Raw genomic sequence first — 49,891 nt, 5'->3', positions numbered from 1 at the left:
GTTGGGGTTTTGTTTTTGGGCGCAGAAAATACGTTTCTTATCTCCAAACAATTTTGCACAGTTATTTTCGGGACGGACCTCTAGAATAGCTCCACGCCTTTTCAGAGCCAGAACCTTGTATGTCAGATACGGTTGACGCCCCCGGGTTGTCGGAGTTGCCGCTGGATGACCTGGTGGCCTGCCACGAATGTGACTTGCTGATGCGCAAGCCAGAGCTGGCCCACGGAGAAAAAGCCCAGTGTCCCCGCTGTGGTTATGAGCTATACGCACACCGCCATAATGTCGTAGACCGCAGCCTGGCATTGGTTATTGCCGCGCTACTGCTCTACGTCCCCGCGAACTTTTTACCCATCATGCAGCTCAATCTACTCGGTCAATCCTCGGAGGACACCGTGTGGAGCGGCGTCGTCGGTTTGTTCAATACCGATATGCAAGGCGTGGCGGTGGTGGTGTTTCTCTGCAGCATGGGTATTCCGCTGCTCAAGCTGATCTGCCAGTTGTTCGTGCTCCTGAGCATTCGCCTGGACATAGGTCGCAGTTACGGGCTGTTGCTGTACCGCATTTATCACCACTTGCGGGACTGGGGCATGCTCGAGGTCTACCTGATGGGCGTATTGGTCGCCATCGTCAAGCTCGCGGACCTGGCTGCCATGACGGTCGGCCTGGGGCTGGTATGTTTTGTCAGCTTGTTATTGGTTCAGGTATGGCTGGAGGTGGTCATGTCGCCCCATCAGATATGGGATGCCTTGGCGGGGGAGGATACGCATGCGGGCGATTGATGCGGGCATTCTGGTCTGTAACGAATGCCATGAGCTGAACAGGCAGGAACCCGATACCGATGAGCAGACCTGCACTCGCTGCGGGGCCTTGGTGCATGCTCGTCGCCCCAACAGCATCATGCGTACCTGGGCACTGCTGATTACCGCGGCAATCCTGTACATCCCGGCCAATGTGCTGCCGATCATGACGGTCACGTCGCTCGGCCAGGGTGATCCCAGCACCATCATGTCGGGGGTGATCGTACTGGTGCAGCACGGCATGATCCCGATTGCGGCGGTGGTGTTCATCGCCAGTATTCTGGTGCCCACCTTCAAGCTGGTGGGTATTGCCCTGTTGCTGTTTTCGGTCCAGCGCCACCAGCCATTATCGGCGCGGCAGCGCATTTGGATGTACCGCTTTATCGAGTTCATCGGCCGCTGGTCGATGCTGGATATCTTTGTGATCGCCATCCTGGTGGCGGTGGTGAATTTCGGTCGGCTTGCCAGCATCGAGGCCAATCTCGGCGCGGTGGCTTTTGCCAGCGTGGTGATCTTGACGATGCTCGCCGCAGTAACTTTTGATCCCCGACTGATCTGGGATAACACGGAGTCGGACGACGACAATGAGTGATTTGCCTAAAGCTAAAACCCGTCCGGCTTCGAACTGGTCGGCCATCTGGGTCCTGCCCCTGATCGCATTGCTGATCGGCGGATGGTTGGGCTGGCGTGCCTATAACCAGACGGGTATCGAGATCCAGGTGCGCTTTGAAAGTGGCGAGGGCATCCAGGCCAACAAGACCGAAGTGGTCTACAAAGGGATGTCGGTGGGCAAGGTCAAGGCCCTGGCCCTGGACGACGAAGGCAATACCAAAGGGGTGATTGCCACCGTCGAGATGAACAAGGACGTCCAGCAATACCTGAAAAGCAGCACCCGCTTCTGGCTGGTCAAGCCGAGCGTGACCCTGGCCGGGATCACTGGCCTGGAAACCCTGGTTTCAGGTAACTACATCGCCATCAGCCCGGGCGAGGGCGAGACTGCGCGCAAGTTCAAGGCGCTGGCCGAAGAGCCGCCGCTATCGGATGCCAAGCCGGGCCTGCACTTGACCATCAAGGCGGACCGCCTGGGCTCGCTGAACCGCGGCAGCCCGGTGTTCTACAAGCAGATCCAGGTGGGCCAGGTGAAAAGCTACCTGCTCTCCGAAGACCAGAACACAGTCGAGATCAAAGTCTTTATCGAGCCGACCTACGCCAACCTGGTGCGTAAACATACGCGTTTCTGGAACGCCAGCGGCATCAGCATCGACGCCAACCTCTCCGGTGTGAAAGTGCGTAGCGAATCCCTGGCCAGCATCGTCGCCGGCGGTATCGCCTTCGCCACCCCGGAGAATCGCCGGGACAGCCCGCCCACCGACCCGACCCTGCCGTTCCGTCTCTATGAAGACTTCGACGCGGCGCAGGCGGGCATCCGGGTCAAGGTCAAGCTGAGTGATTTCGAAGGGCTCCAGGCAGGCCGGACACCAGTCATGTACAAGGGAATTCAGGTCGGTAACCTGAAGGCCCTCAAGGTCGACCCGGATCTCTCCAGCGCCACGGCGGAACTGACCCTGGACCCATTGGCCGAGGATTACCTGGTGCAAGGCACCCAGTTCTGGGTGGTCAAGCCTTCGATTTCCCTGGCGGGCATCACCGGCCTGGAAGCGCTGGTGAAGGGCAACTACATCGCGGTGCGCCCCGGTGACAAGGGCGGCGCTCCGCAACGCGAGTTCGAGGCGCGGCCCAAGGCGCCGCCGCTGGACCTGCGTGCTCCAGGCCTGCACCTGGTGCTGTTCACCGAAAACCTCGGTTCGCTTGAGGTGGGCAGCCCGATTCTGTACAAGCAGGTCAAAGTCGGCTCGGTGCAGAGCTACCAGTTCTCGCGGACCCGCAAGCAGTTGGTCATCGGCGTGCACATCGAGAAGGAATACGAAGGGCTGGTGAATGGTTCGACGCGGTTCTGGAACGCCAGCGGCGTCACCTTGACCGGTGGCCTGACCGGCGGCATCCAGGTCAAGAGCGAGTCGTTGCAAAGCCTGATGGCCGGCGGTATCGCCTTCGATACGCCAGAGCCCAACGTGCCGCTGAAAAAGCGCATCCCGCGCTTCCGCCTGTATGCCGACAAGGAGCAGGCGACGCAGAAGGGCACCCTGATCAGCATCAAGGTCGATCGCGCCGATGGCCTGCGTTCGGGCACGCCTATCCGCTTCAAGGGGCTGGATGTCGGCAAGGTCGAAGACGTCGACCTGAGCAGCGACCTGCAGTCAGTGCTGCTCAAGGCCCGGATCACCGAAGTGCCGGAGCGTATCGTGCGGGTCGGCAGTCAGTTCTGGGTGGTCAAGCCGGAGCTTGGGTTGATCAAGACCGCCAACCTGGAAACCTTGGTGACCGGGCAGTACATCGAGGTGCAGCCGGCGGCGAAGAACCTCGGTGCGCAAACCAGCTTTGTCGCCTTGCCCCAGCCGCCGGAAGCCGCGGTCGCCGAGGCCGGCCTGAGCCTGGTGCTGAGCGCGGAGCGTCGTGGCTCGCTGAAGGTCGGCGTGCCGGTGACCTACCGTGAAGTGACGGTGGGCAAGGTGACGGGTTACGAACTGGGCCAGACTGCCGACCGGGTCCTGATCCATATCCTGATCGAGCCGAAGTACGCGCCGCTGGTGCGTGGCGGCACGCGCTTCTGGAACAGCAGCGGGTTCGGTATCGACATCGGTCTGTTCAAGGGCGCGACGGTCCGCACCGAGTCGCTGGAGACCCTGATCCAGGGCGGTATCGCCTTTGCCACGCCGGATGGCGAGCGCATGGGCAACCCGGCGCGGCCGGAGCAGACCTTCCCGTTGTTCGACAAGTTCGAGGACGAGTGGCTGACCTGGGCGCCGAAAATCCCTTTGGCTAAGTAACCCTTGTAGGAGCGAGGCTTGCCCGCGATAGCGATCTGACAGATGCATCGCTATCGCAGGCAAGTCGGATCGCCGCCTGCTCGCTCCTACAGAAACAAAAAGGCCGTGATCGAAAGATCACGGCCTTTTTGGTTTTACGGCTTCGGGCGAATTACACCTCGTCCAGTTCCGCTTCGGCTTCCGGCTCGACGTTCAGGGTGGCCTTGACCTGATCGTGACGGCGGATGTATTTCCAGTCCGCCTCGTCGATGTAGATACCGTTCGGGCCGCTGCCGCCTTCCAGGTCGATGGCGACCTGGGCCGACACCTGCGGCTTCACACTGGCCAGGATCGGCACGAAGCCCAGTTGCAGGCTGGTTTCCAGCAGCGCTGCCTGGTTCTTCTCGTCGATGTCCGCGGCCTCGTCGAGGTAGTACGGCAGGCGTATGCGCCCGGCTTGCTCGCGATCCATCAAGTGCAGCAACAGGTACATGTTGGTCAGCGCCTTGATGGTCATGGTGGTGCCGTTGGACGCCGCGCCATCGATATCGGTATGGATCACCGGCTGGCCATTGACCTTGGTGATCTCGAACGCCAGCTCGAACAGATCCTTCAGGCCCAACTGGTTATGGTTGGCCGCTACCAGGCGGGCCAGGTATTCCTTGGCCTCTTCGTTCTTGTTGTCCTGCTCGGCGCTCTGGCTCAGGTCGAACACCGACAGGGTCTCGCCTTCTTCGTACTGACCGGCGCTGTGGATGATCTGGTCGATGTGCTTGAGGGCTTCCTTGTTCGGCGCGAGGACGATACGGAAGCTCTGCAGGTTGGACACCTGGCGTTTGTTGATCTCGCGGTTGAACAGCGCCAACTGGTGCTCGAGGCTGTCGTAGTCGCTGCGAATGTTGCGCAGGGTCCGGGCGATGTCGGTGACGGCCGCGCGACGCGCCTTGCCCAGGGTCAGGGCCTCGTCGGTGCGGTGCGCATAGGCGTTGATCAGCAGTTGCAGGCGACGCTCCATGTCGTCTTCGCTGTCGAACTTGGCCACGCCCTTGAGACGTACCTGGGCGTACAGCGCCTCGATCTGGCCATCGACCCGCTGCAGGCCCTGCCAACTGTCCTGATAGTCATTGAGCAGGGGCAGCAGGTTGTCCATGGAGTCGTCTACCGGCTCCATGAACGGCGTGCCGAACGGCAGGTCCGCCGGCAATAGCTGGCGGCGGCGCAGGGCGTCGTCGAGGGTGCGTTGCTTGGCTTCCATGTCGCTGATTTGCCGGCCCACCAGTTGCAGCTTGGCCGACAGCTGCTGGACGCGTTCGGTGAAGGCGTCGCTGGAGCGCTTGAGTTCGTCCTGGGCGGCTTCCATCTGTGCCAGCTGTTCCAGCTTCTCGCTTTCCTCGGCGCTCAGGGTCTGCGCGCGACGGAAGTCTTCCAGGGCTTTCTGCGCATCCAGCACCTGCTGGTACAGCGCTTCGGTCTGGGTCTTGCTCGCGGCGCGGTCGGCCGCTACCGCGGCCTGGGTTTTCAGTTGCTTGAGTTCTTTGTCCAGGCGCTCTTTCTGGTCGCGCAGCGCTGCGCGGTCAGCCAGGGCCTGCAAGGCTGGCGGTTCGATGTGGGAGATGTCGATGGACAGGCCCGGCACTTCGAAGCGCTCGCCCTTGAAGCCATCGAGGATCAGCTCCACGGATTTGACCCAGTCGCCGTTCTCGTCCAGGGCGATGCCGTGTTCGCCCAGCGGCAGGCTGAACAATTGGCTGTTGAACAGGCGCATCAGGCGCTCGACATCCTGCTGGGAGAACTCCTCGCGCAGGCGCGCATAGCTGTTGTTGTCGGCGTTATCGAGCTGCTGCTTGACCGACTTCAGGCGTTTTTCCAGGTCCCGCAGACGCTCTTCCAGGTCCTCAGCGGAGAACTGCCGGGACTGGGCCAGGGCGCCGGCCAGTTCGTCGTGGGCATCCTTGGCCGCCAGCAGTTGCTGCTCCAGGACCTTGACGTCGTCCACCAGGGCGAAACGATGCTTGAGCACCGAAAGTTCGCCGAGCCAGCGCTGGGTACCGGTGATTTCCCGTTCCAGGCGCATCATTTCCTGGGTGCTGCTGCGCTGGTCGTTCTGCAGCGCGTCCTGTTCGTTGCGGTAGTGCTCGGCCTGGACGGTCAGCTCTTCCTTGCGCGCACTGGCGTAGTCGGACCAGGTGCCCAGCAGCGAATCGAGCAGTGGCGACAGGCGATGCAGTTTGCCGCGCAGGATGTCGCGCTGCTTCACGCCGTTGCCCAGGGCTTCCACCAGTGGGCCCGCGGCCACCAGCGAGTTGTAGTCCTGCTCCATGCGGCGCACGTCGCGGAAGGCTTCTTCGCAGGCGGCGATGTAGTCGACGCTGCCGGAGCGCAGGCTGTGCTCGAAGGCATCGAGGAACAGCTGCTTGAGCTTGGCCGCGGTGATTTCGCGCATGTGCAGCAGGTTGATGAACAACGCGCGGAAAGTCTTCAGGCTCTGCTCGCTGGTGGAGCGCAGCGGGATCAGGGTCAGGTCCAGCGGAATCGAGGTATGCCCGCCCACCAGCAAGCGGCGCAGTTCATCCGGCTTGAGTTCATAAGCCTTCAGGCCATGGCGCTCGAGGTTGGTGAACAGCTCTTTCTGCCGCAGGCAGGTGTCGTCCTTCTGGTAATGCGCCAGGTCCAGCGAGCCGGCATAGGCGAAGAACTGGTGACCGAAACTGCCGCCCGGACCGCGCCCGGCCACGCCGATCACGTGCGGGCCATGGGGCAGGGACACTTCCACCAGGATGTAGCTGGTATCGGTGGCGAAGTAGAAACGCCGCGATTGTTCCAGGCTGTACTTGCCGAAGCTCATGTCCGACATGCGCGCCAGGATCGGGAATTGCAGGGCGTTGATCGAAGCCGACTTGCCCAGGTTGTTCGCGCCGTAGACCGACAGCGGTTCTTCCAGCGGGAACAGGCCCAGGCTGTAGCCGGCGGTGTTCAAAAGGGCAAAGCGGCGGATGCCGTAGCGTTCCTTGCTCATGCGTCGAGCTCCTGTTCTTCGGCAATGGCGCGGGCCAGTGCGTCTTCTTCACTTTCTTCGGACTCGACGAATTCGCTGAGGTCCAGCGGATCGTCGGTCTGCAGCAGTTTTTCGTCGCTGTCTTCGTCGATCAGCACTGGCGTTGGCAATGGCAGCACGCTGTGCAGGCTGGCGGCCAGGTCACGGTCCTGCTGCACCGACAGGCACACATCGAGGAAGCGGTGCATCGGCGGCAGGAAGCGGTAGATGCCCGGCTCCTCGCCGGCGAAACCCAGTTGGGTCATGCGCCGCATGATTTTTTCTTCCAGTTCTTCATGGGTCTGTACTTCGGCCTGGATGAACAGGTCGCGGTACTTCTCCAGCAGGGACGGCAGTTCGTCACGGGCGAGGCTGCCGCCGTCGAGCACGGCGACCGGGTCGCGGCCCTGGTCGGCCAGGTGCTCCACCAGGATGAAGGTGAACAGCGCCAGGCGCTGGGCGGTCTTGTTCACCTGGGCGGCGGCGTTTTCCGGCACGAAGTAGTAGAAACCGCGGGTGTCGCACACCAGTTCGAAGCCCAGGGCCTTGAACAGGGTGCGGTACTGGTCCTGGAAGTTCGACAGCTGGGAATACAGCTCCGGGTCGCGGCGGCTGACGTGATAACCCTTGAACAGCTCGCGAAAGATCGGCGCCAGCTGGGACAGTTCGGAAAGATCAAGATGCATGTGGAGTGCTCGCAGAATTCTCGGCGGCGTCATCGCGGGCCGAGAGCAGGGCGAAGGAGCGCAGGCTGACCTGATGCTCGTGGGTGTGGTAGTCGCGGCGTTCCAGACGCTCGCGCTTGAAGCGTTTTTCCCGCGAGAGGCGGGAGAACCAGTACAGCAGCTCGTCGGTAGCGCCGTCCGGTTCCTGCTCCAGCAGCCAGGTCATCAGGTCCGGCATCGGCAGCGCGTCTTCGCAGCGGTCGAGCATCTCGCGGACCGTGCGCGGCGCCCGTGGCGCGTCGCCACCCTTGTGGCTCTTGTGCGCCTTGGGGAAGCGCGTCGGCTTCGGCTCGAAGCTGGCCAGGGCGTAGACATAGGCCTCGACCTGGCCGGAGCTGCCGAGGAAGGTGCTTTGCGGACGGGTGAACAGCGGCATGGCGGCTTGCGGCACGGCGTCGATGCCCTTGCGGCGGATGGCCGACAAGGCCAGGGCCGCGCCGCGGGTCACGGCGTTGTGCCGGCGGGCTTCTTCACGCAGCGGCAGCAGCAGTTCCCGGGCGTGACGCAGGGTCAGCTGGGCGCTGGTCTGCATTTCCAGGATCCGCGCGTGGGTGCGCAGCAGCATGTCGTCGTCCACCAGGTGGCCCAGGCGCTGCTGTTCGGTGAGCATGCGCAGCAGGACGTTCTCGACCTTGCGCACGCCTTGCTCGAAGGCGCCGTCGGCGTTCACCAGCTGGATCATCGGCTCGACGTATTCGTCCCAAGTGGCCAGTACCTCGGCATACCGCTGGCGTAGGGGGATCTGCCGGTCGCTGGTCTTGGCCCGTTCGGCGACGGCCACCAGGGCCTGTTCGTCGTTGGCGAGCTTTTTCAGTACATCGCGCACGCGCATGTCCAGCAGACGCAACTGGCGAGCCAGGTCATGGCCGTCGCGGATGTCGAAGGCGTCCTGGATATAACCGGCCAGGCGTTCGAGGTGGCGCAGGTAGGCTTCGATTTCCAGGCACAGGCCCAGGCGGTGCTCGCGCCGCAGGTAGGCGAGGAAGTCGTGGATCTGCGCGTTGAGCTCGAAACGGTTCGGGCTTTTCGCCACCGGAACCAGAATATCCAGGCGGATCCACACATCCAGCAGGCTGGTGATGTCCTGTGGCGTACTGTCAATTTGCTGTGCGGCCAGCTGTGAACGCAGTTCGGCGAGGCTCAGGGTGCCTTGGTCGAAGTGCTCGCACAGTGGCTCCAGAAGTGCCCAGTGTTCGGCGAGGGCGCGCAACACGCGCTTGGGTTCGATCATCGGAATGGCCGGCTGGTTGGCAATGAAAAGCGGCGATTGTACTGCATCGGAAGGCTGACGATTCACCCCTCGGTCTTGTCATGGGCTGGACGGGCGTTTTTTGTGACGAATCAACTGCGGGCGATCTTCGACGAAGGACGGTAGAATCCCCCCACTTCAGTTATCCACAAGTGGCCGACCTTTGCTTATCGAGTCCCGCCGTCGCGCTTATCTGTCCGCCATGCAGGTGGTCAGCTGGCTGCCGCGCACCGAATTGCCCTTTGCGGCGCCGTCCCGTCCCGAGTTGCTGGTGATTGCCGAGCCCGCGGTCGAGGCCCCGGCAGCCCCTGCACCTGTGGCCAAAACGGTTGCCGAGCCTGTGGCCAAGCCGGCCGAACGACCGAAAATCGAAGTGCCGCGTCCCGCCAGCGCTGCCGTTCGTCCGGTCAGCAAGCCCGTGGAGGAGGCGGAGGAGGCTCCGGCGCCGGTCAAGGCCCCGCCCGTGCCACCACCGCGTTTCGCCCTGCAATTGCTGCGCGCCGGTCGTTGCCTGCTGCTGGTGGAGTTACCCACAGGCGAAGCCTTCCAGAGCCGCGACCCTGCCTACCTGCTGCTCAAGGACATGTTGCGCGCCGCCGGCCTGCCGGACAGCCCGCAGATCCTCGCCGAGCCGGTGCGCTGGCCGATGCTGACCCGCGGCAATCTCGACCAGGGGCCGGACGCAGCGCGGGATTTCGTCCAGGCCTTTGTCGGGGCGCGGGTCGAAGAAGAACCTTGCGTCTGCCTGTGGCTGATCGGCCTGCCGGCGGTACGTTTCGCGGGCGAGGCCGATGCGCAAGCCTACAACCGTGAACTCCAGGTCGAAGGCCTGGGCTCGGCCTGGGCGCTGCCGGGGCTGGAATTATTAATGGAAGAGCCACAGCGTAAGGCTGATGTCTGGCAAGCCATGCGTCGGCTGATGGCGCGTTGGAAAAGTAGCAATGAGTGACGCTTTATCGTTCCGCCAGGCCACCGAGGCGGATCTGGATGCCATCCTGAAAATCGAATACGCGGCGTTCAGCCATCCCTGGACCCGCGGCATTTTCACCGACGCCCTGAAATCCTATGAAGTCTGGCTGATGTTCGAAGGCAGCCAGCAGGTCGGCCACGGGGTGATCCAGGTGATCATCGACGAAGCCCACTTGCTCAATATCACCGTCAAGCCGGAAAACCAGGGCCGCGGCCTGGGCCTGCGCCTGCTGGAAGAGCTGATGAAGCGCGCTTACCAGAAAGACGCGCGCGAATGCTTCCTCGAGGTGCGTTCCAGCAACCAGACCGCCTATCGTCTGTACGAACGCTACGGTTTCAACGAAGTCGGGCGCCGCCGTGATTACTATCCGGCGACAGGTGGGCGCGAAGACGCGCTGGTGATGGCCTGCACCCTGGTGGATTGACGAAGTATCAACCCGGGCAGACGGGTCAGGGTTTGCCGTCCAGCGGGTCGCGTTGGGCCAGTTCGGCCTCGTCCAGGCCATTGCCGCCGCCGATATCATCTTCATCGACAATGCTCAGGTCCCAGTCGGCCGGCTGGTCTTCACCGGCTTCATGGGCGGAGCGGGCGCCGTCTTCGCGGATCAGGTTTTCCGGGGTCAGCTCATCGTCGTTGGGCTCCTCGTCGGCGTTGCCGGTCAGGCTGGAGCCATGGATGTGCCTGTGGGGAGTAGGATGCTCCGCAGGGCTGGAAGCAGGGTCGCCGACCCTGGCGCCGGGTTCTTCTTCATCGAAATCCAGCTCTTCCACGGAACCCATGCGGTCTTCGTTATCGTCGATGGGCTCGGGCTGAGGCGCACCATAAGGACGTCGTGATTCAGTCATGACGATTGCTCATACTTTCGGGCTTAAAGGGTGGACCCTGAGAACCCTTCAAGATTCCACGGGCTGGATAAGCGGTATCTGCACAGACGCGCGTGACCCCGATAGGCGGTCGTCTGTCAAAGCAACGCATCAATCCTGAGGCTTCACAGCATGAACGAACTACAAGACCTGATTGATAACAACGAGCGTTGGGCCGAAGCGATCAAGCAGGAAGATCCTGACTTCTTCTCCAAGCTGGCCCGCCAGCAGACGCCGGAATACCTGTGGATCGGCTGCTCGGACGCCCGCGTACCGGCCAACGAGATCGTCGGCATGCTGCCCGGGGATCTGTTCGTACACCGCAATGTGGCCAACGTGGTGCTGCACACCGACCTCAATTGCCTGTCGGTGATCCAGTACGCGGTGGACGTGCTCAAGGTCAAACACATCCTGGTTACCGGTCACTATGGCTGTGGTGGCGTGCGTGCCTCGATGCAGGATCGCCAGCTGGGCCTGATCGATGGCTGGCTGCGCTCGATTCGCGACCTGTACTACGAACATCGCGAAGTGCTGGGGCAACTGGCCACTGAGGAAGAGCGGGTCGACCGCCTCTGTGAGCTGAACGTGATCCAGCAAGTGGCCAACGTCGGCCACACCAGCATTGTGCAAAATGCCTGGCATCGCGGGCAGAGCCTGTCGATCCACGGTTGCATCTATGGCATCAAGGATGGCCGCTGGAAGAGCCTGAACGCCACCATCAGTGGCTTCGAGCAGCTGCCGCCGCAGTACCGCCTGCGTCCGGTCGGGGCGCTCTGAGGCGCTGAAAACCCATCGCGAGCAAGCTCGCTCCTACGGGCGATGTGCCGTTCTGTAGGAGCGAGCTTGCTCGCGATGGGGATGTAGCCGTTACCGCTTGTCCGTCAGATATGCGGCGGTGCCTCGGTACTCATCGACGGCGCTGGCGCCTTCAACTGTTTCAGCTGGGTCTGTACCGGCTCGCTGGTGCACTTGGCCTGGGCCTGCTCCGGCGTCAGCTTGCGGATCGAGGTGTAGAACAGAGCGCAGGTCTGCTCTTTGTTGGTCACCTGCCAGTTCTGCGTGCAGCTTTTGAGCTGCGCCGCCGGATCGCTGCCCGGCTTGCTGCCCATCCCGGCCTGCCAGCAGGCGGCGCTCAGATCCTGCCCCATCACTTTCAAGCCGGCCGCATCGGCCTTGGCCTCGTCGCCGTCGTAGTTCTCCGGGTCCGCCGCGTACCAGATGTAACTCGGGTGGTTGGAACCCAGCACCGGCACCTTCAGGCCGGCGCTCGGGCTGATCTGCGCCAGGCCCAGCACACTCACGGTGGCGCCGTACTGCTGCTTGATCCAGTTACGCACCGGCGCGCCGAAGGCCACCATCGGCAGGGCAGCGCCGCTGGCGTTCTGGCTGACCTGCTTGACCATGGTGGTCTGGTAGTCCTGGAAGTAGCCGTAGACGCCTTCCAGGTCCTTGCCGGCAGTAGACGGAGCGGCGATTGGCGCAATGTCGATGATGGTCTGGTAGCCCGGTGTCTGCTCGGTTGGAATGCCATTGGTGGTGAGCAGGGTGGCCCAGCGGTCGGTGGTGGCCGATCTCAGGTAGTCCTGGGCTTGGGTCAGCGAGTAGTCCGGCGGGAAGTGCAGCAGCTCGACGCTCTTGCGGTTTTCCAGGGCCATGCCCAGCGGCAGGAACAGGTACCAGCTGTAGGTCCATTTGCCGTCGCTGTTGAGTTTGCTGGCGCCCTTGTAGGCCAGGTCGCCGGCATCCAGCAGGGCGGTCAGCGGCTTGCCATAGCCCTTCGGCACACCGCTGATGTTGGCGTACAGCTGGTTGTTATCGGTCTTCACCTTGACCTTGGCGGTGCTGTAGCCATCGCGCTTCACGCTTTGGGTCAGGTAGTGCTCGACGGTCTGTTCCAGCGTCCAGTTGCGGAAGCAGATCACGTTGCAGTTGTTGGGGTAGGAGAATAGTTGGGTGACACGCTGGGTGTTGCCCAGCTTCAGATCGACGTTGGCCTGGGCTGCGGTGCTCAGGGTCAGGCTACTGAGGGTCAGGCCGCCCAGGGTCAGGGCGGCGAGGGGAAGGGACAATCCTGTGAGTTTCATGCTTGGCTCCTTGTCAGCGTAGGCCTCGTCTGGGCGAGGTAAGTTCCACCCTGAAACAGTAGCGGGTGACAAGGAAAAAGGTGGAATAAATCTTCATTTCTGCACCCGCAAACGGCCGCCCGTGCGGCCGCTGCCACCGGTTCAGGCCGGGAAGTGCAGGGCATTGCTCAGGTCGCCCATGGGCGCTTGCCCCCGGGCGGTCATCGCCGCGTCCCGTTGCTTGAGGCCGTCGAGCGGTTCGAGCTGGAACACTCGGGTGATCAGCCGCAGGATCGACGCGGTGTCGTACACCGTATGGTCCACCGTGCCCTTGCGGGCGAACGGCGACACCACCAGCGCCGGGATGCGTGTCCCCGGCCCCCAGCGATCGCCCTTGGGCGGGGCGACGTGGTCCCACCAGCCGCCGTTTTCATCGACCGTGACGATCACCACCATGTTCTGCCACTGCGGGCTTTCGCGCAGCACCTTCAGGGCGCGCACGATATGCCGGTCGCCCGCGGCCACATCGGCATAACCGGCGTGCATGTTGAGGTTGCCCTGGGGCTTGTAGAACGCTACCGGCGGCAACTTGCCGGCCTCGGCATCGGCGAGGAAGCGGTTGCTGCTCGACTCATCGCCCAGGCCCGCATCGCGCAGGTGGTGGTTGCGTTCGTTCGGCTGCTCGGGACCGAACTGCGCGAAGTAGTTGAACGGCTGGTGGTGGTACTGGAAGTTGGGGATCTTCGGAATCCCCGCCGAATCCTTGTAGGCGTCCAGCGTGACCTGCCAGGCGCCGGCGTACCAGGCCCAGTCGATGTCCTTGCGCGAGAGCTTGTCGCCGATGGTGTCATGGCGCTGCGGCACCAGCACATTGGGCAGGTCGGCCTTGGCATAGGCCGGGCGCAGCGGGTCGCGGATCCAGGTCGGCCAGTAGGGCGGGGCCATGGTATTGACCGCGTAGCCGTCCGGGGTCAGCAGGCTCGGGCCGAATTGCGGCGGGCCGCTCATGGCGCTGGCCGGGGATTGCTCCAGCGGCTTGAGGCGGTTGTCGAGCGGGTCGTCGCTCTGCAGGGTGGCGATCTGCGGCTTGGCCACCGAATTGGCCGCGTCCGGATAAAACGGCACGGCGGCGCTGATCAGGTACTGGTGGTTGAGAAACGAGCCGCCGAAGGCGCCCTGGAAGAAGTTGTCGCACAGCACGAACTCCCGGGCCACATCCCACAGGCGCAGCTCATAGCGGCTCTGGGCGTAATGACCCATGGGCAGGCCGCCGGAGTCGGCCCAGGCGACGAAACCATCGTTCTTGCCGCCGTTGATCTGCATCTGGTTCTGGTAGAACACGTGCCACAGGTCGCGGGTGACCAGGCTCAGGGGCAGGTTCTCGCCATCGGGGCCCTTGAGGGCGAAGGGCGCGTTGGGCAGGCGTTCCTGGTACTGGGTGCCGACCGGGTAGGTCACGCCATCCAGGGCCTGGGGCCCGACCTGGGCGACGCCACCCCAGACCGGCGGCAAGGCCTGCAACAGGCTGCCATCCCGGTCGCGTTGCTGATAGTCGGCGGGCTTGAGGGCCGAGAGCGGTTTTTCCAGGCCCGGGAAATCGGCGAACAGGTTGTTGAAGCTGCGGTTCTCGGCATAGATCACCACCACGTTCTTCACGTTGTCGCGCAGCGCCCGGTCCAGCTCGGCGGGCGACAGCGGGCGCTCCACCGGCTTGCCTGGCGTCTGTTCGTTGTGGCCGCAAGCGCTGAGCGTCGCGCCGACACCCAGCACCGCCACGCCGCCGAGAAAACGTCGACGGCTGGTGTCGGTGGGGTGCTCCGTGGCCTTGGAATGCTCTGGGTCTTTCGAGTTTTCGTCGCTCATGCCGGGTCCTGATTACCTTTTGATCAATTCGTAACAAAATATTTCGGCTGCAGGGTAGCAACCGAATATGACGGCAAGACTACAGAAAAGGCTCTGGGACGGGGCTTGGAAGATAGTAGGGGGAGGCTGGAAAGCGTGTAGGTCTGCTTCTGTAGGCGCGAGGCTTGCCCGCGATGAGGGCATGGCGGGCACCCTCGGCCAGGTGGCCGATCGCGAGCAAACTCGCTCCAGCAGAAGAGCGAGTCGCTCGCAAAAGATCAGGGCGCCACGGGCGGCATATAGCTCAGCGTGGTACCTAACGCCCACAGCAGGACCAGCACCAGCGGCGTGTGCACCAGCAACTGGACGAAGGAGAAACCGATCAGATCCCGCGCCTTGAGCCCCAGCACCCCCAGCAGCGGCAGCATGTAGAAGGGGTTGATCAGGTTCGGCAGCGCCTCGGCGGCGTTGTAGATCTGCACCGCCCAGCCCAGGTGGTATTGCAGGTCATTGGCCACCTGCATCACGTAGGGCGCCTCGATGATCCACTTGCCGCCGCCGGAGGGAATGAAGAAGCCCAGCACCGCCGAGTAGATGCCCATCAGCAGCGCGTAGGTGTCGTGGGAGGCGATCTGCACGAAGAAGGTCGAGATGTGGTGGGCCAGGGTCTGGCCGTCGACACCCTTGACCACGGTCAGTAAGGCCGCGATGGAGCCATACAGCGGGAACTGGATCAGCACCCCGGTGGTGGTCGGCACGGCCCGGGCCACCGCTTCGAGGAAACTGCGCGGGCGCCAGTGCAGCAGCGCGCCGAGCATCAGGAACAGAAAGTTATAGGTGTTGAGCCCGGAAATCGCGGTGATCGCCGGCTTGGTAGCGAACTCGTGGTAGAGCCAGCCGGCTGCCAGCAAGGCCAGCAGGATGGTCAGCAGCGGGCTGTATTCCAGCCATTCGCCGGGGCGGGTGCGCGGTTGTGGCTTGGGCATGCTGAAGCTCGGGTCGATGCCGCAGGCCTTGGCGTCGCGCGCCGAGTTCGGGCCGGGCGCGGTGGCGTAGGCGATGACCAGCGAGACCAGGATCAAGGCCAGCAGCAATACGCCGGACTGCCAGAGAAAGATGGTCTGGGTGAACGGAATCACCCCGGTGATCGACAGGATCGACGGCGGCAGGCTGCCGGGGTTGGCCTGCAATTGCGCGGCGGACGACGACAGGCCCAGGGCCCAGACCGCGCCCAGGCCCAGGTAGGCCGCGGCGCCGGCGGCGCGGTAGTCCATGCGCAGCTCGGTACGCCGGGCCAGGGCCCGCACCAGCAAGCCGCCGAACACCAGGGACAGGCCCCAGTTGAGTAAGGAGGCGACCATGGAGATCAGCGCCACCCAGGCCACGGCGGAACGGCCGTTTTTCGGGATGCGCGCCAGTTTGTCGATCAGCTTCACCGCCGGCGGCGAGCTGGCGACCACGTAACCGCCAATGACCACGAAGGCCATCTGCATGGTGAAGGGGATCAGGCTCCAGAAGCCATCGCCGAAGGCCATGGCGGTGTCGGTGGGCTTGGCGCCCATGGCCATGGTGGCCAGGGCGACTATGACCACCGCCAGCGCGGCGAACACCCAGGAGTCGGGGAACCAGCGCTCGGCCCAGTTCGAGCAGCGCAGGGCAAAACGGGCGGAACGGCTGTCTTCAATGTCTGTGGACACGTCGATACCTCAAGTCTTTTTATGATTGTCAGGAGGTCGGCCAGCCCCAGGCTGGGGCGGCCGAAAACTGTGCAAGAATGCGGCAATTGGTACCCACTGCAAAGGATTGAAGTACATGCCATTCCCGCTCGAAGAACGCCAGGCGCTGCTCAAGGTCAAGGGTGTCGGCGAAACCGTGGTTGCCCGCCTCGAACAACTGGGCATCGATTCCCTCGCCCGATTGGCCCGGGCCGATGCCCTGGACATCGTCACTCAGGCCTCGGCCCTGGTCGGCTCCAGCTGCTGGAAAAACAGCCCCCAGGCCCGCGCGGCGATCCAGGCGGCGATCGCCCTGGCCAAGGACGCCTGAAGCGGTGAGCCGCGAAACGCCTTTCGCCTATCAGGCCGTCTACCGCTACCTGGTGGAGTGGCTGGACGGCGCCAGCGCGGCCGAACAGCGCCTGCCGTCATTGCGCGCCCTGGCCCAGCGCCTCAAGGTCTCGGTCTCCACCACCAAGTACGCCTACGCTTTACTCGAAGACGAAGGGCGGATCTACGCCCGGCCCAAGCAGGGCTACTTCAGCCGCCCCGTGCCGGCGCCAGGGCTGGCGCCGGATACGCACCTGCTGGACAGGGTCTATGCCTACGCCCGCCAGCCCGGAATGCTGGCGCTGTGCAGCGATGCCCCGGCGATGTTGCTGTCCCTGGACAATCCCCTGTTGACGGCCGAGCGCGAACTGGTGCGCCAGTACCCGCGTTCCCAGGCGCCGCTGTACCAGCCGTTTGGCGAGGCGGAGCTGCGCACGGCGCTGGCCGAGCGCTACACCCGCTCGACCACGGATTACTGGCAGGCCGAGCAGGTGTTTCTCGGTACGGACCTGCGCGCCGTGCTGGCATTGTCGCTGGATGCCCTGGAGCTGAACGGCAGCGTCGCCCTGGTGGAGTCGCCCTGTTCCTGGACGATCCTGCGGCAATTGCAGGCGGCGAAGATCCGGGTGATCGAGCTGCCGCTGGACGCCGAAGGGCGTTTCGATCGACAGCGGCTGCATGAGGCGCTGCAACACGAACCGGTGCGCCTGGTGCTGCTGTCCTCGACGTTGAATACGCCCCACGGCAGCCTGATGCCCGCGGCGGACAAACAGCAGCTGTGCCGCTGGCTGGGGGAGCGCGGCATCTGGTTGTTGGAAAATGACAGCTATGGCGAGTTCTGCTTCACCCCGGAGCCGGCGCGGTATCGCGATTACGCCGATCCCGAACGGCTGTTGGTGTTCTCCACCTTCGACAAGCTCATCGGTTCCGAGGCGCCCTTCAGCTATGTGCTGTGTCGGGGCCAGGGCGCGCGCTTGCAGCGGCATTTTCTCGAGCGCGCGTTCCGCCTGTCACCAATCCGCCAGAAGGCCGTGGCCAAGCTGCTGGGCAGCGGCCGTGTCGATCAGCACCTGACTCAGCTGCGTGGCCTGTTGCGCGAACGCATGGGCCAGATGCGGGCGCTGCTGGCCGAACATGCCGCCGAGCAGTTGCGCGTGGTCACCCCGGCCGGGGGCGCGACCTTCTGGGCCGAGGCCACGCGCCCGGTGGATATGGCCCAGGTCTATGAGCAACTGCTGGGCCAGGGCATCGTCATCGCCCCGGGGCAGATGTTCAGCCAGCAAGGCCTCTGGCGCCATCACCTGCGCCTGAGCTTCACCCTCGACTGGCGCCAGGACATCGCCGGCGCCGTGCAACGGCTGGCCCGGGCCATCGATCAGACGCCGTAGCAGTGCCGCGCCTCGGGGAAGCGGCCGTCGCGCACCTCGGCGGCGAACTGCTCGCAGGCCTGGCTGATCAGCGCCCCGACATCGGCGTACTGTTTGACGAAGCGCGGCACCTGGGGCCCGCCCAGGCCCAGCAGGTCCTCGGTCACCAGCACCTGGCCGTCGCAGGCGGGGGAGGCGCCGATGCCGATGGTTGGCATCGGTGAGAAGTCGCTGATACGCCGCGCGAGGTTTTCCGCCACCCCTTCCAGCAGCAGGCTGAACGCCCCGGCTTCGAGGTGGGCGCGGGCGTCGGCCTCGATGGCCTGGGCGGTGGCATCGTTCAGGCCCTGGGCCTTGAAGCCGCCCATGACGTTCACGTACTGGGGCATCAGGCCGATATGGGCCATCACCGGAATCCCGCGTTGCACCAGGAACTCCAGGGTCGGCGCCAGGGCCTGTCCGCCTTCGAGCTTGAGCGCATCACAGCCGGTGCGCGCCAGCACCTCGGCACAGTTGCGGTAGGCCTGTTGCGGCGATTCCTGGTAACTGCCGAACGGCATGTCGGCGATCACACAGGCCAGCCGGGTGCTGGTGACCACGGCGCGGGTGTGGCCGATGATCTCTTCCAGGCTCATGTCCAGGGTGGAGGCGCGGCCGTAGCCGACCATGGCGGTGGAGTCGCCGATCAGCACGAAATCGACGAACGGGTCCATCAGCCGCGCCATGTGGCTGGTGTAGGCGGTCAGGGAAACGATCTTCTGCTGGCCTTTCATGGCCACCAGTTGCGGCACGGTCAGGCGTTTGCTGCGGGTATGGATGCTCATGGCGGCTTTCCTGTTGCGGGTGGGAAAGTCGCCGATTATTGGCGTCTGCGGCGCCGATTCAATGCACAGGATCGCGCTAAAAACCGACCCAGAAGGGTGTTGCGGTTGTCCCTCGCGGCGTTTGCGTAGACCATGGGCGCCTTGAATTCTGCCCAACACCGAGTGGCTTTATGTCTTTTTCCCCTGATGCGCGGCCGGCGCCGTTTTCCCGGTCCGACTACAAGACCCTGGGTCTGGCGGCACTGGGCGGCGCCCTGGAAATCTACGATTTCATCATCTTCGTATTTTTCGCCCTGACCCTGAGCCAGCTGTTCTTCCCGCCGGAAATGCCCGAGTGGCTACGGCTGTTGCAGAGTTTCGGGATCTTCGTCACCGGCTACCTGGCGCGGCCGCTGGGCGGCATTCTCATGGCGCACTTCGCCGACCGCCTGGGGCGCAAGAAGGTGTTCAGCCTGAGCATCCTGATGATGGCCCTGCCATGCCTGCTGATCGGCATCATGCCGACCTACGCGCAGATCGGCTATTTCGCGCCGCTGTTGCTGCTGGCGCTGCGGGTGCTGCAAGGCGCGGCGGTGGGCGGTGAGGTGCCGAGCGCCTGGGTGTTCGTCGCCGAACACGCCCCGGCCGGCCATCGCGGTTATGCCCTGGGCTTTCTGCAGGCCGGGCTGACCTTCGGCTACCTGATCGGCGCGCTGACCGCGACCCTGCTGGCGCAGCTCTTCACCCCGGCGGAAATCCTCGATCACGCCTGGCGTTATCCCTTCCTGCTCGGTGGGGTGTTCGGCGTGATCGGCGTCTGGCTGCGCCGCTGGCTCAGCGAAACCCCGGTGTTCATGGCCATGCAGGAGCAACGCGACAGCGCCGTCGAACTGCCGTTGCGCACCGTGCTGCGCGAGCATCGCCTGGCCCTGTTGCCGGCGGCGATTCTCACCTGTGTGCTGACCTCCGCGGTGGTGGTGTTCGTGGTCATCACCCCGACCATGATGCAGAAAACCTTCGGCATGAGTGCCAGCCACACCTTTGCCCTGAGCAGCCTGGGCATCGTCTTCCTGAATATCGGTTGCGTGCTGGCCGGGTTGATCGTCGACCGCATTGGCGCCTGGCGCACGGTGATGCTCTACAGCCTGCTGCTGCCACTGGGCATCGGCCTGCTCTACGGCTGCCTGATCAGCGGCGGCGACTGGGTCGGCCTGGCCTACGCCATCGCCGGCCTCGGCTGTGGCGTGGTGGGCGCGGTGCCGTCGGTGATGGTCGGGCTGTTTCCGGCGCGGATCCGCGTGTCCGGCATCTCCTTTACCTACAACATCGCCTACGCGCTGTGGGCGAGCACCACGCCCTTGCTGCTGATCGGCCTGATGCCCTGGAGCCCATGGATCTGCGTGATGTATTGCGCGGTGATGGGCGCGGTCGGGGTCATCAGCGCCGGCTATTTTGGGGCGCGCATGCCGAAGCTGACGGGGAGTGCGGTGCCTGGGGTTTGTGCGGGGTCCTGAGGCTCTTTCGCGAGCAAGCGAGCGCTCCCGCAGGGGAGAATTTTTCGCCTCCGGAAATACCTGCAGGCGCCGGCGCGCGCGGGCTAGAGCCTTCGCCGCCAAGCTGCTGTTTAACCCTGCCAATACCGTTGAATGTTGTGCTTAGCCAAGGCCCATTTACCCGCTAATCTCTCGAAAAAAAACGCGCGGTCCACGCGCCAGTTTTCGGGAGCTGCCTTGATCCGGTCCGTCCTTTGTTCCCTGCGTGATTTCTCCACGCTGCCCCCGCTGCTGCAGGCGGCGTGGTTGTCCTTTGCCATTGGTCTGTTCATGACCCTGCTTCATCTGTGGATCTTCAATTTTGTCGACTATGGGCTGGACGGTGCCAACGTCGAATCCCTCAGCGGCAAGGTGCTGTATGCCGACGGTGGCGGGATGCTGATACAGGACGCGGACAGTGGCGAATACACCCGGCTCAAGGTGGTTCGTGGCATCACCTATCTGAACGTCGGCCATGACCAGATCCTGGGGCGCACGCTGAGCTTCACCCACCTGCGCGATGCGGTGCTGAGCTGCACCCTCGATGGCGAGGAGCTGTGCATCGCGCAATGCTCCAACGCCATGGAATGCCTGGACAGTCGCCGCGAGCGCGAGACGCCGCAGGGCATATTGATCGTAGCCTTCGGCACCAGCCTGGTGTGCCTGGGCCTGCATGTGCTGCGCCGGCGCAAGTCCGCGTCGGGTACCGGGATCTTTTGAATTGCCGCCGGGCACCGTTGCCCCTAGGCTGTGCGGCATCCGTTTCAGACCAGGAGCCCTGCATGCAGGTCGTGCCGATACTCGAGACTTGTGCACAGGTGCAGGCGCGTGTGCGCGAGCTGCGCAACCAGCCGGACGTGCGCAAGTACATGTACACCTCCCACGAGATTTCCGAGGCCGAACACCGTGCCTGGCTCGACTCGCTGGCGGGCAATCCGCGCCAGTCGGTGTTCGTGGTGCTGCAAGAGGGAATCGCCTGCGGCGTGGTGTCGCTGAACGCGATCAATGCCCTGCACAAGAGCGCCGACTGGGCTTTCTACCTGGACAGCGGCTTGCAGGGCAAGGGCCTGGGCAGCCAGCTGGAATTCTGGCTGCTCGACCATGCCTTCGGCGCAGCCGGCCTGGAAAAGCTCAACTGCGAGGTGCTGGCGCTGAACCAGGCGGTGATCCGCCTGCACCAGAAGTTCGGTTTCACCCTCGAGGGCGTGCGCCGGCAGAATGTCGAGAAGGACGGCCAGCGCATCGATGTGATGCTGCTCGGCATCACCCGCGAGGAATGGGCCGCCCAGCGTCCGGGCATGCTCGCGGTGATGGCGCGGCTGGGGCGCTGAAAGCCGTTACGCATAACGGTCAGATGGCAGCGACATGACCATTGCGTCATTTTGCCGGGGCAGGCTGTCCAGGCCGGCTATCATCAGCCACGACGATTTTCACAGGCGGGGGCTTTCATGGGCGCAGGGCACAGTCACGGACAGGTTCGGGCCGGACACGAACGCAAGTTATGGATGGCCCTGGGGCTGACCGGCAGCTTCATGATCGCCGAGGTGATCGGCGCCTTTGTCACTGGCAGCCTGGCGTTGCTGTCCGATGCCGCCCACATGATGACCGACGCGCTGGCGCTGGCGATCTCCCTGGTGGCGATCCAGGTCGGCAAGCGCGCGGCCGATCGCAAGCGCACCTTCGGTTATGCGCGCTTCGAGATTCTCGCCGCGGCGTTCAACGCCATCCTGTTGTTCGTGGTCGCTTTCTACATCCTGTTCGAGGCCTGGCAGCGCCTGTCCGCGCCAGCGGAAATCCAGTCCACGGGCATGCTGGTGATCGCGGTGCTGGGGCTGATCGTCAACCTGATTTCCATGCGCCTGCTGGCCTCGGCGAGCGCCGAAAGCCTCAACGTCAAGGGCGCCTACCTGGAAGTCTGGAGCGACATGCTCGGCTCCATCGGCGTGATCGTCGCGGCACTGGTGATCATGTACACCGGCTGGGGCTGGGTCGATTCGCTGGTGGCGGCGGCCATCGGTTTCTGGGTGCTGCCGCGCACCTGGACGCTGCTCAAGGAGAGCATGAACGTGCTGCTGCAAGGCGTGCCGGACGGCATCGATATCGACCAGGTCGAGCAGGGCATCCGCGCCATCGACGGGGTGACCGAGGTTCACGACCTGCACCTGTGGGCCCTGACCAGCGGCAAGAACGTGATGAGCACGCACCTGGTGGCCGACCTGGGGCGGCGCAGCGAACAGCAGATCCTCGCCGAGGTCACCGAGCTGATGCACGAGCGCTTCGATATCTCCCATGTGACGGTCCAGGTCGAACAGGCCGGCTTTCACGAACAGGGGCACGAAGAGCACGTGCACTGAGTCCGGCGCCGTTCTTGAGGGCGCAGGAGGTCCTACGGACCTATCGCAGCCTGCGGCAGCGGCTACAGGGTTTTAGTCGCGCTCTTCGAGCACGTAACCGACGCCGCGCAGGGTGTGGATAAGTTTGCTCTCGAACGGGTCGTCGATCTTGGCCCGCAGGCGGCGGATCGAGACTTCCACCACATTGGTGTCGCAATCGAAGTTCATGTCCCACACGAACGAGATGATCTGGGTCCGCGACAGCACCACGCCGCTCTGGCGCATCAGCAGGTGCAGCAGGGCGAACTCCTTGGTGGTCAGGTCGATGCGTTGCTTGCCGCGAAAGGCCCTGTGGCGGCCCTGGTCCAGTTCCAGGTCGGCCACCCGCAACACGTCGGGTGTCGGTGACTGCTCGCTGCGCCGCAACAGGCTGCGCACTCGCGCCAGTAGCTCGGGGAATTCGAACGGCTTGACCAGGTAATCGTCGGCGCCCAGGTCCAGGCCCTTGATCCGGTCCACCAGCCGCCCCTGGGCGGTGAGCATCATGATCCGCGTATTGCTGTTCTGGCGAATGCGCTGCAGCACCCCCCAACCGTCCAGCTCCGGCAGATTGACGTCGAGAATCACCAGGTCGTAGGCGTGCTGGCGGGTCAGGTGCAGGCCGTCGGCGCCGTTGTTGGCGCAATCGACGACGTAGCCGCTTTCGCTCAATCCCTGATGCAAGTAGTCGGCGGTTTTCGGTTCATCCTCGATCACCAGAATGCGCATGCTGAATTAGCCTCGGTGTTTAATGCAGTGGGGAGGCCCAATAACTTTGTTGGAAGTAACGGGCTGGGTGATTCAACTTTCAAAGTTTCGAATTTCAAAGTTCTGGATTTAAAAGCTTCGAAGTGTCGTGCGGGGAGAAGTTGTTTCTCTATATTTCAAGTTGTTGGTTTATTGCACTTGCTCTCGGGTCGATGGCCGGGATGTTAATACAGAAGCCCGTGGCAGAGCGTTTGCTAACGGATTTGTAATCTTTGCGCCACCCTGTCGATAAGTACCGAAGGCTACATTTGGCCGGCACTAAATACTCACCTGTTAGTTGTTTTATGGGTGGAGTGTGGATGCGTCGTGCCGGTTCAACTTCCTCGCGCCGCCCAGCCTCCGCCGTCACTCTGTACCGGTAAGGGGCCAGAAAGCGTTATGCCAACCACCATTAAAAAACTTGCCTGGATAGTCGGGGCATTGTCTGGCGTCCTGTTGTTGGCCAGTGCCTCGCTGCAGGAAGCCGCGGCGGCCGAGGGCCGGGTGCTGAGCCTCGACAACGCCCTGGCGGGCGCCTTCGCCAACAACCCCGAACTGGCGGCCGCGCGCTGGGAAATCGACATCGCCCAGGGCGGCCGGCAGCAGGCGGGATTGATCCCCAACCCGGTGTTGTCCTGGGACGCCGAAGACACCCGCCGCAGCTCGCGCACCACCACCGTCAAGCTCAGCCAGACCCTGGAACTGGGCGGCAAGCGCGGGGCGCGCATCGATGTTGCCAGCCGTGCCCAGGACGCCGCGGCGCTGGAGCTGGAACGCCAGCGCAACCAGCTGCGCGCCGATGTGATCGCGGCCTTCTACGGCGCCTTGCGTGCCCAGGAGCGCAGCGATCTGGCCGGGCGTTCCCTGGCCCTGGCCGAGCGCGGGCTGACGGTGGCCAAGGGGCGGGTGAGCGCCGGCAAGGCCTCGCCCGTGGAAGCCACCCGCGCCCAGGTCCAGCTCTCGGAAGTACGCCTGGAGCTGAGCCGCGCCGAGATGGATCGGGCCAACGCCTATCGGCAGCTGGCGACCGTGACCGGCGCTGCCACCACCGACTTCAGCGCCGTCGCGGAGCCAGCCAACGGGCTGCCCTCGCTGCCGCCTTCGGCGCAATTGCTGGCGCGCCTGCAACAGACCACCGAACTGCGCCTGGCCGAAATGCAGGTGGTGCAGCGCGAAGCGTCCCTGGGGCTGGAAAAGGCCCAGCGCATTCCCGACCTCGATATCAGCGTGGGCAGCCAGTACGACGCCAGTGTGCGTGAGCGGGTCAACCTGGTCGGGGTGTCGATGCCGATTCCGCTGTTCAACCGCAACCAGGGCAACGTGCTGTCGGCGGCGCGCCGTGCCGATCAGGCCCGTGATTTGCGCAACGCCGCTGAGCTGCGCCTGCGCAGCGAAACCAAGCTGGCTCTCGATCAGTGGAGCACCGCCAGCAACGAAGTGCAGTCGTTCAACCGGGTGATCCTGCCGGCCGCGCAAAACGCCGTGGACACCGCCACCCGTGGCTTCGAGATGGGCAAGTTCAACTTTATCGAGGTGCTCGACGCCCAGCGCACGCTGATCAGCGCCCGCACCCAGTACATCGCCGCGGTGGCCCAGTCCACCGACGCCTGGGTGCGCATCGAGCGCATCTACGGCGATCTCGCCGGCCCCGATCGCACGCTGTGAAAACGCTGTTGTTCGTCCTGTTGTGCCTGGGCGGGCTGCTGCTCGTGGACTGCAGTGTGCCGGTCCGGGCCGAGGAGACCTCGTCCCATTGGTGTCTGCATGAACTGCATCGGGCGCTCGGCGATTTCTTTTTTCCACAGACCTCGTGACGCGTCGCCGTTGCCGGATGACGCGTCGAGTCGATTTTTTCAGGAGCATTCATGGACAAGAAACGAAGCACAGCCATGGCACTGGCCGTGGCGGTCGCGCTCGGCGTGGCCGGGTTGATGTGGCAGGACCTGTTCCAGGGGGCGCCGGTGGCCGCGCAGGCGAAACCCGCGGCCAAGGCGGATGCGCACAAGGACGGCGAGGCGCATCAGGATGGCGAGACGCATCAGGAAGCTGAGGGAGCTCAGCCGGAAGCTGAGGGACATGCCGAGGAAGAGGGCAAGGTCGAACTCAGCGCCGAGCAGATCAAGGCCGCCGACATTCAACTGGCCGCGGCCGCACCGCGCAATCTCAGCAGCTTGCTGACGCTGCCGGGGGAGATCCGCTTCGACGAGGACCGCACCTCGCACATCGTGCCGCGCGCGGCCGGGGTGGTGGAGTCGGTGGCGGTCAATCTCGGCCAGACGGTGAAGAAGGGCGAGCTGCTGGCGGTGATCGCCAGCCAGCAGATCTCCGACCAGCGCAGCGAGCTGGCCGCCGCCGAGCGTCGGGTCGAGCTGGCGCGCACCACCTTCCAGCGCGAGCGCCAGCTGTGGGTCGACCAGATCTCCGCCGAGCAGGATTACCTGCTGGCGCGCCAGACCCTGCAGGAAGCCGAAATCGCCCTGAACAACGCTCGGCAAAAAATGAATGCCCTGAGCGGCAGCACGGTGCTGGCGGGCGGCAATCGCTATGAGATGCGTGCGCCGTTCGACGGCGTGGTGGTGGAAAAACACCTGAGCGTCGGCGAGGTGGTGGGCGAGACCAGCGCCGCCTTCACCCTGTCCGACCTGTCCCGGGTCTGGGTCACCTTCGGCGTGTTTCCCAAGGACCTGAACAAGGTCCGGGTGGGCAAGCCGGTCCGGGTGCAATCCACTGAACTGGGCACCCAGGTGCAGGGCACGGTGGCCTATGTCGGCAGCCTGCTGGGCGAGCAGACCCGGACTGCCACGGTGCGGGTCACGGTGCCCAACCCGGACGATGTCTGGCGGCCGGGGCTGTTCGTCTCGGTGCAGGTGGCGACCGACACCTACCAGGCCGGCGTCACCGTGCCGCAAGAGGCGATCCAGACCGTGGAGGACAAACCTTCGGTGTTCGTGCGCGTCGCCGACGGTTTTCAGGCCACGCCCGTGGTGCTGGGCGGCAGCGAAGGCGGCTTCGTCGAGATCCGCGAAGGCTTGCCGGCCGGGGTCCAGGTGGCGACCTCCGGCAGCTTCATCCTCAAGTCCGAACTGGGCAAAGGCTCGGCCGAGCATGGCCATTGATCCGTCTCATCACCGAGTGTTTCCCTGGAGAGTGACTTCCCATGTTTGAACGCATCATTCAATTCGCCATCGAGCAGCGCATCATCGTGCTGCTGGCGGTGCTGCTGATGGCCGCCGTGGGCGTCGGCAGCTACCAGAAACTGCCGATCGACGCAGTGCCGGACATCACCAACGTGCAGGTCCAGGTCAACGCCAGCATGCCCGGCTACTCGCCGCTGGAAACCGAGCAGCGCATCACCTATCCGGTGGAGGTGGCCATGGCCGGCCTGCCGGGCCTGGAGCAGACCCGCTCGACTTCGCGCTCGGGCCTGTCCCAGGTGACGGTGATCTTCAAGGAAGGCACCGACCTGTACTTCGCCCGGCAGCTGGTCAACGAGCGCCTGCAAGTGGCCCGCGAACAGCTGCCTGAAGGCGTGGAGGCGAGCATGGGGCCGATCTCCACCGGCCTTGGCGAGATCTTCTTCTGGACGGTGGAAGCCGAGCCGGGCGCGCTCAAGGAAGACGGCACGGCCTACACCCCGACTGACCTGCGGGTGATCCAGGACTGGGTCATCGCCCCGCAGCTGCGCAACGTGCCGGGGGTGGCCGAGATCAACACCATCGGCGGTTTCGCCAAGCTCTATCAGATCGCCCCGGACCCCAGGCGCCTGGCGGCCTACAACCTGACCCTGGGCGACCTGATGACCGCCCTGGACCGCAACAACGCCAACGTCGGCGCCGGCTACATCGAGCGCAACGGCCAGCAGTTGCTGATTCGCGCGCCGGGGCAGGTGAAGTCCATCGAGGACATCGCCAACATCGTGATCAACACCGTGGACGGCACGCCGATCCGCGTCAGCAACGTGGCCACCGTGGACATCGGCCGTGAGCTGCGCACCGGCGCGGCCACCGAGAACGGCCGCGAAGTGGTGCTCGGCACGGTGTTCATGCTGGTGGGGGAAAACAGCCGCACGGTGTCCCGGGTGGTGGCGGAAAAACTCGCCGAGATCAATCGCTCGCTGCCCAAGGGTGTGACCGCAGTCACCGTGTACGACCGCACCAACCTGGTGGACAAGGCCGTGGCCACGGTGAAGAAAAACCTCATCGAAGGCGCGCTGCTGGTCATCGCCATTCTGTTCCTGTTCCTGGGCAATATCCGCGCCGCGCTGATCACCGCCATGGTGATCCCGCTGGCCATGCTGTTCACCTTCACCGGCATGTTCACCAACAAGGTCAGCGCCAACCTGATGAGCCTCGGCGCGCTGGACTTCGGGATCATCGTCGACGGCGCGGTGGTGATCGTCGAGAACGCCATCCGCCGCCTGGCCCATGCCCAGCAGCATCACGGGCGCATGCTCACCCGTTCCGAACGCCTGCACGAAGTCTTCGCCGCGGCCAAGGAAGCGCGACGGGCGCTGATCTACGGGCAACTGATCATCATGGTGGTGTACCTGCCGATCTTTGCCCTGTCCGGGGTGGCGGGGAAGATGTTCCACCCGATGGCCTTCACCGTGGTGATCGCTCTGCTGGGGGCGATGATCCTCTCGGTGACTTTCGTGCCCGCGGCGATCGCGCTGTTCGTCACCGGCAAGGTCAAGGAAGAGGAAAACTTCGTCATGCGCGGCGCCCGTCGTGGCTACGAGCCGGTGCTGCGCTGGGTGATGAGCCATCGTTCCCTGGCCTTTGCCCTGGCCTTCCTCAGCGTGCTGGTTTCGGGCCTGGTGGCCAGCCGCATGGGCAGTGAATTCATCCCCAGCCTCAGCGAAGGCGACTTCGCCCAACAGGCGATGCGCGTGCCCGACGCCAGCCTCACGCAGTCGGTGGAAATGCAGAAGACCCTGGAGAAAACCCTGCTGGCGCAGATACCGGAAATCGAGCGGGTGTTCGCCCGTACCGGTACCGCCGAGATTGCCTCGGACGTGATGCCGCCGAACATTTCCGATGCCTACCTGATGCTCAAGCCCAAGGAGCAATGGCCGGACCCGGGCAAGTCGCGCGAGGCGATCATTGCCGACATCGAACGGGTCAGCAACAGCCTGCCGGGCAACGTCTACGAGCTGTCGCAACCGATCCAGCTGCGTTTCAACGAACTGATTTCCGGGGTGCGCAGCGATGTCGCGGTGAAGGTCTTCGGCGATGACATGGAGGTGCTGAACAAGACCGCCGAGGCGATCTCGCAGACCTTGCAGAAGATCGACGGCGCCGCCGAAGTGAAGGTGCAGCAGACCACCGGCCTGCCGGTGCTGACGGTGAATGTCGACCGCGACAAGGCGGCCCGTTTCGGCCTCAACGTCGGCGATGTGCAGGACGCCGTGGCGATTGCCGTGGGCGGGCGCAAGGCGGGCATTCTGTACGAGGGCGACCGGCGCTTCGACATGCTGGTGCGCATGTCCGACGCCCAGCGCACCGATATCGACGGGCTGTCGCGCCTGCTGATTCCGGTGGCCGCGGCCGCGGGCAGCGTCAACGGGCAACTGGGTTTCATCGCCCTGTCGGAAGTCGCCAGCGTCGACCTGGTGCTCGGCCCGGCGCAGGTCAGCCGCGAGAACGGCAAGCGCCTGGTGATCGTCAGCGCCAACGTGCGTGGGCGCGACATGGGTTCCTTCGTCGAAGAAGCGACCCGGGCCATCGGCGATCAGGTGAAGATCCCGACCGGCTACTGGATCACCTGGGGCGGCCAGTTCGAACAGTTGCAGGAAGCCTCCAAGCGCCTGGAGATCGTGGTGCCGGTGGCGCTGCTGCTGGTGTTCGGCCTGTTGTTCATGATGTTCAACAACCTCAAGGACGGGCTGCTGGTGTTCACCGGGATTCCCTTCGCCCTGACCGGCGGGATCATGGCCCTGTGGCTGCGCGACATCCCGCTGTCGATCTCGGCGGGAGTGGGCTTCATCGCGCTGTCGGGGGTGGCGGTGCTCAACGGCCTGGTGATGATCGCCTTTATCCGCAACCTGCGCGAAGAAGGGCGGATGCTCGCGGCGGCGGTCAACGAAGGCGCGCTGACCCGCCTGCGCCCGGTGCTGATGACCGCCCTGGTGGCGTCCCTGGGGTTCATCCCCATGGCCCTGGCCACCGGCACCGGCGCTGAAGTGCAGCGGCCGCTGGCCACCGTGGTCATCGGCGGCATCATCTCCTCCACCGCCCTGACCCTGCTGGTACTGCCAGCGCTGTACCACTGGGCGCACCGCAAGGAGGAAGAACAGGAGCTGCAAGAGCTGCTGAACGACTGACCTGCAATCGGCCTCACCCAACCCCGCCTGCGTCATGCGCAGGCGGGGTTTTGTTTATGTGGGGATTGCCACAAGCCGAATCGGGGAGGAGGTAAATAACGGGCAAAAAAAAGCGCCCCATGCGGGACGCTAAAAATTCATCTCTTTCCAAAGGAGCATTCGAAAAAACGCTTCAGAGATGAATGTGCTCGGGGTGGGCCGGCGTCAGCGGGAGGCTGTGCACGCCTGGGGCCCTGTGGTTCTGTGAGGGGCGGCGTTGGTTGCGCCGTTGTGGTTCTTTTCGCCGTTGTGCTGTTGCTGGCCGAGCCAGAATTGTTCCAGGGCATGCCTGGCGCGTTCACTGCCGTTATCGCTGGGGAGCGCGCTGGGCTGGCCAGGCGGAGTCAGGTGGGCAGGCTTCAAGACATGATCTCCCGCAGGTGCTGGCCGTTAGCGAAGCGCTGTCGGCTCGGGCATGGGGGCAAGTATATGAAGGCCAACCTGACGAGAAGGTGAGGGCGATATTACAGTTCTGAAAGACAAGCGTCTGTGAAGAAGTTTTAACGTCGAGCGGGTCTCGCACCCGCCCGGCGCGCGGGCTCAGAGAATGGCCAGCGGGTATTCGACGATCAGGCGAAACTCCTCCAGGTCCGACTCGAAGCTGCTGGAGCGCACGGTGGCCTGGCGGATGCGCAGCGACAGGTCCTTGAGGCTGCCGCCCTGCACTACGTACTTGGCTTCGATATCACGCTCCCAGCGGCGCTGGTCGGTCAGCGGATTGCCGTCCGCGTCGCGGCGCATGTACACCGCGTTGGCATTGCTGTAGTCGGCATCGCTGCCTTTGCCATAGCGGGTCATGAACGACAGGCCGGGGATGCCCAGGGGCTGCATGTCGAGGTCGTAGCGGACCATCCACGAGCGTTCCTTCGGCGAGTTGAAGTCGCTGTACTGGATCGAGTTGTCGAGGAAGATCGAGTCCGACTGGCGCAGGTAGTCGAAGTCGTCGTCGCCGTTGTTGCGCTGGTGCGACAGTGACAGGGTGTGGGCGCCATAGGTGGCGCCGACCTTGGCGCTCCAGATGTTGTTGTTCAACTCGCCGAGCAGCTTCTTGCCCTCGTCCACCGCCTTGTAATAGTTGAACCCGGCGAACAGCGAGAACTGGTCGGAGACCGGCCAGGTGGCGGCGGTGCCGAAGTAGTACTGGTCCCAGGCGTCCTTCAGGCGGCTGCTGTAGAGGCTGACGCTGAGGTGCTTGTTCAGGCTGTAGTCGCCGCCGAAGTAGGCGACCCAGGGCGAGTCGACCTTGCCGGCATAGAAGGTGGCGAAACCATCGCGCATGCTACTGCTGTCGGGCTGGCTCATGCTGTGCAGGCGTCCGCCCTGGACACTCAGGCCGTCGATGCTGGTGTTTTCGAAGGTGGCCCCACGAAAGCTCTCCGGCAGCAGGCGCGAGTCGCCGTAGTGCACCACCGGAGTTTTCGGGAAGACGTCGCCGACCTTGATCACCGTATCGAGCAGGCGCATTTTCGCCGCGCCGCCGACCTTGCTGTAGTTGTCGGCCGGGTGGTTGTCGTCGTCCACCGGCAGCATGTTGAAGGATCCGCGCCCGCCGCTGCGGCCGGTGCCGGAGTCGAGCTTGAAGCCATACATGGCAAAGGCATCGAGGCCGAAACCGACGGTGCCCTGGGTGAAGCCGGACTCGAACTTGCCGATCAGCCCCTGGGCCCAGGCTTCGGAATAACCGTTGCCGGTGGGGCTGGACTGGCCCTTGCGATCGTCGCGATTGAAGTAGTAGTTGCGGGCCAGCACGTTGAGGCGGCTGCCTTCGATAAAACCTTCGGGCTGGTCGTCTGCCGCGTTCACGGCCAATGGGCCGAGTCCCAGTACCGCGGAAAACACGGACAGGGACCAGCGGGTTTGAGTGCGCATGTTGTTTGCTCCTGGATATGGGCAGCTATCAGCTGTTATGTCGCCTGGGGCGTTCTTGTTAGTTGTACTCGCGAACCGTCTGGTTAACGGCTGGAGTCAACGCCGATAGTTGCAAACAACAGATAACGCGGAGGTGATCCGGTTATTACAATTCTGCAAGAATAGAAGCTGTAAGTTGTTTTTGGTGGCAGATGAAAGCCTTGTTTTATAAGGGGTTTGCTCAGTGGCAAGAAAAGGTTTTGGTTTTATTGCAAATAAGTAATGTGCGCGTGATCTTCCTGACAGGGGCCACTGGTTATCCTCGTTGCAACTAACCAAAACGAGGAAACAGTCATGAAGTTATTTAAATTGAGTATGGCCGCGCTGGTACTTTCCATTTCGTCCCTGGCCATGGCCGAAGGCGGCGGCGACCGCACCTTCGACCGCGCCATGCAGGCGAACGAGCGGGCCATGGCGGCCTACGCGGCGAAGCAGGGCAAGGAGGCGCCGGTGGTGGAAAACTATCGCTACGGCATGCCCCTGGATGTGCAAAAGGTGGTCAGCGTGACGCCGCTGGCCAAGGCCTGCAACCCGGTGCCGTCACGCATGACCTACGAGGATTCGGCCGGCCAGCTCAAGACCCTTGAGTATCAGGTCATGGGCCAGTGCCGCACCAATGGCAGTTAATCCTCGGCGTCCTCATGGGGCGGGGGAAGCGGTTCGAGGGCGACGATCATGTCGATTTCCACCGCGGCATTCTTTGGCAACTGATAGACCCCGAGGGACGTGCGGGTGTGCACCCCGGCCTCGGCAAAGATCGAATAGAGCACTTCGGAGGCCGCGTCGGCGACTTCACTCTGCTGGGTGAAGTCAGCGGCGCTTTGCACATAGACGTTGAGCCGCAGGACTTTTTTCACCCGCTGCAGATCGCCCAGCAACTGAGCGAGGATCGCCAGGGCACGCATTGTACAAATACGCGCGGCATATCGGCCGTCCTCCAGCGACACATCGCCACCGACCCGGCCGACCACCTTTACGCTGTTGTCGATGCGCGGGATCTGCCCGCTGACGTACACCTCGTCGCCGTTCTGCACCGCGGGCACGTAGTTGCCACCGATGCGCATTTCACCGTCGAAAGCGTGTCCCAGACGGGCCGCCACCTGGTCGAACAGGGCCTTGCGTGAAGCCTCCATAGATTGCACTCCGTCGATTGCCGTTGATTTTCCAGAGCAGGACTATAGCCCCTCTTCCGGGCTCCTGAGCATGGGCTGTAGCCCCGCAGGGCCGGGGCCTGAGCCGTTTCAAAGTTTTTTAGTCGGATATGTCTTACGGGCTCTTCAGAAAAATACTCTAGCGCCGATGGCTAGAGACAATGCTGCCCACTATTACTGCCCATCGGTGCATCCCATGTTCAACAAAAGCCTGAAGCAAGAGCTGTTGGCTCTACGCGAAGAACTCTCGAGCCTGCAGCAAGTGAAGGACAGCCTCGACAGCGAAATGCTGGTGCTGATTCTCGGTCCCGATGGACGCATTCTGTCGGCCAACGACAACTTCAACCAGGAAATGCTCTACAGGGGCAGCGAATTGGTCGGCCGTCACATCGAGGACATCGTGCCGGCTCACGTCAAGACCGATGAGTTCCACCACCGTTTCAAGGCGACGCTGACCCGTGGCGAGCACTTTGCCGGCGCGGTACGCCTGCTGCGTGGCAATGGCCAGGAAGCCTGGCTGCGCTCGATCTCCCAGCCGGTCCGTGATTCCCAGGGGCGGATCAAGCAGTTCTCGATCTACTCCAGCGACCTGACCCGCACCATCGAAGCCTCTCGCGAGCACGAGAACCTGATCGGCGCGCTGGTCCGCTCCACGGCGGTGATCGAGTTCGACCTCAACGGCAACGTGCTGACGGCCAACGAGCGTTTCCTCCACGGCATGGGCTACAGCCTGGCGCAAATCCAGGGCAAGCATCACCGCACCTTCTGCGAACCCGAGGAGTACAACAGCGCGGAGTACCAGGCGTTCTGGAGGCGCCTGAACGCCGGCGAGTTCGTCGCCGGGCGGTTCAAGCGCATCGACAGCTACGGCCGCGTGGTCTGGCTCGAGGCTTCCTACAACCCGGTGGTCGATGCCAACAACCGGCTGTACAAGGTGGTGAAGTTCGCCACCGTGATCACCGACCAGGTGAACCAGGAGCAGGCCGTCGCCGAGGCGGCGAACATCGCCTACAGCACCTCGTTGCAAACCGACAACAGCGCCCAGCGCGGCACCACCGTGGTGACCGAGGCGGTGAACGTGATGCGCGACCTGGCCAAGCACATGCAGCAGGCCGGTGAAGGCATCGAGGCGCTGAACGAGCAGTCGCTGGTGATCGGCACCATCGTCAAGACCATCAGCGGCATCGCCGAGCAGACCAACCTGCTGGCGCTCAACGCGGCCATCGAAGCGGCGCGGGCCGGTGAACAGGGGCGCGGCTTTGCCGTGGTGGCCGACGAAGTCCGGCAACTGGCCTCGCGTACCAGCAAGGCTACCGACGAAATCGTCGGCGTGGTGCGGCAGAACCAGGACATGGCGCGCGAGGCCGTGGCGCTGATGACCGATGGCAAGGCGCAGGCCGAGCAGGGCCTGGCCCTGGCCGCCGAAGCCGGCACGGTAATCGTCGAGATCCAGGACGGCGCGCAGAAGGTGGTGAGCGCTGTCGGCCAGTTCGCCAACCAATTGTCGAACTGAGTCCTGTCCCTGACCCGGCGTCAGCCCTGTCTGTCGTTTTCGAGATGGGGCGCGACCAGGGTTTCGAACCATTCGATAAAGGCGTTCAGCCGACGCGAGCGATGGTTGCGATTGGGGTAGAGCGCGGAGATCGCCATGGACGCGGGGCGAAACTCGGGCAGGACTTCCACCAGTTCACCGCTGTCGAGCAGGTACTGCACATCGAAGCGCGGAATCTGGATCAGGCCCAGCCCGGCCCGGCAGCAGGCGATGTAGTTTTCGGCGTTGTTGACGATCACCCGGCTGGGCAGGTTCAGTTCCAGCTCGTGACCTTCGGCCAGGTATTCCCAGGGTTGTTCGCGGCCCGTGCTGGGGGAGCCGTAGCCGACCATCCAGTGACCGTCGACCAGGTCGCCCGGCGTCTGTGGCAGGCCGTGCCGGGCCAGGTATTCGGGGCTGGCGCAATTGATCAGGGCCAGGTTGCCCAGGCGCCGGACGATCAGGCTGCTGTCGCGCAGGGTGCCGACGCGGATCGCGCAATCCACACCCTCCTGCACCAGATCGATGGAACGGTCGGTGGAGCCCAGGGCCAGTTTCAGGCTGGGGTAGCTGGCGAAAAGCTCGGGCAGGGCAGGGGCGATCAAGCGCCGGGCGATCCGGCTGGGCACGTCGACATTGAGCCGGCCGCAGACGTCCAGCAGACGAGTGTGAAACAGCTGCTCGAGTTCCACCGCATCGCTCAGCAACAGACGCGCGCGCTCCAGCAGGACCGCGCCGTCGGCGGTCAGTTGCACCTGGCGCGTGGTGCGGTGCAACAGGCGCGTGGCAAGGGCGGTTTCCAGTTGCTGCACCGCTGCCGACACGGTGGCCCGGGGCAGTTCAAGGGCATGCGCGGCCTTGATGAAACTGCCCATGTCGGCCACCTGGATGAATACACGGTATTGCTCGAGCTTATCCATGGATGGGGCGGGGTCCGAAGCTTGTAGTGCGTGTGTCTTTTGTAGGAGCGAGGCTTGCCCGCGATAGCGCTGTGTCAGGCACACCGCCATCGCGGGCAAGCCTCGCTCCTACAGGGGCATGTCGCACTTGATGGCGATTTCTTCCAAACGCCAATCTACCTCGCCCTCTGGCGGATTACCCGTGGTGATGACAACCGTCGATCAGAAGGGCGGGCCTCACTTGGTGGTGTAGCCGCCGTTGATCAGCAGGGTCTGGCCGGTGATCCACCAGCCGTCGGTGACCAGGTGACGGATGAAGGGCACCACGTCCTCGATGTCGGTCAGGCCGGTCTTGCTGAAGTCGGACAGCGCCGCGGCGGTCTTGTGGTAAGCCACGGCGTCCGCGCCTTCGGCCGGGTAGAAGAATGGCGTGTCCATCGGCCCCGGGCCCACGGCGGTCACTGAGATGCCGCGGGCGCCGAACTCCTTGGAGGCGGCACGAGTGAAGTGTTCCACCGGTGCCTTGGCCCCGCCGTAGGCGGCATAAAAGGGGGTGTAGGCGCCGAGCAGCGAGGTCACCAGTGTTACCAGCTTGCCGTGGTCCTCCAGGTGTTTGCCGGCTTCCTTGATAAAGAAGAACGCGCTCTTGGAGTTGACCGCGAACATGTCGTCGTACTCGGCTTCGCTGATCTCGACTATGGGTTTTTTCAGGACCTTGCCCACGGTGTTGATGGCGATGTCGATCTTGCCGAAACGGGCCTTGGCGTCGCTGAAGAGTTTCTCCACGGCCGCGGCGGTGGTCAGGTCGGCCTGCCAGGCCTGGGCATCGACGCCCAGGTTCTTGATCGCCGCCACGGTCTGGTCGGCGTCGGTCTTGCTGGCGGCGCTGTTGTAATGCACGGCGATGGCCTGCACGCCATGGGCGGCCAGGTCCCGGGCGATCAGGCCGCCCAGGTTCTTCGCGCCACCAGCGATCAATGCGACCTTGTTTTTCAGAGAATGGTCTGCCATGGAAAAGCTCCTTCAGCCTGTGAGGTGAAGGCCCAGTCTAAGCAGCCGCGAGTCAGGGATAAGCCCGGTCAATCTGGATGGATTGTCCAGGAAAAATGCCCAATCACGGCTGCTGCCCAGAACCGGGATGTCGCTACAATCGACTCTTTTTTCCCGGAGCCTTACCCATGAGCGCATCCCACCGGCGTCAGGTGCCCCTGGCCAAGGCCTATCGTCTGCTCAACCACGGGCCGACCGTGCTGGTCAGCGCCGCCCATGGCGGCCAGCGCAACATCATGGCCGCGGCCTGGGCTATGCCCCTGGATTTCGAGCCGCCGAAAGTCGCCGTGGTGCTCGACAAATCCACCTGGACCCGCCAACTGCTGGAAGCCTCCGGCACCTTCGTGCTCAACGTGCCGTGCGCCGCCCAGGTCGATATCGTGCAGACCCTGGGTTCCACCTCGGGCCTGGAGCTGACCCGCGACCAGGGCCGCGACAAGTTCGAGCTGTATGGCCTGCCGACCTTCGCCGGCGAGCTGATCGACGCGCCGTTGCTCGATGGCTGCGTGGCCTGGCTGGAATGCCGGCTGCTGCCGGAGCCGGACAACCATGAACGCTACGACCTGTTCCTCGGCGAAGTCATCGCCGCCCAGGCTGATGACCGGGTGTTCAGCGACGGCCGTTGGCATTTCACCGGGCACGATGCCTTGCGCACCTTGCACCATGTGGCGGGCGGGCATTTCCTGAGGATTGGCGACCCGCTGGACGGCAAGACCCTGCCATCCCCTCAAGGAATGTCGTAACCCCGTAGCCCTGTAGCCGCTGCTTACCAGCTGACAGTGTTCAGGGCATCGGCGAAGACCTTGAGTTTGGGCGAGTACTGGCGCGACGGCGGATAGACCAGCGACAGCGCTCGGCTGCGCCCGGAAAAGGCCTGCAGGATCGGCACCAGGCGGCCGTCGGCGAGGGCGTCCTCGACGGCGAAGTTCATCAGTTGGGCGATGCCGAAACCACCCAGCACCCCGTCCACCAGCGCGTCGCCGATATCGAAGATCAGCCGGCTGGGCACGCTGACATCGCGCACCTTGCCGTCGAGCATGAACTGCCAGTCCACCAGGCGCCCGCTGCGCAGGTTACGCACGGTCAGGCAGTTGTGCTGTTGCAGTTCTTCCACAGTCCGCGGCGTGCCATGGCGCGCCAGGTAGGCTGGGGACGCCACTGTGACCCAACGCAGCGGCGCCAGGGGCCGGGCGATCAGGCGCTGGTCCTGGATCTCGCCGGTGCGCAGGATGGCGTCGAAGCCTTCGTCGACGATATCCACCAGGCGATCGGTCATCACCGCCTCGATGCTCAGGTCCGGGTATTGCTCGGTCAGGCGGCCGATCAGCGGCATCACCACCTTGCGTCCGAACAGCGACGGGGTGCTGATCTTCAGCAGGCCGGTAGGCGAGTCGCGGCGGTCCAGCAGCAGGCTTTCGGTCTGCGCCAGTTCGGCCAGCAGCGGCGCGGCGCGCTCCACCAGCAGCTTGCCGTCCGGGGTCAGGCTGACGCTGCGGGTGTTGCGTTGCAGCAGGCGCACGCCCAGTTGCTGCTCCAGGCGCGAGATGGCCCGCGACAGGCCGGACTGGGTCAGCCGCAGATCGCCGGCGGCACGGGTGAAGCTGCGGGTCTCGGCGACCCGGACCAGCAGACGAACGGCGTTCAGATCCATGATTAAAGTCATCACTGAAAGAGCAATGACGGTATTTATCATCTAATCGGCATCAAAGAAACTGAGGGCCCTCTATTCATGCAAGGACTCGACGCGATGCCCGCCACCTCTTCAGCCAGGCCGTCCGGCTGGATGCTGCTCCTGCTGGCCAGCGCGCAGCTGATCATCGCCCTGGACGCGACCATCGTCTTCGTCGCCTTGCCGGAGATCGGCAGCCACCTGGGATTTTCCGCGCAACAGCTGCAATGGGTGGTCAGTGCCTACAGCGTAGCCTTCGGCGGCTTTCTGCTGCTGGGCGGTCGGGCGGCCGACCTGTTGGGCAAGCGCCGTTTCTACATCGTCGGGCAAAGCCTGTACGCCCTGGCTTCGCTGGCTGGCGGCCTGGGCGGTAGCGCCTTGCTGCTGGTGCTGGCGCGGGCGGTGCAGGGTGTCGGCGGGGCCATGCTGTTCCCGGCGACGCTGGCGCTGATCAACAGCCATTACGCCGAAGGGCCGGCGCGCAACCGGGCGTTCGCGGTATGGAGCGCGGCCTCGGCGGCGGGCCTGGCCCTGGGCGCGCTGCTGGGGGGCGTGCTGACCCAATGGTGGGGCTGGGAAGCGGTGTTTCTGGTCAACGTACCCCTGGCCGGCGCCTGTGCCCTGTTGGCCCGGCGCTGGATTCCGGCCGATGGCGAGCGTGAGCGTGGCCGGCGTTTCGACCTCGGCGGCGCCTTGACCGTGACGGTGGGCGGCACGCTGCTGGTGTTCGCCATTGTCCAGGGCCCGGAATGGGGCTGGAGCGCACCGACGACCCTGGGCTGTGGCGCGCTGGCGCTGTTCCTGCTCGGCGTGTTCGCCTGGATCGAACAGCGTGGCCACGACCCGCTGATGCCACTGCGCCTGTTGGCCCATCGCGAGCTGCGCCTGGCGATGTTTCTCACGGCCCTGTTCATGAGCAGCTTCGGCGTGCAGTACTACTTCCTCGCGTTGTACTTCCAGCAGGTCTACGGCTACAGCGTGCTGCAAAGCGGCGTGGCGTTTCTGCCGGCAACCCTGTTGTGCACCTTGGGCATCTGGCTGGCCGAACGTTCATTGTTGCGTTTCGGGCTGCGGGCGACCCTGGTCAGCGGTCTGCTCCTGGGGGCGCTGGGCATTGGCGGGGTGTATGTGGCGCTGCCCGACGGGGCGGGGTTCTGGAGCCTGATGCCGGGCATCGTGGTGCTGAGCATCGGCCAGGGCATGACCTGGACCGCCATGTGGGTTTCGGCCGGGCAGGGCATCGCGCCGGGCGAGCAGGGCGTGGCGGCGGGCATTGCTTCCACCAGCCAGCAGATCGGCGGGGCACTGGGGCTGGCGCTGCTGGTGTCCCTGGCCAACGCCGGCCTGGGCGGCTCGCAGGCCGCCGGCATCGAACAGGCGGTGGGCGCCAGTGCGTTGCTCGCCCTGTTGGGGGCGCTGCTGGCCTTGCGCTTGCGAGTACCTACGGCCCAAGGCCTGGCGGCGGCCGCCGAACGCGGTTGAGGTTGTAGCCGCTGCCGAGCAACGCGAGGCTGTGAACGAGGACGCACTCCTCGCCAAACCTGCGCATGCGGTTTTCCTTGAGGAATGCATTGCCCGTCTTTACGGCCGCTGCGCTGCCGATCGCAGCCTCGCTTCGCTCGGCAGCGGCTACAGAGGCTCAACCCCGGGGCAACTCAGATCCACACATCGTTGGCCGCCGTGCGTTCGCCACCTTCTTCGCCGGTGTTGCGCACGCCCTTGGGTTCGATCAGCAGCAGCTTGACCTCCTGCTCGGCGTACGGCTTGTGTTTCACCCCCTTGGGCACGACAAACATTTCGCCCTGGTTGATCGTCACCTGGCCGTCGGCAAAGTCGATGCGCAGTTGGCCTTCGAGGACGATAAAGGTCTCGTCGGTGTCCGGGTGGTCGTGCCAGATGAAGTCTCCTTGCAGCTTCACCAGTTTGAACTGGTAGTCGTTCATCTCGGCGATGACGCGGGCTTGCCAGTGGTCGTCGAACAGGCTGAGTTTGTAGGCGAAGTTCAGGCTCTGGTAGGGGATGGGTGCGGTGCTGGCCGGGTTCATGGTGCGGCTCCGTAAAGAGGTGATCGGGTCTCTACGGTAATCAGCGCGGTGCTGCGGTTCTTGTACGATTGTGCGTGCCGGGCGGCGTTCAGCGGCCGTGCATTTTCAGCCAGCGGGCCGGCGGCAGGCCGTAGGTCTTGCTGAATTGCCGGGTCATGTGGCTCTGGTCGGTGAAGCCGGCCAGCAGCGCCGCACTGACCAGCGACTGGCCTTGCAGCAACAGCGCCCTGACCAGGTCCAGGCGGCGCATGGTCAGGTAACGATAGGGGCTGGTGCCGAACAGCAGGCGAAAGTCCCGCGACAGGCTCCAGCGGTCGCGACCGCTGTGGGTGGCCAGTTCGTCGAGGCTGATGCTCTGGTCCAGGGCGCTGTGCATATATTCCCGCGCACGCTCCGCGGCCTGATAGTCAAAGCGCTGCGTCGGCCGGGAAACTCCGGAAACGGCATTCAGCGCATGGGCCAGATCGAACAGCGCGTCTTCCTGTTCCAGCGGATCCAGCGGGCTTTCCATGCTGCGCAGCAAGGTGTCGGTGGCGGCGAACAAGCGTGGGTCGGTAGACAGACCGTTCTTGATGAAGGGCAGCGGCTGGCCGCCGAGGATCTGCTGGATCAGCGCCGGCTCGATATAGAGCATGCGGTAATGGAACCCGTCCTGGGTGCCGGCCTCGCCGTCGTGGACTTCATCCGGGTGCAGGACCATGGTCCCGCCCGGCAGGTTGTGGCGCCAGCCGCCGCGGTACTGGAAGCTCTGCACCCCGGACAGCGTGCGGCCGATGGCGTAGGTGTCGTGACGGTGCAGGTCGTAGCCATGACCGGCGAAAAACGCCTCGATACGCTCCAGCCCCCGGGCGGGAGGCGCGCGGTGGACCCAGTCTTTACGGGGGGCAGGCTTGCCCATGGAACTGTCCTCGACAACAACCTCAGGCCAATACGGTAACCCAGGAGGGCGCACCTGTCTTCAGCGCGTCATCCGCCCGCGCCGGCTTTCTCGGCCTGTTTGCCAAGGGTGCCGAACTCGATCGGCGTCTTGATGTAGAACAGGGCGATGTCTTCGCTCTCCAGGCGTTCGAACAGCCGAGTGCATTCCTCTGCGGTGAGCGCCAGGCGGACCTCGATGGGTTGGTCGGCGATTTCGAAAAAGTGCGCGGAGTGCAACCGACCGGTGTGGCCGAAGCCTTCGATGGCGGTGCCCATGGTGGCGCCGCGCAGGCCCAGTTCATTGGCCAGGTCGACGAGCCAGTCACCGACCATCTTGCCGTGATAGCGGCGATTTTGCTGGGTGAAGAAAATCACCAGGAAACCGTTCATGAGCGTTCTCCAATGGCCTCCATTACTTTCAGCATAGTCTCGGGCTAGGGCGGGGGGCCCTATGTCTAGGGTCATTCCGCTGGACGTGATGCTGGGCCGGCGCAAGGTCAAGCCCCGCGCCCCTGGACGCGATCTGCCAATACCTGGAGTGTCAGCCGGGCGACCTGTTGATCCATGAGCCCGAGGTGGAGTAGCGTCAGCCTCCCTTCACGCGATAAAGGCGGCCTGTGTCATGGCGCTTGAACATTTGCTGTATGCCGGCCCGCTGCTGTCGCTGGCGTTGCTCTGGACCGTGGCCGTGGTCACGCCGGGGCCGAATTTCTTTACCACGGCGCAATTGGCTGCCAGTTGCTCGCGTCGCCATGGCATGACCGCCGCGTTGGGCGTCGCCACCGGCACGGTGCTCTGGGGGCTGGCCGGCGGCCTGGGGATCAAGTCGCTGTTCAGCGCGGCCCCGGCCTTGTACCTGGCCTTCAAGATCGCCGGCGGCTGCTACCTGATCTACCTGGGCCTGAAGCAGTTCAGGCGCAAGCCGGCGTCGGCCGAGGCTAGCAATGGCTTGCCTGGCGAACCGGGCCGCAGCCTGTTCTCGGCTTATCGTCTGGGTTTTCTCGGCAACATGACCAACCCCAAGTCGGCGCTGTTCGTCGCCACCATTTTTGCCACCTCGATGCCGGCGTCACCGCCGCCGTTGCTGCTGGCCCTGGCGGTGCTGACCATGGCCTCGCTGTCGTTCACCTGGTACTGCTGCGTCGCGCTGTTTTTCGCCAGCAACCGCATGGCTGCCGTCTATAGTCGTTCACGCAAATGGCTGGACCGCTTTGCCGGCAGCTGCTACCTGCTGTTCGGCGCCCATCTGGTGGCCAATCGCTGAAGCCGGGGCCGGACGCACTCCATGGATTTTCAGGGTCAGGAGACAGGACATGAGCTTCGCTTTTCGCCCCGTGCAGGAGCGGGATATTTCACTGATCTGCGGTTTTGCCCGTGATCCCGGTGAGCTGTTTTTCTTTTTCCCGGCGGCCAGCTGGCCGCTGACCCATGAGCAACTGCGCGTCTCCATTGCCCAGCGCTCCGATTCGACAGTGATCGAGCGAGACGGCCAGGTGCTGGGTTTCGCCAACTTCTACCAGTGGGAAACCCAGGGCACCTGCACCATCGGCAATCTCATCGTCGATCCCGAGGCCCGCGGCGAGGGCGTCGCCGGGCAGCTGATCGGCGAGATGCTGCGCATCGCCCGGGACAAACACCAGGCCGCACAGGTGACCCTGTCCTGTTTCAATGACAACGTGGCGGGCCTGCTGCTGTATCCGAAGCTGGGGTTCGTGCCGTTCGCCATCGAAGAGCGCCGGAACAAACAGAATCAGCGGGTGGCGTTGATCCACCTGCGACATCAGCCGGCTTGAGTGGTCCGACTCACCGGTGAATCACTTTTTTAACGGGAACAAAGCATGAGCAAGCTGCGGGTCGGGATTATTTTTGGTGGCCGTTCGGCCGAACACGAAGTGTCGCTGCAGTCGGCGCGCAACATTGTCGATGCGCTGGATCGTGAGCGCTTCGAGCCGGTGCTGATCGGCATCGACAAGAACGGCCACTGGCACCTCAACGACACCTCGAACTTCCTGATCAACCAGGAAAACCCAGCGCTGATCGCCCTCAACCAGTCCAATCGCGAACTGGCGGTGGTGCCGGGCAAGGCCAGCCAGCAACTGGTGGAAACCTCCAGCCAGGAACTGCTGGGCCACGTCGATGTGATTTTCCCCATCGTCCACGGCACCCTTGGCGAAGACGGCTGCCTGCAAGGCCTGCTGCGCATGGCCGACCTGCCGTTCGTGGGCTCCGACGTGCTGGGTTCGGCGGTGTGCATGGACAAGGACATCAGCAAGCGCCTGCTGCGCGATGCCGGCCTGGCGGTGACGCCCTTCATCACCCTGAACCGTGCCACCGCGGCGCGCACCGACTTTGCCCAGGCGCAAAGCAAACTGAGCCTGCCGATGTTCGTCAAACCGGCGAACCAGGGCTCGTCCGTGGGCGTGAGCAAGGTCACCAGCGAAGCGCAATACCACGCTGCCATCGAGTTGGCGCTGGGCTTCGATGAAAAGGTCTTGGTGGAGTCGGCGGTCAGTGGTCGCGAGATCGAATGCGCGGTGCTGGGTAATGATCAGCCGATCGCCAGCGGTTGCGGGGAAATCGTCGTTGGTAGCGGCTTTTATTCCTATGACAGCAAATACATCGACGACCAGGCGGCCCAGGTGGTGGTGCCGGCGGATCTCAGTGAGGAAGTCAGCGAGCGCATTCGCACCCTGGCCGTCGAGGCGTTCCAGGTGCTGGGCTGTTCGGGGCTGGCGCGGGTCGATGTGTTCCTGACCCAGGGCGGCGAAGTGCTGATCAACGAGATCAATTCGCTGCCCGGTTTCACCCGCATCAGCATGTACCCGAAGCTGTGGCAGGCCGCGGGCATGACCTACAGCGAACTGGTCAGCCGCTTGATCGAACTGGCGCTGGAGCGGCATGCGGCGCGCCAGGCACTGAAAATCAGCCGCTGAATCCGGGAGTGAAAAATGAGCGTTACCACTGAAGCGTCGCAGTACCTGTTTTCCTACGGCACCTTGCAGGACAAGGCCGTGCAACTGGCCAATTTCGGTCGCGAACTGGAGGGGAGTGCGGACGCGCTGCCGGGTTATGAACAGGCCTGGGTGGAGATCACCGACCCCGAGGTGCTGGCCACCAGCGGCAAGACCCATCACCCGATCCTGCGCCCGGGCAACGCGGCCAGCGCGCCTATCCCGGGCACGGTGTTTCGCATCACCGCCCAGGAGCTGGCTGCGGCGGACAGCTACGAGGTGGCGGACTACAAGCGCGTGAGCGTGGTGTTGCAGTCCGGGATCGAGGCGTGGGTGTATGTGAGCGTTTGAGGCGCCGGGCTCAGTTCACAGTCTTGGCCATGTAAGCGCTGCCCCGATGCCCCTTGAAGGTCATCAGCCGGCTCAGGCACGCCCTATCCAGGAGTACTGAAAGGACTTTTCTTCGCCCCGGTGGCCGCGGCGGCGATAGCTGGCCAGGGTCGGGCTGGAACAGTAGGTGCAGTGCTCGCAGTGTTCGATCTGTTCATCGCTGATGCCCGCCACGCGCAGCAGGTTCAGGGCATAGCCGCTCAGGTCGAACCACAGCGAGTCCGGCCGGGTCGGTGGCGGCGGGGCAATCTCCGGGGGCAGCCGTGGCGTGGGGCGCTCCTGGCTCCAGGGTGCCTGTTCCTGCGACCACAGGTGGCCTTGGGTGGCCGCCAGGGTGTCGATGAACTCCGGGCTGACTTCGTAGCAGCAAGGCTTGATCGAGGGGCCGAACGCCACGCGCAACTGATGGGCGGCGATGCCCTTGGCGGCGAAGCGTTGCAGCACATTGTCGATGATGCCGCCGTGCAGGCCTTTCCAGCCAGCATGGACCGCGGCGACCCACGAGGCGTCTTCACTGCTGATCAGCAGCGGCAGGCAGTCGGCTGTAATCACCGCTATAGGCCGGCCGGTGCGGGTGAACACCGCGTCGCCGCGGATGATGCCGCTGGGCAGCGTGGTGCTGGCCTCGACCACCTCGCCGGTATGGGCCTGGGAGCAGAAGAACAGGTTGGCAGGCAGTGGTGCCCCGATCCGAGAAAACTCGTGACGGATGCCTGGTATCTGCTTCAACACTGGCGCCTGGAAACTCATCGGACCTTCGCTCTGTTGCTGTGGATGAGCTACAGAGCATAGCGGGATCATGAGTCCTTTTGCTGACAGAGACCTGTCAGCTGGTCGGCTGCTTGTCCGATCGAGGCATCAGTTTTTCAGCGGGATATAGAGTTCGACCACGCTGTCCGGGTGCATCGGCCCGAAAAAACGCTCCCCGGTGTACTCGAATTCCACCCCTTCATCGGCCCGCATCCCGGCGGCCGGCAGCCATTCGCTGTAGGCGGCGCGGAAGGTTTCCGGCAGGGTCTGCACCGTGCCCCGATGCTCGACCCGGGCGTATTGGCGGGCGGGGATTTCCAGTTCCACCATGCCTTCTACCAAGGGCGCCTCGGCGCTGACCGGCAGCCCGGCGACATAACGCCACTGCCCGTCGCTCAAAGGCTGGCAAATACCGTAAGTGCCGACCGGTTCGGCCAGGCGCTGGATCTCCTGCTCGCGCGGTTCGAAGCGCTGCCACAACTCGGCAATCGACCCCTGGTCATCCTGCTGCCAGGCCATGCCGATGATGCGCTGCGCCGCCAGCGTCACCCGCACCGGTGTCTGCGGTGCCGGCAGGCTGCGTTCGGGCTGCGCCAGATAACGCTGCAACTGGCCGAGCACGTTCTGGCTGCGGGCGATCTGCGTTTCCAGCTCACCGGCATGGGCCTGCAACGCCTGGCGCAGACTCAACACACTGTGCAATGCACCGCTGTCCGCCAGCCCGCGAATCTCCTCCAGCCCCATGCCCAACTGCCGCAACCAGACAATGCGCCCCAAGGGGCCGATCTGCTCCGGCTTGTAATAGCGATAACCGTTGTCTTGCCCGGTCAGCGCCGGGGTAAACAGGCCGATGCTGTCGTAGTGGCGCAAGGTCTTGGTGGTGAGGCCATGGCAGCGGGCCATTTGACCGATGGTGAGCATGCAAACGTCCTTTTTTGTGGTGAGGGTCGAGCGGCACTTTAGGGGGTTACCTAAGGGCAAGCTCAAGGCGGTTTTCTCTTTTTTCTGCTTGCCACGCGTGAGGGACGTTCGGACCTGTCATGGGGGGCCACATGACAGTGCCCTCGTGGGCGACGAGGGCATAGGGAGGCTGACAAGGCAGTCTGTGATTAGCAGATAGAACCGCTCAGACCGACTTCACCGGCTTGATCAGGCTCTCGGCGGGGATGCCGAACAGTTGGTGCAGCTTCCAGATCATCGGCAGGGTCAGGGCGCGTTTGCCGTTGAGTACTTCGTAGACCCGGTTGGTTCGGCCGATGGCCGGGGCCAGGTCGGCGGCCGAGAGGCCCGATTGCTCCATGCGGAACTTGATGGCATCGATCGGGTTGGGCAGGTCGACCGGGAACTGTTTGGCTTCATAGGCTTCGATCAGGGTGATCATCACGTCGAAGTAATCGCCTTGCGCGGTGCCGGGCTCTGGCTCGTTATCGAACAGTACGGACACCTGCTTGAGTGCCGCGCGGTAGTCCTGATCGGTGTGAATGGGGCGAATCTGCATGCTCGTTACTCCATTTCAACGCTGTCGGCGTCGATGGCATCGTACTGCTGGTGAGTGCCAACGAACTTGATGTAGAGGGCGCCAAAGCGGTAAGCCACGGCCACTACCAAGCGGTAGTCATTGCCTTTGATGTTGAACACCACGCGACGGCTTTTAAGAATGCTGGCGCTGCAAAACTGGTCCTTGATCTGCGCCGGGGTGGACCAGCTGGCATTGCGCGCTTCATCGATCCAGGCCAGAAGCGGTTGTTCGACATCCGGGTGCTTTTCCCAGAACGTCTTCAAATGACTGACGGCGATAATCCTCATGGCTCGAATCCTAGTCCCGTGCTGGGACTTAAGCAATGGAGTGAGAGAGGAAGGCGATGGACGGACAGTCATCGAGGCTGCCCGTCCCGCAGGTGTTGCTCAGTACCGATCAGCGCCTGCTGTCATCGCGGTGTGCACATCATCCATCACCGCTTTACCCATCTCACCCAGGTAATGTGCCGCCCAAGCATAGCGGTCCGCCTGCGGTTCCATGGCCGCGTCCAGGGTCAACTGTTTTGCCAGATGTAGCAGCAACGAAGCGTGTTCCAGGGCATCGGCCAGGGGCACGTCGGCGTTGACCCGCAACAGCGGGCGTTTGCCTTCGCCACAATTGGCAAAGGTTATTTCGCCGAGGGTGTGCAGGGCGGAAGGGGACGGATTGAGGGTGTGTTTCATGGTGACGAATCCTTTCGTTTGAGGGGATCACCACCGTCTGCCGCCAAGCAGATTAGGGTGGCGAATTGCACAAGGTTGGCGGACCGGCACGAAAGGAACCGGCACCCCCGAAGGGGTCCCTGCGCAATTCGCCATGACACAGAAATGCGGGCACAAAAAAAGCGCCTGCATTTGTGTTTTGGCGCTGTTGCGCCTTTCGTGGTTCGGGCCGCCAAGCCCGTTCGCTGATATTGCAGCGACGGGGCGAAGAATAGCGGGCGGGGAAGAGCGTCGCAACGGCATTGCTACGACATTCTGTGACTATGAGAAACCTATCAGTCGGAAGGCACATCGGCCCCTGTAGCCGCTGCCGAGCCTGCGAGGCTGCAATAGGACCGAAGGTCCTCCAGCGGTCGCAAGATCCCTGCGCCCCCTGCGGGGTCGATCGCAGCCTCGCAGGCTCGGCAGCGGCTACAGAATCAGCACCTTGGCCATTTCCGCGGTAGCCGCCCAGCCCAATCCGGCGTACACCGGCTTGCCCACCTCGGTGGCATGCAACACGGCGAAGCTCAGCCCGCGCTGGATAAATTCGGCTTCTGCCAGCTTCATCAGGGCCGAAGCCAACCCCCGGCGTCGGTAGGCGGGTTCGACGTAGACGTTGAGCACTAAACCACGCTGATCCTGGGTCGGATGGGACGGGTGAGGCGGCCAGTCGATGCTCATCAAGCCAATGGCCGCCACCGGTTGCTGGCTGTCCAGCAGGGCAAAGCCGTAGTAGCGGCCATCGGGCAAACGCTCGCGCAGCCAGGGGCGAAAGTGCTCAGTCATCCGTTGCAGGGCCGCGGGTTCTCCTCCGGCTTCGAGGAACATCGCCTCGCGGTGTCGGCAGACCAGTTCGAGGTCGTCGGCCATCAGCCGGCGCACCGCCAAACCTGAAAAATCGATACCGCCGGGAATCTCGTTCATCGCCTGCACCTCGGCAAAAAAAGTGATGCTAGGGGGGATCAAAAGGCCGCGTCAGACACAGAGCCCAGTAAAAAACGGCATACAGCCTTGGCCACCCATGCCTGTGCTTCTGTGGCGTGAACAATAAAAAGGGCCTGCCTCGCGGCAAGCCCTTGTGGTTTTCCTGCGTTGGTCTCAATCCCCCAACGCTGCCCCTTCGCGCCGTGGGTCGGCGCCGCCGGCCCATGAGGTTTTACCCTGGGCATCACGCACCCGCACGATCGCCTGGGTGCCGCTGGTCATGTCGATATCGGTCACCTCATGCCCCTTGGCTTTCAGTGCTGCTTTCAACCCAGGGGTGAACTGGCCTTGTTCCAGTTCGGTCGGGCCGTTGCGGCTGCCGAAGTTGGGCAGGCTGATGGCGGCTTGCGGGTCGAGGTTCCAGTCGAGCATGCCGATCACCGACTTGGCCACGTACTCGATGATCTGCGAGCCACCCGGCGAGCCGACGGTGGCCAGCAGTTCACCTCTGTTGCGGTCGAAGACCAGGGTCGGCGCCATGGACGAGCGCGGGCGCTTGCCCGGCTGGACGCGGTTGGCTACTGGCTGGCCGTTCTCTTCGGGAATGAAGGAAAAGTCGGTCATCTGGTTGTTGAGCATGAAGCCCTGGACCATCAGGTGCGAGCCGAAGGCCGCCTCCACTGTGGTGGTCATGGACACCGCGCCGCCGAGGTCATCCACGGCCACCACTTGCGAGGTGGAAATGCGCATCGGTGAGCGGTCCGGGGCGTAGGCCACCTGGATGCCCTGGGGCTTGCCGGGTTCGGCCTTGGCCATGCTGCGTTCGCCGATCAAGGCGGCGCGCTGGGCCAGGTACCGTGGGGCGACCAGGCCGGCGATCGGCACCGGGGCGAAGTCCGAATCTGCCACGTACAAAGCGCGGTCGGCATAGGCCAGGCGCTCGGCTTCGGCGATCAGGTGCACGGCTTCAGGCGCCGGCTCCAGGCCGGCCGGCAGGCTGGTCTTGACCGGTTTCAGCGGGGGCAGCGCATAACGCGGGTCGCGGGCTTCCAGCGCCTGCAGGGTGCCGAGGATCTGTGCCAGGGCGATCCCGCCCGACGAGGGCGGCGGCATGCCGCAGACCTGCCAGCGCTTGTAGTCGGTGCACAGCGGTTCGCGCTCCTTGGCGCGGTAGCCTTGCAGGTCGTTGAGCGACAGGCTGCCGGGGTTGGCGTGACCCTGCACCTTGGCGACGATTTCCCGGGCGACCGGGCCTTGGTACAAGGCGTTCGGGCCCTCTTTGGCGATGCGTTCGAGCACGGCGGCCAACTGCGGGTTTTTCAGCAGGGTACCGACGGCTTTCGGCGTGCCATCGGCATTCAGGAAGTAGGCCGCCATGTCCGGCGATTTTGCCAGGTACGGATCGGCGACGATCATGCTGTGCAGGCGCGGGGAGATCGGGAAGCCCTGGGCCGCCAGGCGGATCACTGGCTCGAACAGTTGCGCCCACGGCAGGCGACCGTGTTTTTTATGGGCCAGTTCCAGGGCCCGCAGCACACCCGGCGTGCCCACCGAACGGCCACCGATCTGCGCTTGCGGGAACGGCATGGGTTTGCCGTCCGCTTGCAGGAACAACTTCTCGGTGGCCCCGGCCGGCGCGGTTTCGCGACCGTCATAAGTGCGCACCGCCTTGCCGTCCCAGAGCACGATCAAGGCCCCGCCGCCGATGCCCGACGACTGCGGTTCCACCAGGGTCAGCACGGCTTGCATGGCAATCGCCGCATCGATGGCCGAACCACCCTTGCGCAACATCTCGCGCCCGGCTTCGGCCGCCAACGGGTTGGCCGCGGCCGCCATATGCTGGTC

The 49,891-nt window shown here is 64.0% G+C and carries 48 protein-coding genes and 1 pseudogene; 25 read left to right on the top strand and 24 right to left on the bottom strand.

The window, feature by feature from the left end:
- Positions 1-119 precede the first annotated feature (119 nt).
- From J4D52_RS23815 to J4D52_RS23805, 3 genes are read left to right on the top strand one after another with little or no spacing between them, the layout of a single operon-like run.
- Positions 120-779 (top strand): paraquat-inducible protein A, encoded by a 660-nt coding sequence (locus J4D52_RS23815; protein WP_025804432.1) that lies wholly within the window; start codon positions 120-122, stop codon positions 777-779.
- Positions 766-1,389 (top strand): paraquat-inducible protein A, encoded by a 624-nt coding sequence (locus tag J4D52_RS23810; protein ID WP_007930128.1) that lies wholly within the window; start codon positions 766-768, stop codon positions 1,387-1,389. The genes J4D52_RS23815 and J4D52_RS23810 overlap by 14 nt, the downstream gene beginning before the upstream one ends.
- Positions 1,382-3,685: a PqiB family protein gene (locus J4D52_RS23805; RefSeq protein WP_102677966.1), complete on the top strand. Its 2,304-nt coding sequence runs from the start codon at positions 1,382-1,384 to the stop codon at positions 3,683-3,685. The genes J4D52_RS23810 and J4D52_RS23805 overlap by 8 nt, the downstream gene beginning before the upstream one ends.
- Before the next feature lie 151 nt (positions 3,686-3,836).
- Here J4D52_RS23805 and mksF read toward each other — a convergent pair whose 3' ends face one another.
- Genes mksF through mksB form a run of 3 tightly spaced genes read right to left on the bottom strand, consistent with a single transcriptional unit; the run spans position 3,837 to position 8,654 of the window.
- Positions 3,837-6,680: an Mks condensin complex protein MksF gene (gene mksF, locus J4D52_RS23800; RefSeq protein ID WP_102677967.1), complete on the bottom strand. Its 2,844-nt coding sequence runs from the start codon at positions 6,678-6,680 to the stop codon at positions 3,837-3,839.
- The gene (gene mksE, locus J4D52_RS23795; RefSeq protein WP_025804429.1) at positions 6,677-7,384 is read right to left on the bottom strand and encodes an Mks condensin complex protein MksE; all 708 of its coding nucleotides are present in this window, start codon (positions 7,382-7,384) and stop codon (positions 6,677-6,679) included. Before mksE ends, mksF begins: the two co-directional genes overlap by 4 nt.
- Complete coding sequence (gene mksB / locus J4D52_RS23790) at positions 7,374-8,654, bottom strand: Mks condensin complex protein MksB (RefSeq protein ID WP_063433025.1); 1,281 nt, start codon at positions 8,652-8,654, stop codon at positions 7,374-7,376. Before mksB ends, mksE begins: the two co-directional genes overlap by 11 nt.
- 181 nt (positions 8,655-8,835) lie before the next feature.
- On the opposite strand from mksB, the gene J4D52_RS23785 reads away from it, so the two are divergent.
- A complete protein-coding gene (locus J4D52_RS23785) occupies positions 8,836-9,621 on the top strand; it encodes an energy transducer TonB (RefSeq protein WP_102677969.1) in 786 nt (261 codons plus the stop codon).
- Positions 9,614-10,066, top strand: coding sequence for a ribosomal protein S18-alanine N-acetyltransferase (gene rimI, locus J4D52_RS23780; RefSeq protein WP_007930137.1), 453 nt, complete (start codon positions 9,614-9,616; stop codon positions 10,064-10,066). The genes J4D52_RS23785 and rimI overlap by 8 nt, the downstream gene beginning before the upstream one ends.
- A gap of 25 nt (positions 10,067-10,091) precedes the next feature.
- Here rimI and J4D52_RS23775 read toward each other — a convergent pair whose 3' ends face one another.
- Positions 10,092-10,487 carry a serine kinase/phosphatase gene (locus tag J4D52_RS23775; protein WP_102677970.1) on the bottom strand — a complete coding sequence of 132 codons (396 nt, stop codon included), beginning with the start codon at positions 10,485-10,487 and terminating at the stop codon, positions 10,092-10,094.
- Positions 10,488-10,637: 150 nt separating this feature from the next.
- Between J4D52_RS23775 and can the strand changes: the two genes are divergently transcribed.
- Positions 10,638-11,282, top strand: a complete 645-nt coding sequence (gene can, locus J4D52_RS23770) for a carbonate dehydratase (RefSeq protein WP_009050866.1) — start codon at positions 10,638-10,640, stop codon at positions 11,280-11,282.
- A gap of 104 nt (positions 11,283-11,386) precedes the next feature.
- On the opposite strand, the gene J4D52_RS23765 is transcribed toward can, so the two are convergent.
- The 3 genes from J4D52_RS23765 to J4D52_RS23755 all read right to left on the bottom strand — a co-directional run bounded on the left by J4D52_RS23765 (position 11,387) and on the right by J4D52_RS23755 (position 16,107).
- Entirely contained in the window at positions 11,387-12,589 is a 1,203-nt protein-coding gene (locus tag J4D52_RS23765; RefSeq protein ID WP_102677971.1) for a hypothetical protein, read from the bottom strand.
- Between the two features lie 141 nt (positions 12,590-12,730).
- The gene (locus tag J4D52_RS23760; protein ID WP_102677972.1) at positions 12,731-14,431 is read right to left on the bottom strand and encodes an acid phosphatase; all 1,701 of its coding nucleotides are present in this window, start codon (positions 14,429-14,431) and stop codon (positions 12,731-12,733) included.
- Positions 14,432-14,688: 257 nt separating this feature from the next.
- Positions 14,689-16,107: a short-chain fatty acid transporter gene (locus J4D52_RS23755; RefSeq protein WP_063433015.1), complete on the bottom strand. Its 1,419-nt coding sequence runs from the start codon at positions 16,105-16,107 to the stop codon at positions 14,689-14,691.
- A 115-nt stretch (positions 16,108-16,222) separates the two neighbouring features.
- Between J4D52_RS23755 and J4D52_RS23750 the strand changes: the two genes are divergently transcribed.
- Both J4D52_RS23750 and J4D52_RS23745 read left to right on the top strand, forming a co-directional pair.
- Complete coding sequence (locus tag J4D52_RS23750) at positions 16,223-16,456, top strand: Pathogenicity locus (protein ID WP_102677973.1); 234 nt, start codon at positions 16,223-16,225, stop codon at positions 16,454-16,456.
- A gap of 4 nt (positions 16,457-16,460) precedes the next feature.
- Positions 16,461-17,843, top strand: a complete 1,383-nt coding sequence (locus J4D52_RS23745) for a PLP-dependent aminotransferase family protein (RefSeq protein ID WP_102677974.1) — start codon at positions 16,461-16,463, stop codon at positions 17,841-17,843.
- On the opposite strand, the gene panB is transcribed toward J4D52_RS23745, so the two are convergent.
- Positions 17,831-18,646, bottom strand: a complete 816-nt coding sequence (gene panB / locus J4D52_RS23740) for a 3-methyl-2-oxobutanoate hydroxymethyltransferase (RefSeq protein ID WP_102677975.1) — start codon at positions 18,644-18,646, stop codon at positions 17,831-17,833. The two genes, J4D52_RS23745 and panB, sit on opposite strands and share 13 nt — an antisense overlap.
- A gap of 170 nt (positions 18,647-18,816) precedes the next feature.
- On the opposite strand from panB, the gene J4D52_RS23735 reads away from it, so the two are divergent.
- The 4 genes from J4D52_RS23735 (at position 18,817) to J4D52_RS23720 (ending at position 22,511) form a co-directional block, all read left to right on the top strand.
- Positions 18,817-20,139 (top strand): MFS transporter, encoded by a 1,323-nt coding sequence (locus tag J4D52_RS23735; protein ID WP_102677976.1) that lies wholly within the window; start codon positions 18,817-18,819, stop codon positions 20,137-20,139.
- A 216-nt stretch (positions 20,140-20,355) separates the two neighbouring features.
- Positions 20,356-20,877 (top strand): hypothetical protein, encoded by a 522-nt coding sequence (locus J4D52_RS23730; RefSeq protein ID WP_226303472.1) that lies wholly within the window; start codon positions 20,356-20,358, stop codon positions 20,875-20,877.
- A 62-nt stretch (positions 20,878-20,939) separates the two neighbouring features.
- Positions 20,940-21,488, top strand: coding sequence for a UDP-4-amino-4,6-dideoxy-N-acetyl-beta-L-altrosamine N-acetyltransferase (gene pseH, locus J4D52_RS23725; protein ID WP_102677978.1), 549 nt, complete (start codon positions 20,940-20,942; stop codon positions 21,486-21,488).
- Positions 21,489-21,605: 117 nt separating this feature from the next.
- Complete coding sequence (locus tag J4D52_RS23720; protein ID WP_025804416.1) at positions 21,606-22,511, top strand: cation diffusion facilitator family transporter; 906 nt, start codon at positions 21,606-21,608, stop codon at positions 22,509-22,511.
- A 72-nt stretch (positions 22,512-22,583) separates the two neighbouring features.
- Here the strand turns inward: J4D52_RS23720 and J4D52_RS23715 are convergent, their stop codons facing one another.
- A complete protein-coding gene (locus J4D52_RS23715; protein ID WP_007930804.1) occupies positions 22,584-23,258 on the bottom strand; it encodes a heavy metal response regulator transcription factor in 675 nt (224 codons plus the stop codon).
- 417 nt (positions 23,259-23,675) lie between these two features.
- Here J4D52_RS23715 and J4D52_RS23710 point away from each other — a divergent pair, with 417 nt between their 5' ends.
- The 3 genes from J4D52_RS23710 (at position 23,676) to J4D52_RS23700 (ending at position 29,598) form a co-directional block, all read left to right on the top strand.
- Positions 23,676-24,941, top strand: a complete 1,266-nt coding sequence (locus J4D52_RS23710) for a TolC family protein (protein WP_063433008.1) — start codon at positions 23,676-23,678, stop codon at positions 24,939-24,941.
- A 200-nt stretch (positions 24,942-25,141) separates the two neighbouring features.
- Positions 25,142-26,392 carry an efflux RND transporter periplasmic adaptor subunit gene (locus J4D52_RS23705; RefSeq protein ID WP_063433007.1) on the top strand — a complete coding sequence of 417 codons (1,251 nt, stop codon included), beginning with the start codon at positions 25,142-25,144 and terminating at the stop codon, positions 26,390-26,392.
- Between the two features lie 41 nt (positions 26,393-26,433).
- Complete coding sequence (locus J4D52_RS23700; RefSeq protein ID WP_025804413.1) at positions 26,434-29,598, top strand: efflux RND transporter permease subunit; 3,165 nt, start codon at positions 26,434-26,436, stop codon at positions 29,596-29,598.
- 579 nt (positions 29,599-30,177) lie between these two features.
- On the opposite strand, the gene J4D52_RS23695 is transcribed toward J4D52_RS23700, so the two are convergent.
- Entirely contained in the window at positions 30,178-31,506 is a 1,329-nt protein-coding gene (locus J4D52_RS23695) for an OprD family porin (RefSeq protein ID WP_063433004.1), read from the bottom strand.
- A 333-nt stretch (positions 31,507-31,839) separates the two neighbouring features.
- Here J4D52_RS23695 and J4D52_RS23690 point away from each other — a divergent pair, with 333 nt between their 5' ends.
- A complete protein-coding gene (locus J4D52_RS23690; protein WP_063433003.1) occupies positions 31,840-32,172 on the top strand; it encodes a DUF2790 domain-containing protein in 333 nt (110 codons plus the stop codon).
- On the opposite strand, the gene J4D52_RS23685 is transcribed toward J4D52_RS23690, so the two are convergent.
- Complete coding sequence (locus J4D52_RS23685; RefSeq protein WP_063433002.1) at positions 32,169-32,678, bottom strand: RidA family protein; 510 nt, start codon at positions 32,676-32,678, stop codon at positions 32,169-32,171. The genes J4D52_RS23690 and J4D52_RS23685 overlap by 4 nt on opposite strands.
- On the opposite strand from J4D52_RS23685, the pseudogene J4D52_RS30815 reads away from it, so the two are divergent.
- A pseudogene (locus J4D52_RS30815) lies at positions 32,602-33,669 on the top strand (PAS domain-containing protein); the annotation flags it as partial. The gene J4D52_RS23685 and the pseudogene J4D52_RS30815 sit on opposite strands and share 77 nt — an antisense overlap.
- A gap of 108 nt (positions 33,670-33,777) precedes the next feature.
- Positions 33,778-34,209, top strand: coding sequence for a methyl-accepting chemotaxis protein (locus tag J4D52_RS30810; RefSeq protein ID WP_231103282.1), 432 nt, complete (start codon positions 33,778-33,780; stop codon positions 34,207-34,209).
- Between the two features lie 20 nt (positions 34,210-34,229).
- Here the strand turns inward: J4D52_RS30810 and J4D52_RS23675 are convergent, their stop codons facing one another.
- Both J4D52_RS23675 and J4D52_RS23670 read right to left on the bottom strand, forming a co-directional pair.
- A complete protein-coding gene (locus J4D52_RS23675; protein ID WP_063433000.1) occupies positions 34,230-35,147 on the bottom strand; it encodes a LysR family transcriptional regulator in 918 nt (305 codons plus the stop codon).
- 216 nt (positions 35,148-35,363) lie between these two features.
- Positions 35,364-36,137, bottom strand: coding sequence for an SDR family oxidoreductase (locus tag J4D52_RS23670; protein WP_102678162.1), 774 nt, complete (start codon positions 36,135-36,137; stop codon positions 35,364-35,366).
- A 167-nt stretch (positions 36,138-36,304) separates the two neighbouring features.
- On the opposite strand from J4D52_RS23670, the gene J4D52_RS23665 reads away from it, so the two are divergent.
- Positions 36,305-36,919 carry a flavin reductase family protein gene (locus J4D52_RS23665; RefSeq protein WP_025806311.1) on the top strand — a complete coding sequence of 205 codons (615 nt, stop codon included), beginning with the start codon at positions 36,305-36,307 and terminating at the stop codon, positions 36,917-36,919.
- 23 nt (positions 36,920-36,942) lie between these two features.
- Here the strand turns inward: J4D52_RS23665 and J4D52_RS23660 are convergent, their stop codons facing one another.
- The gene (locus tag J4D52_RS23660; RefSeq protein WP_063432998.1) at positions 36,943-37,827 is read right to left on the bottom strand and encodes a LysR family transcriptional regulator; all 885 of its coding nucleotides are present in this window, start codon (positions 37,825-37,827) and stop codon (positions 36,943-36,945) included.
- Positions 37,828-37,923: 96 nt separating this feature from the next.
- Between J4D52_RS23660 and J4D52_RS23655 the strand changes: the two genes are divergently transcribed.
- Positions 37,924-39,327 carry an MFS transporter gene (locus J4D52_RS23655; protein WP_102678163.1) on the top strand — a complete coding sequence of 468 codons (1,404 nt, stop codon included), beginning with the start codon at positions 37,924-37,926 and terminating at the stop codon, positions 39,325-39,327.
- A gap of 173 nt (positions 39,328-39,500) precedes the next feature.
- On the opposite strand, the gene J4D52_RS23650 is transcribed toward J4D52_RS23655, so the two are convergent.
- The 3 genes from J4D52_RS23650 to J4D52_RS23640 all read right to left on the bottom strand — a co-directional run bounded on the left by J4D52_RS23650 (position 39,501) and on the right by J4D52_RS23640 (position 41,198).
- The gene (locus J4D52_RS23650) at positions 39,501-39,890 is read right to left on the bottom strand and encodes a cupin domain-containing protein (protein ID WP_063432996.1); all 390 of its coding nucleotides are present in this window, start codon (positions 39,888-39,890) and stop codon (positions 39,501-39,503) included.
- A gap of 88 nt (positions 39,891-39,978) precedes the next feature.
- Positions 39,979-40,788 (bottom strand): AraC family transcriptional regulator, encoded by an 810-nt coding sequence (locus J4D52_RS23645; protein ID WP_063432995.1) that lies wholly within the window; start codon positions 40,786-40,788, stop codon positions 39,979-39,981.
- Between the two features lie 68 nt (positions 40,789-40,856).
- Positions 40,857-41,198 carry a DUF190 domain-containing protein gene (locus tag J4D52_RS23640; protein WP_025806303.1) on the bottom strand — a complete coding sequence of 114 codons (342 nt, stop codon included), beginning with the start codon at positions 41,196-41,198 and terminating at the stop codon, positions 40,857-40,859.
- A gap of 122 nt (positions 41,199-41,320) precedes the next feature.
- Here J4D52_RS23640 and J4D52_RS30805 point away from each other — a divergent pair, with 122 nt between their 5' ends.
- From J4D52_RS30805 to J4D52_RS23615, 5 genes are read left to right on the top strand one after another with little or no spacing between them, the layout of a single operon-like run.
- Positions 41,321-41,392: a helix-turn-helix domain-containing protein gene (locus J4D52_RS30805; RefSeq protein WP_371877883.1), complete on the top strand. Its 72-nt coding sequence runs from the start codon at positions 41,321-41,323 to the stop codon at positions 41,390-41,392.
- A gap of 38 nt (positions 41,393-41,430) precedes the next feature.
- Positions 41,431-42,072: a LysE family transporter gene (locus J4D52_RS23630; protein ID WP_063432994.1), complete on the top strand. Its 642-nt coding sequence runs from the start codon at positions 41,431-41,433 to the stop codon at positions 42,070-42,072.
- Positions 42,073-42,121: 49 nt separating this feature from the next.
- Positions 42,122-42,601, top strand: coding sequence for an N-acetyltransferase (locus J4D52_RS23625; RefSeq protein WP_063432993.1), 480 nt, complete (start codon positions 42,122-42,124; stop codon positions 42,599-42,601).
- A 45-nt stretch (positions 42,602-42,646) separates the two neighbouring features.
- Positions 42,647-43,741, top strand: coding sequence for a D-alanine--D-alanine ligase (gene ddlA / locus J4D52_RS23620; RefSeq protein ID WP_102678164.1), 1,095 nt, complete (start codon positions 42,647-42,649; stop codon positions 43,739-43,741).
- A gap of 15 nt (positions 43,742-43,756) precedes the next feature.
- Positions 43,757-44,110, top strand: a complete 354-nt coding sequence (locus J4D52_RS23615; protein ID WP_025806298.1) for a gamma-glutamylcyclotransferase family protein — start codon at positions 43,757-43,759, stop codon at positions 44,108-44,110.
- 72 nt (positions 44,111-44,182) lie between these two features.
- Here J4D52_RS23615 and J4D52_RS23610 read toward each other — a convergent pair whose 3' ends face one another.
- From J4D52_RS23610 to ggt, 7 genes are all read right to left on the bottom strand, one after another.
- Complete coding sequence (locus tag J4D52_RS23610) at positions 44,183-44,899, bottom strand: polyphenol oxidase family protein (protein WP_102678165.1); 717 nt, start codon at positions 44,897-44,899, stop codon at positions 44,183-44,185.
- Between the two features lie 108 nt (positions 44,900-45,007).
- Positions 45,008-45,820: a GyrI-like domain-containing protein gene (locus tag J4D52_RS23605; RefSeq protein ID WP_102678166.1), complete on the bottom strand. Its 813-nt coding sequence runs from the start codon at positions 45,818-45,820 to the stop codon at positions 45,008-45,010.
- Between the two features lie 205 nt (positions 45,821-46,025).
- Positions 46,026-46,397: a type II toxin-antitoxin system HigA family antitoxin gene (locus tag J4D52_RS23600; RefSeq protein WP_063432988.1), complete on the bottom strand. Its 372-nt coding sequence runs from the start codon at positions 46,395-46,397 to the stop codon at positions 46,026-46,028.
- Between the two features lie 5 nt (positions 46,398-46,402).
- Positions 46,403-46,705, bottom strand: coding sequence for a type II toxin-antitoxin system HigB family toxin (locus J4D52_RS23595; RefSeq protein WP_025806290.1), 303 nt, complete (start codon positions 46,703-46,705; stop codon positions 46,403-46,405).
- A 99-nt stretch (positions 46,706-46,804) separates the two neighbouring features.
- A complete protein-coding gene (locus tag J4D52_RS23590; RefSeq protein ID WP_102678167.1) occupies positions 46,805-47,101 on the bottom strand; it encodes a DUF3077 domain-containing protein in 297 nt (98 codons plus the stop codon).
- Positions 47,102-47,551: 450 nt separating this feature from the next.
- Entirely contained in the window at positions 47,552-48,046 is a 495-nt protein-coding gene (locus J4D52_RS23585) for a GNAT family N-acetyltransferase (protein WP_207272160.1), read from the bottom strand.
- A 174-nt stretch (positions 48,047-48,220) separates the two neighbouring features.
- Positions 48,221-49,891 (bottom strand): gamma-glutamyltransferase (gene ggt, locus J4D52_RS23580; protein WP_207272159.1); only part of this gene is annotated, 1,671 nt, incomplete at its 5' end.

The organism is Pseudomonas sp. GW460-12-10-14-TSB1 (assembly GCF_017349775.1).
Taxonomy (GTDB): Bacteria; Pseudomonadota; Gammaproteobacteria; order Pseudomonadales; family Pseudomonadaceae; genus Aquipseudomonas; species Aquipseudomonas piscium.
The sequence above is the reverse complement of the archived record's forward strand: the minus strand, read 5'-3'. Positions and strand labels throughout refer to the sequence as shown.

What these genes read in the sequence shown, in the direction of transcription:
- J4D52_RS23815 (WP_025804432.1), top strand. Translation starts at nt 120, where the DNA reads ATGTCAGATACGGTTGACGCCCCCGGGTTGTCGGAGTTGCCGCTGGAT.
- J4D52_RS23810 (WP_007930128.1), top strand. Translation starts at nt 766, where the DNA reads ATGCGGGCGATTGATGCGGGCATTCTGGTCTGTAACGAATGCCATGAG.
- J4D52_RS23805 (WP_102677966.1), top strand. Translation starts at nt 1,382, where the DNA reads ATGAGTGATTTGCCTAAAGCTAAAACCCGTCCGGCTTCGAACTGGTCG.
- mksF (WP_102677967.1), bottom strand. Translation starts at nt 6,680, where the DNA reads ATGAGCAAGGAACGCTACGGCATCCGCCGCTTTGCCCTTTTGAACACC.
- mksE (WP_025804429.1), bottom strand. Translation starts at nt 7,384, where the DNA reads ATGCATCTTGATCTTTCCGAACTGTCCCAGCTGGCGCCGATCTTTCGC.
- mksB (WP_063433025.1), bottom strand. Translation starts at nt 8,654, where the DNA reads ATGATCGAACCCAAGCGCGTGTTGCGCGCCCTCGCCGAACACTGGGCA.
- rimI (WP_007930137.1), top strand. Translation starts at nt 9,614, where the DNA reads ATGAGTGACGCTTTATCGTTCCGCCAGGCCACCGAGGCGGATCTGGAT.
- J4D52_RS23775 (WP_102677970.1), bottom strand. Translation starts at nt 10,487, where the DNA reads ATGACTGAATCACGACGTCCTTATGGTGCGCCTCAGCCCGAGCCCATC.
- can (WP_009050866.1), top strand. Translation starts at nt 10,638, where the DNA reads ATGAACGAACTACAAGACCTGATTGATAACAACGAGCGTTGGGCCGAA.
- J4D52_RS23765 (WP_102677971.1), bottom strand. Translation starts at nt 12,589, where the DNA reads ATGAAACTCACAGGATTGTCCCTTCCCCTCGCCGCCCTGACCCTGGGC.
- J4D52_RS23760 (WP_102677972.1), bottom strand. Translation starts at nt 14,431, where the DNA reads ATGAGCGACGAAAACTCGAAAGACCCAGAGCATTCCAAGGCCACGGAG.
- J4D52_RS23750 (WP_102677973.1), top strand. Translation starts at nt 16,223, where the DNA reads ATGCCATTCCCGCTCGAAGAACGCCAGGCGCTGCTCAAGGTCAAGGGT.
- panB (WP_102677975.1), bottom strand. Translation starts at nt 18,646, where the DNA reads ATGAGCATCCATACCCGCAGCAAACGCCTGACCGTGCCGCAACTGGTG.
- J4D52_RS23735 (WP_102677976.1), top strand. Translation starts at nt 18,817, where the DNA reads ATGTCTTTTTCCCCTGATGCGCGGCCGGCGCCGTTTTCCCGGTCCGAC.
- pseH (WP_102677978.1), top strand. Translation starts at nt 20,940, where the DNA reads ATGCAGGTCGTGCCGATACTCGAGACTTGTGCACAGGTGCAGGCGCGT.
- J4D52_RS23720 (WP_025804416.1), top strand. Translation starts at nt 21,606, where the DNA reads ATGGGCGCAGGGCACAGTCACGGACAGGTTCGGGCCGGACACGAACGC.
- J4D52_RS23715 (WP_007930804.1), bottom strand. Translation starts at nt 23,258, where the DNA reads ATGCGCATTCTGGTGATCGAGGATGAACCGAAAACCGCCGACTACTTG.
- J4D52_RS23710 (WP_063433008.1), top strand. Translation starts at nt 23,676, where the DNA reads ATGCCAACCACCATTAAAAAACTTGCCTGGATAGTCGGGGCATTGTCT.
- J4D52_RS23705 (WP_063433007.1), top strand. Translation starts at nt 25,142, where the DNA reads ATGGACAAGAAACGAAGCACAGCCATGGCACTGGCCGTGGCGGTCGCG.
- J4D52_RS23700 (WP_025804413.1), top strand. Translation starts at nt 26,434, where the DNA reads ATGTTTGAACGCATCATTCAATTCGCCATCGAGCAGCGCATCATCGTG.
- J4D52_RS23695 (WP_063433004.1), bottom strand. Translation starts at nt 31,506, where the DNA reads ATGCGCACTCAAACCCGCTGGTCCCTGTCCGTGTTTTCCGCGGTACTG.
- J4D52_RS23690 (WP_063433003.1), top strand. Translation starts at nt 31,840, where the DNA reads ATGAAGTTATTTAAATTGAGTATGGCCGCGCTGGTACTTTCCATTTCG.
- J4D52_RS23685 (WP_063433002.1), bottom strand. Translation starts at nt 32,678, where the DNA reads ATGGAGGCTTCACGCAAGGCCCTGTTCGACCAGGTGGCGGCCCGTCTG.
- J4D52_RS30810 (WP_231103282.1), top strand. Translation starts at nt 33,778, where the DNA reads ATGCGCGACCTGGCCAAGCACATGCAGCAGGCCGGTGAAGGCATCGAG.
- J4D52_RS23675 (WP_063433000.1), bottom strand. Translation starts at nt 35,147, where the DNA reads ATGGATAAGCTCGAGCAATACCGTGTATTCATCCAGGTGGCCGACATG.
- J4D52_RS23670 (WP_102678162.1), bottom strand. Translation starts at nt 36,137, where the DNA reads ATGGCAGACCATTCTCTGAAAAACAAGGTCGCATTGATCGCTGGTGGC.
- J4D52_RS23665 (WP_025806311.1), top strand. Translation starts at nt 36,305, where the DNA reads ATGAGCGCATCCCACCGGCGTCAGGTGCCCCTGGCCAAGGCCTATCGT.
- J4D52_RS23660 (WP_063432998.1), bottom strand. Translation starts at nt 37,827, where the DNA reads ATGGATCTGAACGCCGTTCGTCTGCTGGTCCGGGTCGCCGAGACCCGC.
- J4D52_RS23655 (WP_102678163.1), top strand. Translation starts at nt 37,924, where the DNA reads ATGCCCGCCACCTCTTCAGCCAGGCCGTCCGGCTGGATGCTGCTCCTG.
- J4D52_RS23650 (WP_063432996.1), bottom strand. Translation starts at nt 39,890, where the DNA reads ATGAACCCGGCCAGCACCGCACCCATCCCCTACCAGAGCCTGAACTTC.
- J4D52_RS23645 (WP_063432995.1), bottom strand. Translation starts at nt 40,788, where the DNA reads ATGGGCAAGCCTGCCCCCCGTAAAGACTGGGTCCACCGCGCGCCTCCC.
- J4D52_RS23640 (WP_025806303.1), bottom strand. Translation starts at nt 41,198, where the DNA reads ATGAACGGTTTCCTGGTGATTTTCTTCACCCAGCAAAATCGCCGCTAT.
- J4D52_RS23630 (WP_063432994.1), top strand. Translation starts at nt 41,431, where the DNA reads ATGGCGCTTGAACATTTGCTGTATGCCGGCCCGCTGCTGTCGCTGGCG.
- J4D52_RS23625 (WP_063432993.1), top strand. Translation starts at nt 42,122, where the DNA reads ATGAGCTTCGCTTTTCGCCCCGTGCAGGAGCGGGATATTTCACTGATC.
- ddlA (WP_102678164.1), top strand. Translation starts at nt 42,647, where the DNA reads ATGAGCAAGCTGCGGGTCGGGATTATTTTTGGTGGCCGTTCGGCCGAA.
- J4D52_RS23615 (WP_025806298.1), top strand. Translation starts at nt 43,757, where the DNA reads ATGAGCGTTACCACTGAAGCGTCGCAGTACCTGTTTTCCTACGGCACC.
- J4D52_RS23610 (WP_102678165.1), bottom strand. Translation starts at nt 44,899, where the DNA reads ATGAGTTTCCAGGCGCCAGTGTTGAAGCAGATACCAGGCATCCGTCAC.
- J4D52_RS23605 (WP_102678166.1), bottom strand. Translation starts at nt 45,820, where the DNA reads ATGCTCACCATCGGTCAAATGGCCCGCTGCCATGGCCTCACCACCAAG.
- J4D52_RS23600 (WP_063432988.1), bottom strand. Translation starts at nt 46,397, where the DNA reads ATGCAGATTCGCCCCATTCACACCGATCAGGACTACCGCGCGGCACTC.
- J4D52_RS23595 (WP_025806290.1), bottom strand. Translation starts at nt 46,705, where the DNA reads ATGAGGATTATCGCCGTCAGTCATTTGAAGACGTTCTGGGAAAAGCAC.
- J4D52_RS23590 (WP_102678167.1), bottom strand. Translation starts at nt 47,101, where the DNA reads ATGAAACACACCCTCAATCCGTCCCCTTCCGCCCTGCACACCCTCGGC.
- J4D52_RS23585 (WP_207272160.1), bottom strand. Translation starts at nt 48,046, where the DNA reads ATGAACGAGATTCCCGGCGGTATCGATTTTTCAGGTTTGGCGGTGCGC.